Origin of the sequence: Chryseobacterium elymi, assembly GCF_003385495.1 — a bacterium.
In the GTDB taxonomy this organism is placed as follows: domain Bacteria; phylum Bacteroidota; class Bacteroidia; order Flavobacteriales; family Weeksellaceae; genus Chryseobacterium; species Chryseobacterium elymi.
The window spans coordinates 1-43005 of record NZ_QNUH01000026.1 but is presented as its reverse complement, the minus strand read 5'-3'; the positions used below and the strand labels follow the sequence as shown (position 1 = coordinate 43005).

Here is a 43005-nt window from a genome sequence, read left to right as displayed (position 1 = left end):
ACAAAGAGAGAACTGTATCGGGAGGGAGAAAAAGAAGAAATGGAAACTTCATATTATCATTACAGCAATAGCAAGCTTGACAGCATAACAAACAATACCGATACAGCGAAACAGGTTTTTACCTATGATGATCAGAATAAGCTTGTTAAAAGGGTCAGTTATGGAAGATATGAAGAAAATAAGGATGAAATAGATGAAGAGGAAACCTTTTATTATAATTCTGAGAATTTCATCATCAAATCCGTTAAATCTACAAGCCTGGTGATAGAATGTAAATACAATAAAAATAATCAGATTGTACAGACCAAAAGCTTTTCTACAGACAACCCGAAAGAGATTGATGTCACGGAATATCAGTTCCGGGCTTTAAGTGATAAGCCTGATACCGTCATTACCAAAAGGAATGGAAAAATTCAAAATACACTCCTCAACAAATTTGATGCAAAAGAAAATACGATCGAAACAGCCATCGTCTTTCCGGATAAAACAGGCAGAACAACAAAAAACAGTCTCATCTATGATCATCAGAATAATATTGTATCCAACATTACTTCAAATAACGAAGGAAAAATAAGCGAAAGGATTCAGGAAATTGAATATCAATAATCTTTCGTCAGGAAAGGAAAAGCATAACAAAAGCACCTTTTTAAAATAATACAAAACCCTTCCCGAAAGATATAAAAACTACACCCTCATATCAGAAAAGAAATATTTTCTAAAACAGCATTACATAGCCCGAAAATACACTTTAAATCCCAACGTGTACCGTATTACGTTTTTGTTCAGCCATCTCATTAATAATCCTTAAATTTGCCCAAAACCAAAACATATGTCAACAGCAGCAACAGCAAAAAACTCACAGTATTTTATTGACCTTGAAGAAAAGCACGGAGCGCACAATTATCATCCTCTTCCTGTGGTTCTTGACCGCGGAGAAGGCGTATTTGTATGGGATGTGGAAGGCAAAAAATATTATGACTTTCTTTCAGCATATTCTGCTGTGAACCAGGGACATTCCCACCCTAAAATCGTTGCAGCTTTAGTAGGTCAGGCACAGAAATTAGCCCTGACATCCAGAGCATTCTACAATTCAAAATTAGGCGAGTACGAACAAAAAATCACTTCTCTTTTCGGATTTGATAAAGTGCTTCCTATGAATTCCGGAGCTGAAGCTGTAGAAACAGCAGTAAAATTAGCCAGAAAATGGAGCTATGAAATAAAAGGAATTTTAGAGAATGCAGCTAAGATCATCGTATGCGAAAATAACTTCCACGGAAGAACAACTACAATCGTTTCTTTCTCCAATGATCCCGATGCTAACCAGAACTATGGACCTTTCACACCGGGATTCATAAAAATCCCTTACAATGATATTACTGCATTAGAAGAAGTATTGAACAGAGAAGCAGGAAATATTGCTGCATTTTTAGTGGAGCCTATCCAGGGTGAAGCCGGTGTTTACGTACCGGATGAAGGTTTCCTGAAAAATGCTTCCGAATTATGTAAAAAACATAACGTACTCTTCATTGCAGATGAGGTACAAACAGGTATTGCAAGAACAGGACAGCTGATTGCCTGCCATCATGAAAATGTACAGCCTGATATCCTTATTTTAGGAAAAGCCCTTTCCGGAGGAATGTATCCTGTTTCTGCAGTATTGGCTAATGACAGTATTATGAATGTTATCAAACCTGGACAGCATGGTTCTACATTCGGAGGAAATCCTATTGCATGCGCTGTGGCAGTAGCTGCTTTAGATGTGGTTGCCGATGAAAAACTGTCTGAAAGAGCAGAACAGTTAGGCCAGCTTTTCAGAGCTGAGATCCAGAAGATTATCGAAAAAAACAGTCTTATTACCAAAGTAAGAGGAAAAGGCCTTTTGAATGCTATTTTGATTAATGACACTCCGGACAGCTCTACAGCATGGGATTTATGTCTGCAGTTAAAAGAAAATGGACTTTTAGCTAAGCCTACCCACGGAAATATCATCAGATTGGCACCACCTTTGGTTATTACAGAAGAGCAGCTTTTAGACTGTGTCAGAATCATTGAAAAAACTATTACAGAATTTCGTTAATGAAGTTATCAGTCTGTTATATTGTTTTAAATGGAGAAAGAGTCATTGAAAAAAGTATCAGCAGCATCTATGAGATCGCTGATGAGATTATAGTCGTTGATTCTTTTTCCACAGATAAAACAGAGGAAATCTGTACGGGGTTTCCGAAGGTAAAATTTATCAGAAAAAAATTTCAAGGCTTCGGCTGTCAGAAAAACTATACCCTGTCCGAAGCTTCCGGAGAATGGATACTGTTTTTGGACTCCGATGAAGTTCCGGATAAAACTGCTGTAAATGCTATTAAAGAAATTTTAACCAGCTCCAATCCTTCTTATAACGTTTATGAGATTCATTTCAACAATATCCTGCTGAAGAAAACCATAAAATATGGCGGCTGGGGCAATGTTTGGAGAGAAAGATTCTTCAGAAAAGGCCACGGAAAATACTCTGACGATCTGGTGCATGAATGCTTTATTACACAAGATAAAAAAGGTAGACTTCCGGGAAATATCGATCACTACACCTATAAAAGTATTGCCCATCATATTGAAAAGATCAATAATTATACACAGCTGATGGCAGAAAAAAAGGTTTTGAACGGAAAATCAGTATCTCTTTTTAAGATCATCTTTTCTCCATTCTATGACTTTATGAAAACCTATTTTTTTAAGCTGGGCTTCCTGGATGGTGTTGCCGGATTTTATATCTCAATCACCGGAGCATTTTACACCTTTCTGAAATATATAAAAATTAACGAAATCTATAAATTCAAATAATAATCTTCGGATTAAAATAATAACAGCCGGCTCAATTGTATTGCAGCCAGATGCTATCTTTCTTTTATTCTATACATTTGATTATCCGATGCAATTTTGGTCATAAATAGCCAGATGATCCCTGTTGATACCTTTGCTGTCCTTATATAATACTTCTTATTCAATTTTGCAAATCAATTGTTCGACAGTTTACATCTTATTTTAATGTATTTTTAAGCTCGTGCATTCAATATTTTAATTAATTTTGAATTTTGTAACAGATCTCTCTTTTTGTAGACTTATACTATTCAATCAGTGAGTTAGTCAATAATAAAACATAAAATTGTATAACCCGTAAATAATTTTATAGAGATCACCATAAAACATACGGTTTATACATTCAGATAACCATGCTCAGATTTATCAAAAGGACACTCGGATTTTCAGGTACAGAAAGTGTCCGGATCCTCATGTATCATAAAGTTCTGCCGGAGAAAAAAATTTTCGGCAAAGATTTGCTGACTGTTTCAACAGAAAACCTGGAGCAGCAGTTTAAATACATTAAAAATAATTATAACACTTTATTTTTTAACGACCTCAAGGCCAACTGTCAGCTGAAGCACAAACTCATTCTTACTTTTGATGATGGCTACCTCAACAATCTTCAGTACCTGGTTCCTTTGTTGGAAAAATATCGCTTGAAAGCCACAATCTTCATTCCAACCGAGCTTATTCCGGAAAAAGAAACGGATGAAAACCGCGAGATGATGACATTTGATGAGATCAGATCCCTCAATCCTGAAGTTATTGAAATTGCGCTTCATAGCCACTCCCATAAGAACTATTCACAGATCTCACTGCAGGAAGCAGCAGATGATATTTATAAAAATATGCGCACCCTGGAGGAAAAGTCAATCCCTTTTACCAAAGTACTCGCCTATCCTTACGGTAAGTTCCCTAAAAAAGGGGAACAAAAAAAAGAATTTTTCTCCATACTCGAAAAAGCAGGAATTATTTCTGCAGTACGTATCGGTAACAATATCGACTATTATCCCTGGAAAAATAAATTTGAGATTAAAAGAATTGATATCAGAGGAGGTGACAGTTTCAATGTATTTAAGTGGAAATTAAGGCTCGGAAAGATTAAACTTTAATTCAGCAGCTCACTGTAAAGTTTTTCATAAGCTCCGGCCATTTCAAGATAACCGAACTTTAAAGCCCTCTGCTTTAACTGTAAAGCATATTCATCCTTATTAGAACCATAAGTCTGCATTCCGGATGCATAAACCTGCTGCATATGCTCCGCTGAAAAATCATCAAAATAAAAAGCCAGATCTCCTCCAATTTCAGGAAGACTAGTTAATTTGCTTAAAAAAACAGGTTTCCCAAAATACATAGCTTCCACAGGAGGAATTCCAAAGCCCTCTGCTAATGAAGGATGACAATAGGATTCGCAATGCTGAAGAAGAAAATATTTTTCGTTATTATTTATGTTTTCCAGAATGTGCACTTTATTTTCCAGTCCCAGGGTTTTTATTTTCTCTAGAAATTTCTCTTTATAGGCAGATTTCGCAGATGAAGTTACCAATACAAGATGCCTGTCATTTTTTGAAATAAGATCCAAAAGTACTTCCTGATTCTTTTTAGGGAAAAGCACTCCGATATTTAAAATATATTTCTTCCCTACGAAATCATAACTGTTCTTAGAAATGAACTCTGTGGTTTCCGGAAAAATCAGCCCATTATAGATTACTTTTATTTTAACGTCATTTTTTAAAGTAAAAAGTTTTCTGTTCTTAAGAAAATCTTCTTTTACAAATTCTGAGATACAAACAATGGCATCTGCATTACCTATATTTTTCTGAACCAGTTTTGTGTATTTTTTCACTTTTCGTTCCATACTTCCATCGTGAAGAAAATTAAGATCGTGAAGCGTTGCTACCTTTTTCTGCCCTCCTTTTACCGTATGAAAATATTGGGAAAGCTGATGAGCTGTATGAACCAGGGAATAAGATTGAGTATTTATAGGAAAATTCTTCTGCCAAAACTTCCAGTCGATAATATTAAAACTTTTTTTCGTCTGCGGAATATTTTTTTTTGGTCCGTAGAAAACATACTCAAAATCAGAGACTTTATCGTCCAGACCCTTTATTAATGAAACACATACGTTGGCAATTCCCGACTTCGGGTACTTCAATCTTTCTGCATCAATAAGGATTTTCTTTTTCATTCCGGTCAGGCTTTTCATCAAAAATATAAATTTAAATATGAAATTTTTATTTTTGCAGTATGAAAATTTGTTTAATCAGCTTCGATTTCTGGCATTATGATGAACACATAGTGGAAAAACTGAGTGATAAAGGCATTGAAGCATGCCACATCAACATCGGAGCTTTTACCCACAAAAACACCGGAGAACGTATAAAAAATACGTTCAGCAAGATTTTTCTGGGCAAGAATCCAAAATATCACAAAAGACAAAGTTTCATACTGGAGTCTCTGGAAAAAATAGGACGGCAGGATCAGATCCTGGTCATCAATCCTGAGGCTATTGACGAAAGTATCCACCAGAAAATCAGAGAATATACAGACCGGAACATTGCCTATCTGTATGACAGTATGGCCCGGAACCCGGCAACACATCTTCTGCATTATTTTGACACAGTATTTTCTTTTGATGATGAAGATGTGAAAAACTTCGGATTCGAAAAGATCACCAATTACAATTACCTCGACTATATTCCGGCTGCCAAGCAGCGTCCGAAGCTGGATATGTTCTACATCACATCTTATGATCAAAAAAGACTTTCTGCCCTAAATATGTTAATCAACCGTATACATCCCATGAAAATAAAATTCGAGGTCTATATGGTAGGTAAAAAGGGCTGGAAAAATAAACTGAACCAGATCATTGATAAGAAGAATATTGATATTTTAAAGTTCGGAAGAAAAAAGATACCTCATCACGTACTGCCCGCCTATTATAAGAATACTAAAGTTATCCTCGACCTGATGCGGGCCGACCAGACCGGGCTCAGTTTCAGGATATTTGAAGCCATGGCTCTGGAAAAGAAAATTATCACGGATAATCCTACGATCAAAAACTATGATTTTTATAATCCGAATAATATTTTAGTACTGGATAAGAATTTCCGTAATCTGAAAAAAGATTTTTTCACTACGCCATACGAAAAACTGCCTGAAGAAGTTTATAATAAGTATACTCTAGACCATTGGGTGAACACTGTATTTAAACTGAATTCATGAAAGAAATAAAAAATGTACTTATTGTAACCCGGGAATACAAATCTTTCCGGACTCCTGAGGTAGGCGGGACAGGTGTTTTTTATAAAAACTTATGTACAGAACTTGTAAAGAGAGGAATATCAGTGTATGTTTTTCTGATCTCAAAGTATGTATTTGATATAGAGGAAGACGGTGTAAATATTCATTCAATAAAAGATGTTTTCAAGGCCAATCCTCTTCTTGAACTGTTAAGATCTTTTACAGGAAAAGTTAAAGCTCTGGAACAGTTCCATTTTAAGACCTATTTATCCGAGAAAAAAAACATTTCTAATCAGATCAATTCCTGGATCAGGAAGAATAGTCTTCATTTTGACATTGCAGAAACCCATGACTTTGACGGCCTTGCCCTTGCTATCCCTAAAGAAATCCCTTATGTGATCAGATGCCACGGTTCGTGGTCTGTTCTGGAAAAATATTTCGGCTACAAAAAAGTACATAAAGGAAGAGTTTTCTGTGAAAAAGAAGCTTTTAAAAGCTCAGAAAACATTATTACCATATCCCAGTATAATGAGACGATTAATAAAGCCCTGTTCGGCATCAAGGACCCGAAACTGATTTACAACGGCATCGATGAAAAATTCTACAAACCTGTAAAAAATGCGGAAATCATTCCTCAATCTGTGTTCTTTTTAGGAAATATCTCTTTTGAAAAAGGTGCAGAAACCCTGATCAGTTCTTTTGTTAAGCTGAAAAAAAAGTATCCCGGAGCGTCGCTTCATTTCATAGGAAAACCCAATCATTATCCGGCCTACATAACTGAGAACATTCCCGATACGGAAACCCGGAATTCGGTTCATTTTTATGGAAATAAGCCGGCGACGGAAATTGTAGAGATGATCAGCAAAGCAGAGGTGGTCTGCTTTCCCTCCAAAGGTGAAAATTTTAGCTTATCTTTGCTTGAGGTAATGGCTATACAGAAACCTGTTATATGTTCTGCAATAGATTCCTTTAAAGAAATCATAGAGGAACCTGTAAACGGTCTGATTGCCGGGGAAGAAGACTTCCATGAAAAGATAAGTCTTATTTTTGAAGACGATGATCTGAGAAACAGAGTATCAGTCAATGCAAGGAAATTAATAGAATCAAAATTCGGCATTGATAAAATGGTTGATGAAACCATAAGCTATTACAAGGAGATCATATAGAAAATACAATCTATGGATCCCGGAAATAACTACCGGACTTCTCAGTTGATCCTAAGTTTTAGAATATGAATGCGCAGGAACAAATTGAAAATTTAGAAAAACAGCTTAAAGCACTTAGAAAAAAATATTATATCAAGTCTTTTTTCAGAAGGGCAAAAAGGCTCGTAACAGATTTTTTACCACTGGATTCTATACCGTCTGAATACTGTACGGAAAGAATTAAAATCAGTGAAAAACACGAGGTAGAAGTTTTTCTTCCCAAAACTTTTTATGCTCCTCAGGTTTCTGTAAAAACACCTAAAAATGCCGTAGAGATTTTTGCGCTTCAAAATGTACTCTGTATTCCTAATTCCACATATTTTTTAAATATGAAAAAGGATAAAATTTTTTACGAAAGATGGCATGATGATGACAGGATTACTTACGTATATAATACGACCAATTTAATACAGCATTCCATTACCCTTGCAAAAGTAAAGAATTATAAGAATGTGTATTATGATGACGAAGCTATTTTCCTGGCCGGAACTTTCACTTTCAATTATTATCATTTTCTGGTTGATATTCTTTCTAAAGTTGAATTTTTCAAATATATCCCCGACGCTAAGAATAAGCTGATTATTATAGATGAAGAGGTAGAGAAGGTTGAAAATCTGAAAGACCTTCTTATGTTTTTTCTAAAGGATTATAAAATTGTATTTCTCAGCAACCATAAAAATTATTACCAATTCAAAAAACTGTGGCATATCACAAGCATCAATTATGCCATCCCGAATATCATGCCGGGCGAAAAATATGAAGCCGGATTTGCCAAATTATCAAAATCGTCTCTGCAGTATCTTAGAAAAACAGCCTTTGATAATCTGGATTTGAGCAAGGTCCGCATCGAACCTATTAAAAAAGTATTTATTTCAAGAAGGTCCCAGTACAGGAAATATAATGATCAGGAAATTTTTGAAACAGCAAAAAAATATGGGTTTGAAGAAGTTTTCTTTGAAGACCTTAATATCCACGAGCAGATCTACCTAGTTAATAAAGCTGATTATATCATAGGGCCAACAGGAGCAGCATGGACGAATATCCTTTTTACAAATCCGGAAGCCAAAGCACTAATTTGGCTGAGTTCGGTTTGGGGAGATTTCGCTATTTTCTCTACTTTAGCAAAAGAAATAGGACTCGATTTACACTTTTATATTTATCCACAGACAAGTAAAGATTTTCATGAAGATTATAAGTTGGATCCTGAAATTTTCTCAAATGAACTAAAACAACTTTTAAACTTATGATAAAGATACATCCTACTGCAGAAGTCCTGAGCCAATCTATTGGTGAGAATACAATGATCTGGCAATACTGTGTTGTGCTTTCCGATGCCGTAATAGGTGAAAATTGTAATATCAACTATAATGTTTTCATAGAAAATAATGTTTATATTGGAAATAATGTCACTATAAAACCGGGTGTACAGATATGGGATGGGATTTCTATTGAGGATGATGTTTTTATTGGCCCCAATGTAACTTTTACCAATGATAAAAACCCTGTATCAAAAAATAAAAACTTCACTTTACTAAAAACCACTGTCAAAAAAGGAGCCTCTATTGGAGCAAATGCAACCATACTTCCAGGAATTACCATCCATGAGAACGCAGTGGTAGGAGCAGGAAGTGTTGTGACAAAAGATGTACCTGCCGGAGAAACCTGGTTTGGAAATCCGGCAAAAAAACAAAACATTAAGGTTTAAAGTTCGGAATAAAAACACCTCACCATGCGCTGAATGCCTAGTACAAGACTACTGAAGTTGTCTTTTACCTCATACGTTCTGATCGGACATACCTAATTTCAGGATATTTGAAGCCATGGCAAAAAAATCATCCCGGATAATCCAACCATTAAAGCCTACGATTTTTATAATCCTCAATATTCTGGTACTGAATAAAAATCCCATAACATAAAACGATTTTTTTCATACTCCACACGAAAAACCATCTGAAGAAGTTTATAATAAGTATACTCTCGACCATTGGGTAACACTGTATTTAAAATGAATTCATGAAAGAAATAAAAATACTTATTGCAACTAAAAATATATGACAAATATGGATTCGGCACCTAATTATAGTAAAAATCAGTATCTTTAAACAATGAATAACCCGCCGCTTGTAAGCCTTATCATCATCACTATGAACCATGAAAAGTTCATTGAGCAGGCATGCTTGTCCGCTATCTCGCAGACCTACCCCAATTATGAAATTATTCTTTTGGATAATGCTTCGAAAGACAGAACATTTGACAATGCAGAACGGGCACTTTCAACGTTTGACAAACATTACAAAATTATCAGGAATACCGAGAGCTTCGGCGTAGCCAAAAACATTAACACTGCAATTTCCAATGCTTCAGGAGAGTATATTTCCATACTTTCGGGAGATGACTGGTTTACGGAAGACCATCTTTCAGAAAAAGTATCGTATATTGAGAGAAATCCTGTAGACTTCATTCTTTCAGACGGTTATAAATATTACCAGTCTGATGATAAAATGACAGATGCCTATACTCCGAAAGAAAAAAAGCAGGTCATAGACAGCCTTAATAATTTTTTCCATGAAAATGTTTCGGAAAACAAAACGGCCAATGTAGGAACATTTGTAAAAAGAGAGCTTCTCGTGAAATATCCGTTTGATGAAAACATCAATACTGAGGACTGGGATATGAATCTGAGATTAACGTCCAAAGGATACAAAATAGGTTTTATTGATAAAAAACTCTTCTACTACCGGATTCTTTCCACCAGCCTTTCCAGAAACTGGAAGCTGATGAAAGATTCTTACGAAAAAGTAACTCATAAATACCTCAATTACATCAAAGCCGACAAAGAACTTTATAAAAAATACCAACTGAAGCTCATTCATTTCAAGTATGAAATCCTTTTATCCGAAACAGATTCAGAATCTGAGAAAAAAAGACTGCAAACGGAATGGAAAAAAGAAAAGTACAGAATTAAGTATAAAAACCCTGTTCTATTCTTTAAACTGCTGATGCTTAAAAAATAAATAAAAAAGATGGAAGCCTGAAGTCTGGAAGATTGAAGCTACTGTGGTCCCTAAAGAACAATGGTACACTATTTTATTAATTTTCTTAAACTATTTTAATTGAATTTTACGATAACTGTAAGAAATTATTCGCTCAAAAATGACTTCCTCCCTCTCCTCTTCCAAACTTCCGGCCTTTTAATCTTAATTTTCTTAACCTGAACTCAGGTAATTTTAAGTAAATTTGCACCAAAATTTTTATTGAAATGGAGAAAGTAAGAGTTCGTTTTGCTCCAAGTCCTACCGGACCTTTGCATTTGGGAGGCGTAAGAACCGCATTATATGATTATCTTTTTGCCAAAAACCAGGGTGGTGAATTTGTACTTCGAATAGAAGATACAGATACGGCGAGATATGTAGAAGGAGCTGAAAACTATATCGAAGAAGCTTTAGAATGGTGCGGAATCATTCCAGATGAAAGTCCTAAGAAAGGAGGAAAATTTGCACCTTACAGACAGTCTGAAAGAAGGGACATCTACGACAGATATACGGAGCAGATCCTGAAAACAGATTATGCCTACATCGCTTTTGATACCCCTGAGGAGCTGGATGCCATCCGTGCTGAGTTTGAAGCGGAAGGAAATGTTTTCTCTTATGACAACAAAACAAGAAACCGACTGAGAAACAGCATTGCCCTTTCTGAAGAGGAAGTTCAGCAATTACTGGATGAAAAAACACCTTACGTGGTGAGATTCAAAATGCCGGTTGACAGGACATTAAACCTTCAGGATATCATCCGCGGAAATTCTTCCGTGAATACCAATACACTGGACGATAAAGTTCTTGTAAAGAACGACGGAATGCCAACTTATCATTTCGCCAACATCATCGATGACCACGAAATGGAAATTTCCCATGTGATCCGTGGAGAAGAATGGCTGCCGTCCTTAGGCCTTCATACTTTATTATACGAAGCTATGGGCTGGGAAGCGCCTCAGTTTGCTCACCTTTCATTGATCTTAAAACCTGATATATCAACCTTAATTAATAAAGATAATATTGACAGCATCACAAAATCTTTTGCAGAAGAATTTATCCTGAAAAACAGCCAGTTTTCTCTTGATGAATCGGCAGCGCTGATTAAGTCATTCTTTACAGAAGTAAAAAGCCCGAGATTTAAATCAATGCTGGGCGAAAATGATAAAGATAATCCTTTAATGGCTTCTGTAAAGCAGTTTTTAAAAAAAGGACTTTCCGGAAAGCTAAGCAAAAGAGACGGTGACAAGTTTGGATTCCCCGTATTTCCGCTGGACTTCAAAGATCCTTCAACAGGAGCTGTTTCTAAAGGATACAGAGAAAACGGATATCTTCCTGATGCATTCATCAATATGGTTGCCCTGTTAGGCTGGACTCCTGCAAATGATAAAGAAATCCTCTCACTGGAAGAAATGGGTAAAGAATTCGATCTTCATAAAGTACATAAAGCAGGTGCCAGATTCAGCAAGGAAAAATCAGAATGGTTCAACCATCAGTATATCCAGATGACGTCTGAAGATGAACTTCTTCAGTTGTTAAAGAATACAGATCTTGACCTTTCCGGTGTTTCCGATGAAAAACTGATAAAGATCATCGGTTTGATGAAAGAAAGAGCTATCTTCCCGAAAGATATTTACGAAAACGGAAAGTTTTTCTTTGAAGCTCCTGTTTCTTATGATGAAAAAGCATCAAAAAAAGCCTGGAACGAAGAAACATCTGCTGTTTTAGGGGAATTAGCCAAAAATCTTGCAACTACTGAATTCACCTCAGAAATACTGAAGCAGGCAGTCCATGATTTTGCGGAAAACAAAGGCCTGGGGATGGGAAAAGTGATGATGCCGCTGCGTTTGGCTTTAGTAGGAGAACTGAAAGGCCCGGATGTTCCGGATATCATGGAACTAATTGGAAAAGAGGAAAGTACCTCCCGAATAAACAACGCTATCAATAATTTTAAATAGTTTTTCATAATTTTTCATAAATTTGAAAGATTTAATTTACTTCAAGAAATGGAATATTTAAGTTTCGAACTTCCTATAAAAGATCTGATGGATCAACTTCAGACTTGTTCTTTAGTAGGAGAAGAAAGTGGTGTTGATGTAAAATTAGCATGCAGCCAGATTGAGGATAAGATTTTGGAAAAGAAAAAAGAAATCTACGAAAATCTTACCCCTTGGCAGAGAGTACAACTATCCCGTCATCCTGATCGTCCTTATACAATTGACTATATCAACGGTATGGTAGATAAAGGAAGTTTTCTGGAACTTCACGGAGACAGAAATTTCGCAGATGACCCTGCAATGATTGGCGGTCTGGCTACATTGGACGGCCAGAAAGTAATGATCATAGGAACCCAGAAAGGGAGAACAACCAAAGAAAGACAGTACAGAAGATTCGGAATGCCAAATCCTGAAGGATACAGAAAAGCTTTACGACTAATGAAGCTTGCTGAAAAATTCAAAATCCCTGTAGTGACTTTAGTAGATACACCGGGAGCTTATCCGGGATTAGAAGCTGAAGAAAGAGGTCAGGGAGAAGCAATTGCCAGAAATATCTTCGAAATGGTTCAGCTTAAAACACCCATTTTCACTTATATCATCGGGGAAGGAGCAAGTGGCGGAGCTTTGGGAATAGGAGTCGGAAATAAAGTATACATGCTTGAAAACACATGGTACACTGTAATTGCACCGGAAAGCTGTTCTTCTATTCTATGGAGAAACTGGGATCACAAGGAAGATGCAGCCAATGCATTAAATCTTACCCCAAAAGATGCTTTAAGAGAAAAATTCATCGACGGTATTATTGAGGAGCCGCTAGGAGGTGCCCAGTACGACCCAGAAACGGCTTACCTGAATCTGAAAAATTCAATTTTACAGAATATCAAAGCTTTTTCAAAATTCTCAGGACAGGAACTTGAAACCCAGAGACAGGAGAAATTCATTGCAATGGGACAGTTTAAAGGATAAAATAAAAACGGTTAAGAAAAAATTTCTTAACCGTTTTTTATTATAGTTCAGTTTTAATTAATCTTAATCAGCTACGTTGAGTGCAATTTCAATATCCTGAGTAACTTTCTTGATTGAAGAATACTTTGCATCACACACCATGGTGGTCAGTACATATTCCCCTTTATCTATAAGTATAAAATTCTGTCCTTTGGCAGGAACACTCAGGTTATAATATTTTTTTCCGCTTATTTTTACGATCAGATTACAGCTTGACCTGTTCTTGATATTGATATAAGCCTCATTCTTATTCATATCATTATTAAAAATATGGGTAAGCATTGCTGCAGTTTTTTTATGGGCTTCATTAGGTTCTGATTTGGCAACCCCGGCAGTTTTGGCGGAACCCACGCTTGCCAGTCTCTCTTCTTTCAAAGCCTTTATGGCATCATTTACCTTATCCGTGTTCTTATTTTCAGCAGATGTTTTATTGGCTGCTATCACTTTACCGCTGTTAAGCTCATTATTCTGAACAATTTTTTCTATTTTCTCTTTACTGATCGGCTTAATCGTAGGTTTGGCTTCAGGAGAATTATCGGCCATAATCATTTCAATCAATTTTCTTTTAAAATAATCAGTTTTGGCATGTCCAGGGTTTTGTTTCAGAAAACCGGCGATCACTCTGGCCTCTTTAGAAGCTTCGGCATCCTGCTCTGTATAGATGATTACCGTTTCTTTTTCTACAACAGCTTTGGATTTTGATTTCTTCTTTTTTTGAGAGAAACCTAAGGTAAAAATGCATAGAAATATAAGTAGAAAGATTTTTTTCATTAACCAAGTCTTTAAAATAGTATTAAATATATCAATAACGTGAAAAGTCATTTTTTAGTTTATCATTAAAATCATTATCTTTGCACTGCTTTAAAATTAAGCTAAAAATTAATACTAATCTTAAATAAAAAAATAATACATATTATGTCTTATACACCAGCTGCTGCAGACGTAGCAAAATTAAGAAACCAAACAGGTGCAGGTATGATGGACTGCAAGAAAGCTTTAGTTGAAGCAGAAGGAGACTTCGAAAAAGCAGTAGATATCCTTAGAAAAAAAGGACAGAAAGTTGCTGCAAACAGAGCTGACAGAGAATCTTCTGAAGGTGCAGTAATCGCCAGAGTAAACGAGGATAACACTTTAGGTGTGATCATCTCTCTAAACTGCGAAACTGACTTCGTTGCTAAAAATGAAGCTTTCATCGAGCTTGCTTACGAATTAGCTGAAATGGCTATTTTCGCAGCTACTAAAGAAGAACTTTTGGCTACAGACTTCCACGGACTTACTGTTGCTGATAAATTAATCGAGCAGACAGGAGTTATCGGTGAGAAAATTGAGATCGGAGCATTCGAAAGAATTGAAGGGCCTTACCTGGGAGCTTACATCCACGCTGGAAACAAAATCGCTGCTATAACTGCACTTTCTGCTAAGGTAGACGGAGCTGACGAAGTGGCTAAAGCTGTTTCTATGCAGGCTGCTGCAATGAACCCAATCGCTCTTGACGAAACCAGAGTTTCTCAGGAAACTATCGACAAAGAATTGGAAATCGAAAGACATAAACTTACTGAAGAAGGTAAGCCTGCAAACATTATCGATAATATCCTGAAAGGTAAAATGCAGAGATTCTACAAAGACAACACTTTGGTACACCAGGATTTTATCAAAGACAGCTCTATTTCTGTAGCTGACTATGTAAAATCTGTAAATGCAGACCTTAAAGTAACAGGTTTTGTAAGAGTAAGCTTGGCTTAATCATCTTTCAAAGAATAATACAGATCCCGGTAAAATTTACCGGGATTTTTTATGTGGTGGTACCACATCAGCCGATAAGAATTATACATAAGACGAAAATTAAACGTAAGAAAATCTTTCCAAGCATGCTCATTCGCCCGGGCAGAGCCTGATACGAGATTACCAGTTTCATATCCCGGATGGCTTTTAATTAAAAATCATGAATAATTTTTAACTTTTGTTATATTTATTTAACACTATTTCAAATATTATTTTAAATTTGTAGAAATCCTAATTCCACACATATGAAAAGATTTCTACTCAGCTTAGTATTAGTTCTTTTATCAATTAACACGCTATTTGCACAAAGAGATACGGAGCATTGGTTTGCCCCTATGGCAGCTAAACCTACCGCACTCAACAGTCCTAAACAGGCCTTGTATTTTTCTACGGATTCCACCACTCCTTTCCCTGTAGAAATATACAGTAACAATATACTGATAGGAACAGTAACTATCATGAAAGGTGATCCAAAAACATTTGACATAACAACGGCTACGATGATTACCAATCAGCCCACAGAAATGTTCACACCAGTTGGTAAAGGAATTTACACTAAAGGAACAAAGCCATATTATGTAAATTTCAGATTTAGTGTTACCAGCCACGGGGAAATATTAACTTCCAAGGGAAAGGCAGGTATTGGAAAAAAATTCTATGCAGCTACTACCCCGATGACTGGTCAGTCTATTACTTTCATAAATTTTACAACCGGAGTTTTAGCTACTGAAGACAATACCACGGTTACGGTTTCAGGATATACCCCGGGAGTGCAGTTTACAAACGGAACTACAGGAACCACCACTCCCACTATGTCATTTACCCTTAATAAAGGACAAGCCTATATCATTGAGGGACGGGACAATACCGGAGACAATGCCACAGGCTTTATTGGAGCAAAAATAGAAGCCGATAAACCTATATCGGTAACAAACGGTAACTTTAACGGACAGTTTGCCCTTCCCCCAAGTGCAGGGTCCGGTGGCTCCGATATTATTATGGACCAATCCGTTCCTGTAGACAGACTAGGAAATGAGTTCGTTCTTGTAAAAGGAAACGGAGACAACAATGACGGAGATGAAGACGCACTGATTATCGCAACTGAAAATGATACTCAAGTTTTTCTTAACGGATCTACTACTCCCATCCAGACCCTGAATGAAGGAGAATGGGTAAGAGTAGGCCAAGGACCAAATAATACCTATGTATTCCCATATATTGATCAGGGAAACTCACACTTCAATATGCACATCAAAACTTCTAAGAATGCATATGTATATCAGCTTTTGGCTGGTCTTCCGAACAGTACTGCAACAGAAGGATTCAATTATATTCCGCCTTTGAACTGTTTTCTGCCAAAAAAAATCGATGAGATAGGATTGATTAATCAACTTCCTGAAACTTCTTCCAGTGGTACGAAAAACGTGAAACTAAACATACTTACCGAGACAGGAGCAACGGTTACCGTAAATGGAACTCCACTTCCAGCTGCACAAGGTCCCTTTACTGTAACAGGAACTACAGCATGGGTATCTTATTCTGTTCCTAATATTACAGGAAATGTTACTGTTATTTCTACAAAAGCGGTTACAGCAGGTATTTCTGCAGGAAGTGGGGCAGTAGGATACGGTGGTTATTTTGCAGGATTCTCATCAATTCCGGTAATTGCAAAACGTTCCGGAGAATGTGCTCCCGGCATTGTTCTTGAGGTGGATGACAGTTATGAAGGCTACCAGTGGTTCCTGAACGGAACAGCTATCGCGGGGGCAACATCCAATACGTTCTCACCAACAACTTCCGGAAACTATACGGTAAAAGTAACAATGGGTACATGTCCACCTGTTACGACCCCAATCTATAAGGTATTTACCTGTTTAAAACTTACTACACAAACACTAAATGCATGTTCTACAAAGGTAATTACACCGGCGTTCACATCCTCAACACAGACTCCTGTACCCGGTACACTGGTGATTATTACTCCACCAGCACATGGTACAGCTGTAATAAATTCAAACGGAACCATCACCTACACTCCTACTACCAACTATTATGGCCCGGATCAGATCGTCTATAAATTCTGTGGTAATGCTACTGAATTTATAGACTGTGAACAGGTTACTTTAAACCTTACTGTAGTACCATTCGTAGTAAGAGATGCAATAATCTCAGCATGCCAGTATGACGTAGATCCTTATGCTTATTTTGATCTTACTAAAGCCAGCGTTACTGACTATAATGCAGTGGTTAAAAAATATTATCCTACATTGGCCGATCTTACTGCAGGAACTAACGAAATCACAGCTCCTCAGAACTATCCGTCTACCGGAGGATTTGTGTATGTAAAAGTTACAACTAACGAAGGATGTACAGCGAATGCAAAAATTCAGCTGATTGCTCTTCCTATAAAAAAATCACCAATACTTGTTGACCAGTTTATCTGTGCGGACGCCACAACAGATCTGGATGCAGGTCCTGGTTATGATTCGTATCTATGGAATACCGGAGCTACAACATCTTCTATTCAAAATGTGGGTATTGGAGAATATTCTGTAATTCTGGGCAAAAACGGATGTTCACTGCCACAGATTGTAAGAGTAAGAAAAGCTGAAGATCCGGTAATCACCAAGATCGAAATTTCTAATACTACAGCCACAGTAGTTGTAAATGGAGGAAAAACCCCATACAAATATGCGGTGGATTCACCATCTAACTGGCAGGATTCTAACGTATTCACAGGACTTACAAGAGGTCAGCATACTTTTTATGTAAAAGACACTTACAATTGTAATCCTACATCAGTGGAAGTAACTATTCCAAATTTATTAAATGCCATTACTCCTAACGGTGATAATAAAAATGACTTTATTGACTATAGCGAATTAGCTTATAAAGAAAACCTTTCTTTTGTAATTTATGACAGATATGGAAATATGATATTTACCGGAAATAAATTCAATAATTACAAGTGGGACGGGAAACATTATGACAAAAAACTGGTAACAGGAACTTACTGGTATCACATCAACTGGAATGAAACCAACAAAGAGAAAACTCCTATTCACTACACCGGATGGATTTTAGTTAAAAACATCGAATAGGCTATTTTAAACAATAATAATTAACCGCGATTTGAAATCGCGGTTTTTTTCTGATACAAAATCATTTTTTTTTAAATATTTTACAATTTCACATTAAATATTCTCTTATTTTTGCGACAATCCTAAATTCCTAATAAATGAAATATTTTTTACTCACTTTTCTCTTCCTGTTCACAACAGCTAACTCACTTTTTGGGCAGAGGGATACGGAGCATTGGTTTGCTCCTATGGCAGCCCGAAGTACAAATCTTACGAGTCCACAACAGGCATTGTATTTCTCTACAGACTCTACTACCCCTTTTCCTGTAGAAATTTATAGTAATAATACCTTGTTAGGAACGGTAACCGTTTCCAAAGGAGCCCCCCAGACATTTACTATTCCTTTGGGAAGCATTATCACCGGTAATACTTCTGAACTTTTCGTTCCGGTAAGCAAAGGAATATATACAAAAGGAACAAAACCTTATTTTGTAACTTTGAGATTTTCTGTAAGCAGCCATGGAGAAATTCTGACATCTAAAGGAAAAGCAGGGATCGGCAAAAAGTTTTATGCGGTAGTTTCTCCCATAGAAAACCCTATCGTTGCGCTGAACTTTACTACCGGCGTGATGGCTACAGAAGATAATACTACTGTTACTGTTTCGGACTACTCTCCAGATGTTATATTTACCAATGGATGGACTGGTGTCACCAATCCATCTCTGACATTCACCCTTAATAAAGGCCAGTCTTATATTATTGAAGGAGTTGGTGATAAACCAGGAAACAAGGAAGGCTTTATCGGTGCTAAAATAGAAGCCGATAAACCTATTTCCGTGACCAACGGCAATTTCAACGGCCAGTTTGCCATTATTCCGCCGGGTAGTTTTTTTGATGGAGCAGATATTGTCATGGACCAATCCGTACCTACAGACAGACTGGGAAATGAATTCGTCCTTGTAAAAGGAAACGGGGATATCAGTGAAAGAATGGAGGATGCCTTGATTGTTGCTACTGAAGGCGGTACACAGGTATTCATTAACAATGGTGCAACACCGGTAGTAACACTGAGTGAAGGGGAAAGCTACAGGGTGAATAAGCTATCCAATACCAATTACATTAATCAGGGTAATAACCACTACAATATGTACATTAAAACAACAAAAAATGTTTATGTGTACCAGCTATTGGCAGGTGTTGCAACGAGTAATGCTACAATCGGATTCAATTATATTCCACCATTGAACTGCTACCTTCCAAGAAGAATAGATGAAATAGGGAATATTAACATCCTTCCTCCTACAACCAACAATGTTAAATTAAATATCCTGACAGAAACAGGAGCTGCAGTCACCGTCAACGGAGTTGCCCCTCCCGCTGCTCAGGGACCATATCCTGTGTCAGGAACTTCATCATGGGTATCTTATTCTGTACCGAACGTTACAGGAAACGTAACAATTACCTCTTCAAAAGCTGTAACGGCAGGAATTTCTGGAGGAAGCGGTGTGGTAGGCTATGGTGGATATTTTGCAGGATTCTCCTCTATCCCGGTTATTGCCAAACAGACCGGCGACTGTATTCCGGGAATTGTGCTGGAAGTGGATGATAGCTTTGATTCTTATCAGTGGTATAGAGATGATGTCCCCATTACCGGAGCGGTAACCAATTCTTATATTCCTACACAATCGGGTAATTATACTGTAAAAATTACAGTAGGCTCATGTCCTCCGATAACTACTCCAGTGTATAAAGTATTCACTTGCCTTACGGAAACTACATTGAACGAAACGGTTTGCGACGGTGTTAAGCTGATTGTTCCTACATTTACAAACTCTACACAGGCTGTAGTCCCTAGCAGCGTAATCATCGTTACACCACCTGTTAACGGTAATGCGGTTGTTGACCCTGCAACAGGAGTAATAAGTTACGCCCCTGCCTATACCTATGTAGGGCCAGATTCATTTGTTTATAAATTTTGTGGTAATAATCCTGACTTTACAGATTGCGAGGAAGTAACATTAAACTTAACAGTTTCCGAAAGCCCAATTGTTAACAATGCTTCATTAAGAGCATGTTATTTAGAAGACAATCCTGCTACAGGATTATTTAATCTTACTAACGCTTCAGTAACTGTACAGCCGGGAGTTATCAAAAAGTATTATCCTTCTCCAACGGATGCTGACAACAGTACGAACGAAATACTAAACCCGGCAAATTATATCGCTCCTACAGGAGTTGCCTACGTAAAAGTAATTAATGCAAATGGCTGTTACAGAATTGCAGAAGTTTCACTTACCGTTCTTCCACCTGTAAACTCTACTGTTCTTGTTGATAAGATCATTTGTATAGAGGATAAAACAACACTGGATGCCGGTCCTGGCTTCAACGGTTACGAATGGAGTACGGGTGCTACAACGCAGGCCATCCAGAATGTTGGTGTAGGAAGCTATTGGGTGAAATTGAAGACTGGGGACTGTGTAACGCTTCAGACTGTGAAGGTATATGCTTCAGAACAGCCGGTTGTATCAAATATCGAAATTTCGAGCACCACAGTTACCGTGTATGCAATAGGCGGAACCCCACCATATCAATACTCACTGGATAACCTTCAATGGCAGGATGCCAATATATTCACAGATGTGGCCAGAGGAATATCTACAGTATATGTAAAAGATAGTTATAACTGCGATCCAATAAAAGTAGAAATTACTATTCCTAATCTCATCAATGCTATTACCCCTAATGAGGACGGGGTAAATGATGTTCTCGACTATTCATTATTATCAGGCAAAAAGGATTTGAGATTCACAATTTTTGACCGATATGGAAGCAAAATATTTCAGGGAGATAAATCAAACGGCTATAAATGGAACGGAACTTTAGGCGGAAGCAAAAGGGTTCCTACCGGAAATTACTGGTTTGAGATCCACTGGAATGAACCTGCTGGTAAACAGACTGCTGTAAAATATACAGGATGGATTCTTGTCAAAAGCAGAGAATAAACACTGAAAAATATAGCTCTACAAACCGCGATTTTATCATCGCGGTTTTTTTATTACTTTTTCATAGCATCAATCCATTTTATTATTAAATTTGTGTTAAACTCCACCTGCTGAATGAAAAAAAATTTATCTTTTTTGTTTATATTTTATTTTTTCACCTTTACCTTCGCACAGTTGGATAGGGAACATTGGTTTGCACCAATGATGGATAGAAGCATAAATCCTAATCCATATCAGAAATTATATCTATCTACAAACAGAACAACTCCTTTTCCGGTAAACATTTATAATAACAATGTACTTATCGGCACTGTAAACATCAGTAAAAATAATCCCCAAAAATTTGATGTATTAAGAACGTATATTATCACTACCCTTCAGGCAGATCTGTTCACTCCTACAACGAAAGGACTATATCTGAAAGCAGAATTCCCTTTTTATGCGAACCTCAGGTTTTCCGTATTCAACCATGCGGAGATCATTACTTCGAAAGGAATACCTTCTACAGGAAAAAACTTTTATGCTGCAAATGCTCCAATTACTGTCAGTAATATCATCTTAAACTTTATGACCAGCGTTCTTGCAACTGAGGATAATACAACAGTTACAGTCTCCGGGTATAAGCCAACGGTACAGTTTTCAAACGGAACCACAGGTGCTACAAACCCCACCATGACTTTTACCCTCAATAAAGGGCAGTCATACATTATAGAGGGTATAGGTACAGCAAACACTGATGGTTTCATTGGTGCGAAAATAACTTCCAGTAAGCCGGTGAATATCACCAATGGAAATTTCAATGGTCAGTATGCGGGGAACTATCCTTCAAGCTCAGATATTTTAATGGACCAGGCTGTTCCTGTTGAAAGACTCGGAAGTGAGTTTGCTTTAGTGAAAGGGAACGGCAGAATCGGGTCCAATATGGAGGGAGCCATTGTCATTGCTACCGAGGACAATACAAAGATCTTTGTTAACGACGAAATCCTTCCTCTTACCACGCTAAATACAGGACAGTATTTTATTATTCCTGATTCAAAGTATAAACTTCAGGCGGGGGTCCATTATAATCTTTACCTTAAAACATCTAAAAATGCCTATGTCTATCAGATTCTTGCGGGGGATTCCGTTTCAGGGAGTGAGGTAGCAACCGGCGGGTTCAATTTTATTCCGGCACTGAACTGTTATCTTCCCAAACAGATTAATGAATTAGGTTTTATTGATGAAAACTTTGTTCATTCAAATGCTAACCCTTCGGGAACCCTTAATATTCCGACAAAACTGAATCTTATTACAGAAAAAGGAGCTAATGTTACGGTAAACGGTGCTGTTCCACCGGCAACAACCGGTCCATTTGACATGACGGGCACAGCCAACTGGGTTACCTATGGTATTCCCAATGTTACCGGGACAATTACTATAGTTTCTGACAAAGCAATTACTGCAGGAATCAATGCAGGAAGTAATGCTGTAGGATATGGAGGTTTTTTTGCAGGTTTTCCTACGCAGCCTGTTATTTTAAGCTCAGGAGGAGGCTGTGCTCCCGGCATCGTACTTACGGTGGACCCTATAATTTATGATACCTATCAGTGGTATGTAAACGGAACCCTTATTCCTGGAGCCACAGGATCGTCCATTAGCCCCACACAGTCTGGATTTTATACATGTTCTGTAACGATGGGAAAATGTGCGCCCTTAGTGACAGAACAGTTTAAAGTACTGAATTGTACTAAACTGACTACATCATCCTTCAATGTCTGCAACACAAAAACTATAACCCCTGCATTCACCAGCTCTGCACAAACACCTGTCCCCTCTACAGTCGCTATTGTCAATGCTCCTACACTGGGAACGGCTGTAATCGATCCTGTAACCGGAATCATTACTTATACTGTTAATACTCCAGGAAGTACAGGGACAGATACTTTTACCTATACTTTCTGCGGAGATGATCCTATTTTTACTGACTGTGAAACAGTAACCGTTACCGTCAATGTTCTGTCCCTTATCGTAACAAATGTTACATTATACGCCTGTAATATTAATGGGCAGGGAACTTTTAACCTTACATCCGCCAATGTAACCAATAACTCACCGGTAGCTATTACCTACTACCCTACCTTGGCAGATGCCCAGACGGAAAACCCGGGAGCTCTTATCACATCGACCAATGCCTATACCGCCCCGGACGGCACTATTGTATATGCTGTAGTAAAAAATAATCTGGGCTGTAAAAGTATTGCCCAGATCACCCTTTCTTTATATAATCTGGCTATTGTGCAAAACAATTATAACGGTATTTTCTGTGACGACAATATGGATGGAACAGTCACCATTACCCTGTCCAGTATAACAGGCATCGTACTGAATAATCCCGGTTACTTTACCAACGTAAAATATTATGCATCCCTTGCAGATGCTAATGCAGGAAACAACAATACTCTTCCTAATAACTGGAGCTATACAGCTACAACAACCATTTACATTAGAGTTGAATCCCCGGACGGCTGTGCTGTCGTTGTAAAACCTTTACAGTTCAGCATAGGAGCCCGTATTCCTTTATTAACACCTGCAGCAGTAACAAGCATTTGTGATGATGATCTTGACGGAATAAAGGCGGTTGATCTTGTACAGTTTATTCCCCAGTTTACGGCAGACCCGAATGTAACCTATACCTTCCATGGAAGTTTAGCTGATGCTCAGAATGACACTAATCCTATATCAGCAACCGTTAATATTACAGGTACTCAGACCTTCTATATCAGGTTTGAGAAAAATGGTATCTGTCCTGAAGTTGGATCTATTAAAATCACCGTTAAAGCCCCTAAGAAATCTGATATCTTAAAAGACAAGATTATCTGTCTGAAAACTACCACTACATTAGATGCTGGCCCCGGGTTTGAAAAGTACCTCTGGAGTACAGGAGCGACTTCTCCTTCTATTTCCAATGTTACTGTAGGAAGCTATTGGGTAGAGCTTACATTCAATGGTTGTGTTTATAAACAATATGTTAACGTTATAGAATCAACTCTTCCAGTTATTACCTCTCTTGAAATCAACGGATCTACAGTAACGGTGGGTGTAAGCGGCGGTGTACCTCCATATGAATATTCTCTGGACGGAGTAAGCTGGCAGAGCTCAAATGTTTTCAACAATGTGCCAAGGGGAGCTCACAAGGTCTTTGTAAGAGACTCTAAGCTGTGTGGTGAAGTAGAAAAAGCATTTGCCATCATCAATCTCATCAATACCATTACTCCTAACAGTGACGGACACAATGATGTGATAGACTATTCCGCTTTAATGAGTAATACGAACCTGGAATTCAGAATATTTGACCGTTATGGGGCAGAAATCTTCAGAGGAAGCCCAAGCAACCGATATACCTGGGACGGAACCATGGGCGGAAGGCCTGTACCAACCGCTACCTACTGGTATTTCATATCCTGGACAGAATTTGGCACCTCTATTCCTATAAAATATACAAGCTGGCTGCTGGTAAAGCGTAAATAACGAAATGATTTTAGTTCAAATTTCATGATATCGTTTTTATTTATGATTATTTATAACATTCATTAACAGTTAAGTATTAAAGTTTAATATAACTTTAACCTGTAATCACTATCTTAATAGGTATAAATTGCCGTATTTCTACGTAATTTTGCCCTAATTATATGAAGAAGCTAATTACCCTTTTGATGCTGATTTTTCTGGCAAAAATCAATGCACAGACATATTCCGGAGAGGTATTTTTAAGAGACAACTCGATCTTGTATCTTAACCAGGTTTACGTAACCAATCTGAATACCCAGAAAACGGTACTTACTGATTATAACGGTACTTATAATATACCTGCCGTTCCCGGAGATGTGATCCGTTTTACTTCTATCGTCACAGAACGAAAAGATGTAAAGCTTACTCCCCAGATGATGCAGCAGAAAAATTTAATTGAATTGAAAATTGCTTATTACGAGATCCAGGAAATTGTATTGAGCAGGTTCAAGCCTACAGGGAATCTTAGGTACGATGTAAATTCTATCAGAAAAGAAGACAAAGGACTGGCTATCAAAAAAGTGATTGGACTGCCTGAGCCAAAAGGTGACGGGACCCCTCCCGAACTTCCGGTTGCCGGATTAAGAGACGGCGGACTTACTTTCAGCCTGGAAAGCATCTATGATATCCTTTCGGGCGACAGAAAGAAAAAACAGCGTTATATGGCCTATGAAAGGATGAATAATTCTGTGGCCCAGATTAAGAATTATCTCGGTAAAGATTATTTTGCCAAGTTTAAAATTCCTGACAATCTTATTGATAATTTTCTTCAGTTTGTTTATACTTCAGAAAATATTGAAGCCTATGTCCTGGCCGGTAATTTTGAGGCGATAAAAATTCCAATTGAAAAGTATCTGCCTATCTACCAGAAAAGACTTAAAACTTCTAATCTTCAGGAAGTAATTAAATAAGCTTTTATATTTTTAAGAAATGTTTACTGTTTAATAATTTATGATATACATTTCTTTTTTTAATTAAAAATATGTTTAATTTTATCTCACAATTACGTATCTAAAATAAAAACAAGAGTATTCCGTTATTGTAATAAACTAATTGACCAAAACACAAATTAAGAAAGAACATCAGCTTTTAACTTAATATTTGTTAATGAAAAAATTACTTTTACTATTTATTTCTGTTCTATTCTTTAATCTGTCTGCTCAAAAAAGAGGGAAAGACTATACCGATATTTTAAAAAGTAAAAACATCTATGAGATCAATGCTTTTCTCAGAGATGCGCATCCTGATGATCCTCGGAGATCTGTACTGAAACCGAGGGTGATGGAAATGATGGCCCAATATATTAAAGATGCCCATCCTGCAGACCAGAAAGTAAAAGACATGCAGGAGATGCTTGCCCTGCTGAAAAGAAGACCGTCTACAAAGATCAGTTTTGATGAAATGAATGCCATTATCAAACAGAAACAGATCGCCAAATACAAGGCAGAACTTGCTGCCAAGCAATCTACGATAGTGTATACACCAAGTACTGCTCAAAATACTTTTGTGGTTAATACATCCGCCAATGCCGCTGTTCCGAACGCTGAAGCTGAAGAGTTCAATATGCTGATGGCTGTAAACCCTGTGGAACACAAAAATAAAACGGTAAAAATATTAAATTCACTGTTCGACAACGATCCAAACAGCAAAACAAGCATAGTTCTGATCAAAAACAATTCTGACTGTAACATTATTGTAAGAATGGAAGGAGTTGGAACCACTAAATACAGGCTTGCTGTTCCTGCCCATGATGACAGTACAATTGTTATAGATAAGGGCCAGTATCTTTTCACAAGTCTCGTTTGTGGCGCTCAGTATGCTTCTCAAAAAACAATCGAAAAAGCTATAATGGTTACATTGGGAAGTTCTCCAACTCAGTAAGCATTCCTTAAATCTGTCGAGACCTGTCTTTTATGTCTAAAAGACAAGGTAATCTATGTAAAAATTGCTATTTTTGCAGGATTTTATAATAATTCGATGGGCAAAAATAAATTAGCAAGATTCGCTGAAAACAAGATTTTACCAAATGTTATCCAACCTACAAGAGAGGATGCACTCAACGGTTTTCCACTTAAAGGAAACTGGAGAAAGGATTTCTTTAAGAATGATCATCCAATTGTACTTGAGTTGGGTTGCGGAAAAGGAGAATATTCTGTAGGGCTTGCTAAAACGTTTCCTGAAAAAAATTTCATCGGAATAGATATTAAAGGAGCCAGATTCTGGTTCGGAGCCAAGGAAGCTGTGGATAGCGGAATGAATAATGTAGCATTTCTCAGAACACAAATTGAGCTTGTAGATCATTTTTTTGCAGAAAATGAGGTTGACGAAATATGGATCACGTTCCCCGATCCTCAGATCAAATACAAACGTACAAAGCACAGGCTTACTCATCCTGACTTTTTAGAACGATACAAAAAATTCCTGAAGCCAGGTGGAATCATCCATCTGAAAACGGATTCAGAATTTCTGCATGGCTATACATTAGGCTATTTGCAGGGTGCCGGCTATGAAATCATTACAGCCCACCACGACATTTATGGCGCTCCTGAGTACGATCCGAATACGGAACATCTCAGAGACATAAAAACCTACTATGAAGAGCTTTTCTCTGCTAAAGGAAAAACAATAACTTATATAAAATTCCGGATAAGCTAATGGAATAACACAACAAATTGATGAAAAAAACTTTAACGACCCTCCTCTTCTTTTTCCTGGTTTCGGGTTCCGCTTCGGCGCAGAAAAAACACAAGGATATCCTAAAAAGCACAAATACAAAGGAAATTGAAGACTACCTTAAGAATGCACACCCTGATGACCCTAAAAGATATGTGCTAAAACCTAAACTTATTGCCTTAAAGAATTCTGACTGGACAAAAGGCGCTAAAACCGCAAAGCCAATGGAAGCCAGACCGGTAATGACTGATATCCCGAACAGGTTTATGAGGAATTCAAACTCTAACGATGCGGAAGAGTTTAAAAAGCTCATCGCCGAAACTTCTGATCAGCACAAAGACAAAACGGTAAAGCTTCTGAATGCTATGTTTGATGAAGATATCACCAAAAAAGAAGCTGTACTTCTGTTTAGAAATAATTCGGACTGCAATATTATCCTGAGAATTGAAGGAAAGGATTTCTACAACCTGGCAGTGCCTGCACACGGAGAAAATTTTATCATTCTCAATAAAGGCTCCTATACCCTGAACAGTAATGTCTGTGATGTAAAGTACTCTTCTCAGAAAGACATAAAAAAAGGTATATTTGTAGTGATTGAAAATCCCGGTACGCCCAGGCCTGATGCCAATAAAGAAGCGGCAAAAGATCAAAAGGAAACCGTACCTGTGAAACCTTCAAAAAAGAAAAGATCAAAAAAATAATCTGTATGAAAAAGCTAGCCACTTTCTCCGGAATTTCACTTATCCTTATAAGCTGCAGTGCCAGCTACAGCAGTTATCCTAGCTACCCCATAAGAACTCCTTCAAGTACGGGAAGTACTGTGATGAGTACGGAAAGAGAATATGCGGAGCTTATTAAGACCTATAAACCTGAAACAGCAGATGTTTTAACGGATCTTCTTAACGAGGATTCTCCCGGCAACCCCAGAACTTCTATTTCGGTGGAAAATAAATCTCCCTGCAATATGGTTCTTACTGTGAGCAGCACAGGCTTCTTTAAAAAGATCCCGATAGGCTCCGGAAAGGTTGGTTATACAATGGTGCCTAAAAACCGGAATTACAGACTCTCCGGAATGCTCTGTAACTCCTCTTACGATTCTACAAAGTACATCACAACATCTTATGCTATAAAGATCAGCAATTAAATAAAATAAAACCCCTCTCGATTGAGCGGGGTTCTTACAAAATTACAACACAAAAAACGCTGGACAGAATCCAGCGTTTTTCCTATATTAAAGAAAATCTTTAATTATTCAGCATCGAAATCAGTATCTGTTTCAGCAGACACTTTTTCTCCTTCTTCTTTAGATTTTTCTTTATCAGCTTTTCTTTGAGACTGTCCTTCTTTGATAGAATCAGAAACGATGTTCAGGATCATATCGATAGATTTAGAAGCATCATCGTTTCCTGGGATAACGAAGTCTACTTTTCTTGGATCAGAGTTTGTATCAACAATACCGAAAACTGGAATACCTAATTTCTTAGCTTCAGTTACAGCGATATGTTCTCTCATGATATCTACAACGAAGATTGCAGAAGGAAGACGAACCATGTCAGAGATAGAACCTAAGTTTTTCTCTAGGTTAGCTCTTTGTCTGTCTACCTGTAATCTTTCTTTTTTAGATAAAGTTTCGAACGTACCGTCTTTTTTCATTTTGTCGATATGGTTCATTTTCTTTACAGCCTTTCTGATTGTAACGAAGTTCGTCAACATACCTCCAGGCCATCTTTCTGTAATATAAGGCATATTAAGTTCAGAAGCGTGTTTTGCAACCACTTCTTTCGCTTGCTTCTTAGTAGCTACGAAAAGAACTTTTTTACCTGCAGAAGTTAATTTTTCTAAAGCACTACAAGCTTCGTCCAATTTAACTGCTGTTTTATGTAAGTCTACAATGTGAATACCGTTTTTCTCCATAAAAATGTATGGAGCCATATTTGGATTCCACTTTCTGGTCATGTGACCGAAGTGTACGCCAGCCTCTAAAAGGTCTTTTACATTTGCTTTTGCCATGTTTTCTGTTTTTGTTAGTTTACTTTCCGTCTTTTAAACAATCAACAACTTCTTTAGATGGGAGAAGTGTTTGGATGCTAAACGTAACGGGCAATTGGCGGTTTGCTTTTTGCTTTTGGCAATTGGCTTTTCGCCGAGATTAAGTTTAAATAAAATTTAATACATTTCTGTAGCCAATAGCTAATAGCCATTCGCCAACAGCAAATCTTAACGTTTTGAGAATTGGAATCTCTTTCTTGCTTTTTTCTGACCTGGCTTCTTTCTTTCCACCATTCTTGCGTCTCTTGTAAGTAAACCAGCTGGCTTCAAAGCTAATCTGAATTCAGCATTGATTTCACATAAAGCTCTTGAAATACCTAATCTGATAGCCTCTGCCTGACCTGTATTACCACCACCGAAAACATTTACGGTAACGTCATACTGACCAACAGTTTCAGAAAGGATAAACGGTTGGTTCAGCTTGTAAACCATCACGTCTGTAGAGAAATAAGTTGCAGCATCTTTACCGTTTACTGTAATAACACCAGAACCTGGTCTTACATAAACTCTTGCTACAGAAGTTTTTCTTCTTCCGATTTTGTGAACTATAGACATAATTAATTATTTAAATTCGTTAACATTAATTGTTTTAGGCTGTTGAGCTTCATGTTTGTGCTCAGTTCCTTCATATAGATAAAGGTTCTTTAATAAAGCAGATCCTAATCTGTTCTTTGGCAACATACCTTTTACAGATTTCTCCAATACTTTTAAAGAATCTTTCTTCTGAAGTTCAGCCGCAGTCATAGACTTCTGTCCACCAGGGTAACCTGTATGCCAGATGTAAGTCTTATCAGCCCACTTATTTCCGGAAAGCGTAATTTTCCCAGCATTCAAAACGATCACGTTATCACCACAATCTACGTGAGGTGTAAAGTTCGTTTTGTGCTTACCTCTCAAAATCTTTGCAACCGTAGAAGCTAGTCTTCCTAACGGCTGTCCTTCAGCGTCTACCACAACCCATTCTTTATTAGCAGTAGCTTTGTTCGCTGAAACAGTTTTGTAACTTAATGTATTCACACGTTTTAGTTAAAGATTAAACATAATTTTCCCCTAAAAGGGTGTGCAAAGGTACAAATTATTTTTGTAACCCAAAAACATATTTTATTTAATCTGTACTATCTCCGGATTTCAATTCCTTTTAATTGATTATCAACAATTGACTTGATATATGACTTGTAAAATGATGACTAATTAAAAAACATTTCAAAATTCTAAAACATACATGATAACACAAAGAGTTTGAGTATTAAACTCGGACTTTATTAATTTTACTTTAAAGATTTCCTTTAAAGCTTATTAATGTGATTATTTTATGTGACGAAATATTTATATTTGTGTCCAAATCATAGTCCCAAACTATCCATGAGCCACGGAAAAATAAGAGAAGATAAAACCTGCCTGAACTGCGGGCACCAGGTTGAAGAAAGATTCTGCCCGCACTGCGGACAGCAAAATATAGAAAGCCGCCATCCTTTTTACTATTTATTCACTCACTTTTTTGAAGATTTCACTCATTATGACGGTCAGTTTTGGGGAACTATGAAAAATCTGCTTTTTAAGCCGGGAAGACTTACGCAGGTTTATCTGGAGGGGAAAAGACAGCAGTTTGTTCCTCCTGTAAAGCTTTACATTTTTATAAGTTTTGTCACTTTTCTGTTTATTTCATTCCAAATAACAGATTTAAATTTTGGAAAGGAAAGGACCCGCCAGGCAAAAGAAATCAATAAAGAGATTCAAAAAGAAGCTGTTAAAAATAAAGCTGTAAATGAAGCTTTACAATCTCCGGAAGTACTAAAGGCAGATTCCCTTAGCGGCGGAATGCTAACTCGTGCATTAGATTCCAGCCAAGTTAAAAGTACAGCTCAAGATGATGTAGATGTTGAAAATATATTTAAAGAGAATAAGAGCATTACAAAATCTTTAGGACTACAGTCTATGGAAGATTTTGATAAGAGAAATCAAAAGAACGCGCACAAGTATCAGACCTTCCGCCCTTTCGTTGCTAAAATCTTTGAATTGGAAGAAAAAGGCCATTCCCCTAGTGAGATTACCAATATGTTTATTAAGAGTTCGGTTCACAATTTACCAAAAGCTCTTTTCATATATCTTCCTCTGTTTGCTTTTCTGCTATGGATATTTCACAGTAAAAAAAAGTGGTGGTATTTTGATCACGGTGTTTTTACCCTCCACTACTTTTCTTTTTTATTATTGCTCACCCTTCTTCTTTTTGTACTGAATAAGGTGTTTAGCTATTTTGGTGAAACAAGCAGCTTTGCTATTATTATGAAAGGGTTGCTGACTACAGGGGCTACTGTTTATGCAGGATGTTATTTTTTTGTAGCTCATTATAAGACCTACCGCACGCACCCTGCCCTGACTATTTTAGTTGGTGCTGTTTTATTCTTTATCAACACCGTTTTATTTACGTTCTTATTAATGGGCTTGGGAATTGTTAGCTTCTTATTAATGCATTAATTGCGCAGGGATTTGCTTGCCCTGAAACTAGCAATTAAGTAATAGGCTACAAAAACTGTAGAAAATTTCAGGATAGACGGAATCGCAAGCTCAAGGCTGAATATGAATGTTCCAATTAGCACCAAAATACCCATTGCGACAAAGGAAATACCTAATTTTTGCGGCAATGTAAAATTGGGCGTATCCAGATAATAAGCAATTCCCCATGCTATCCCAAAAGACAGTGCATAATATATATCAAGACCTACATTATCAGAACTGTAAAAAAAATAATTGATAAGGAAACTAAGAACTGTTCCTAAAGCAAAATACATCCAAGCCTTTTTCATAGTATATATATTATATTGCAAAAATAGATAATTTACTTATCATTTTTAAATGATCAATCATTAAGCAGGGAAAAAACAAACCCACACAACCTAAACTAAACACTGTAAATCAATACTTTAAATAAAAACAGACGGTTCTTATTTTATTATTATATTTGAAAATTCAGAAATTTTCTAGATTTTTTTATGGAAACCCAAAAATATACTCCAACCAACAAAGTGAGAATCGTAACAGCGGCGTCATTATTTGACGGACACGATGCTGCGATTAATATCATGCGCCGCGTGATCCAGGGAACAGGATGTGAAGTGATCCACCTGGGACACGACAAATCAGCAGAAGAAGTTGTTAACACAGCTATCCAAGAAGATGCCAATGCCATTGCCCTAACCTCATATCAAGGCGGCCACAATGAATATTTTAAATATATCTACGACCTTTTAAGAGAAAAAAACTCTCCGCAGATTAAGATTTTCGGCGGCGGCGGCGGTGTAATCCTGCCGGAAGAAATTGAGGATATCATGTCTTACGGAATCGACAGAATTTATTCTCCGGATGATGGTCGTGAACTTGGCTTACAGGGCATGATCGATGATTTGGTTAAAAGATCAGATTTTGCAACAGGAAAGGATATAACCTCTGCTGATCTGGATTCAATTAGTTTTGAAAATTCCACAAGCATTGCTAAAGTCATTTCTGCCGTTGAAAACTTCTCAGAAGAAAAACCTGAATTGGTAAAAGCAATTGACGAAAAATCAAAAGATCTAAATATTCCTATCATTGGTATTACAGGTACTGGTGGAGCGGGAAAGTCTTCATTAACAGATGAACTGGTAAGACGTTTTATCCGTTCAAATCCTGATAAAAAGATTGCTATTATTTCCATTGACCCTTCTAAAAAGAAAACAGGAGGCGCCCTTTTGGGAGACAGAATCCGTATGAATGCGATCAATGATCCTAGAGTTTATATGCGTTCGATGGCTACCAGAGAAAATAATGTTTCCGTTTCTCCGTTCATTCATTCTGCTTTGAATGTTCTGAAACTGGCTCATCCTGATGTTATCATTCTGGAAACCTCAGGTATTGGGCAGTCCGGCTCGGAAGTCTCTGATTTTGCAGATGTTTCCATGTATGTGATGACTCCTGAATATGGAGCATCCACTCAGCTGGAGAAGATTGACATGCTGGATTATGCTGATTTAGTGGCATTAAATAAATCTGATAAACGTGGGGCTCTTGATGCCCTTCAAGCCGTTAGAAAGCAGTTTCAGAGAAACCATCTGTTATGGGAACAGCAGCTGGATGAAATGCCGGTATATGCTACAAAAGCATCTCAGTTCAACGACCACGGAACTACAGAACTATACAACCGATTAATTTCAAAAGTAAACGATAAGTTTTCAGGTTTAGATTTAAAAACTTTTGTTGAACAGGAAATTACAGACGAAGTAACCATCATTCCTCCAAAAAGAGTTCGTTATCTTTCTGAAATTGTTGAAAACAACAGACAATATGACGCCAACGTTGAAAAGCAAGCTGAGCTTGCCAGAAAAATGTATCATATTGAAGGGGTAAAAAACTTCCTTTCGAATGAAACCCTGGACGCTGAATATCAAAAAGCAGAAAAAGATCTTCAGCAGGAAAATATCGACTTCTTAAAAACCTGGGATGATACGAAAAAAGCTTTTCACGAAGAGTTTTATTCTTATTTTGTAAGAGGAAAGGAAATTAAAGTGGAAACTTCAACAGAATCTTTATCCCACTTAAGAATTCCAAAGATTGCTTTACCAAAATATACGGACTGGGGTGACCTGATCAAGTGGAAAGGACAGGAAAATCTACCGGGAGGATTCCCTTACACAGCCGGAATTTATCCTTTCAAAAGAACAGGAGAAGATCCGACAAGAATGTTTGCCGGAGAAGGAGGTCCTGAAAGAACGAACAGAAGATTCCACTACGTTTCTGCGGAAATGGATGCAAAACGTCTATCTACAGCGTTTGACTCTGTAACTTTATACGGACAAGATCCAGCTCTACCACCAGATATTTATGGTAAAATCGGAAATGCGGGAGTTTCTATCGCGACTTTAGATGATGCTAAAAAATTGTATTCCGGATTTGATCTGGTAAATGCGATGACTTCGGTTTCTATGACCATCAACGGTCCTGCTCCAATGCTGCTGGCTTTCTTTATGAATGCAGCCATTGATCAGAATGTTGAAAAATATATTGCCGAGCATAATCTCGAGGCAAATGTTGAAAAAGCTCTAAAAGCAAAATTTGATGATAGAGGCTTAGAAAGACCGAAATACAATGGCGAACTTCCTCCTTCCAACAATGGTTTAGGATTAAAATTATTAGGAATTACAGGAGATGAAGTGATTCCTGCTGAAGCTTATGCCGAAATTAAGGCTAAAACCATCGCGACAGTTCGTGGAACGGTTCAGGCTGACATTTTAAAAGAAGACCAGGCTCAGAATACCTGTATTTTCTCTACTGAATTTGCCCTTCGTTTAATGGGTGACGTTCAGGAATATTTTATCACGGAAAAAGTTAGGAACTTCTACTCCGTTTCTATTTCAGGATATCACATTGCAGAAGCGGGCGCGAATCCGGTTTCTCAGCTGGCGTTTACTTTGGCAAATGGTTTCACGTACGTGGAATATTATTTGTCAAGAGGAATGGATATCAATGATTTTGCCCCGAATTTATCATTCTTTTTCTCTAACGGTATCGACCCCGAATACTCGGTAATCGGTCGTGTAGCAAGAAGAATATGGGCAAAAGCTATGAAGCTGAAATACGGAGCAGACGAAAGAAGTCAGATGCTGAAATACCACATCCAGACTTCAGGACGTTCACTGCACGCGCAGGAAATTGATTTCAATGATATCAGAACGACGCTTCAAGCGCTTTATGCAATCTATGATAACTGTAATTCTCTTCACACCAATGCTTATGATGAGGCGATTACAACACCGACTGAGCAGTCTGTAAGAAGAGCAATGGCAATACAGCTGATCATTAATAAAGAATTAGGATTAGCTAAAAATGAAAACCCGCTTCAAGGTTCATTTATTATTGAGGAATTAACGGATCTTGTGGAAGAAGCGGTTTATGCGGAATTCGACAGAATTACGGAAAGAGGTGGTGTTTTGGGCGCTATGGAAACCATGTACCAGCGTTCTAAGATTCAGGAAGAATCGATGCATTATGAATGGCTGAAGCACACAGGAGAATATCCGATTATCGGAGTGAATACTTTTCTTGGAAAAGACGGTTCGCCAACAGTACGTCCGGGAGAGGTGATCCGTTCTACTGAGGAAGAAAAGCAGGTTCAGATCGAAACTTTACATAATTTCCAGAAATCTAATGAAGACAGATCTGCAGAAGCTTTAAAACAATTGCAGTATGCAGCAATCAACCAGCAAAACTTATTTGCCGTGATGATGGATGCTGTTAAATACTGTTCTCTTGGACAGATTACCAATGCTTTATTTGAAGTGGGTGGTAAATACAGAAGAAATATGTAAGCCCAGACAATTTTAAACATTGTTGAGCAATATTCAACTTATAAATTAAACCTCAAGGAGATTTCTTTGAGGTTTTTTGTATTTTTACACAACAGCAACATTTTAACTAATGAAATATATTTTATTCCTGATTGGAATTATTTCCTGCGGACTCTTCAATGCTCAAGAAGCTGATAACAACCTCCAGGGTTATTTTATGACCAATTCTAAAGAAACATTATACCCATATTTTGCTTTTGATGGTAATGGAAAGGTCGATATTGCAGGATATGGAAAAGGAGATTATTTTGTGAAAAATGATTCCGTGGTTGTTTTTCCGGATAAGGATATTTTTATCTTTAAAATGTCTAAAAACCGTTTGGCCGGTAATTCAACCTGGGTTAAGGACACTAAGTGGGATCTAAAGAAAGATAGCCTTGCCGAAAACAACAGAAAAGATGATACCCTGGCTAAGAAAAATGCACAGCTTCTTTATGAATATTATCGTAAAACAAGAGCCAAATCCAATGATTTTGACAAATTATTTGATGAAAACGCAATGACAAATTACACAAAAACCATTGATGATTTGTGCACAAGAGGTCTTGCAAAGGCATGCATGGAGAAATTTGGATTAATGGTGATGAACGATGTGGGTGGAATGGAAGCTGTCTTAAAAAATAAACTGAAAAAGCCTAAACAGAATCCTGAAATCATCAGGTTAGGGCAAAAAATCATCAGCATGGGCGAGATTGAAGGCCATACAGTTTTAGGAAGTTATTATTATAGTCTGGGTGACAAAACCAAAGCCACGAAAGAATGGCAAACAGCAACTGATAAAGGAAGTACCAAAGCCGGATTAGCACAATTTGAAGCAGAAATGAATGATGCAGCAAAATAAAATGCAGAATCAATTAATGAAACCTAAAGCCGTATTCAACTGGAGCAGCGGAAAAGATTCCGCACTTGCCTTTTATAAAATCCAGCAGGAAAATCAGACTGAAGTTACAACTCTGCTTACCAGTATCAATAAAGAGTTTCAGAGGATTTCGATGCATGGTGTTCATGTTTCACTTTTGGAAAAGCAAGCCGAAAATATAGGACTGCCTTTGATTAAAATGGAACTCCCCAAGGAACCGTCCATGGAAGAATACCGTGAGATTATGGGTAAAACGATGTCGGACATTCAAGATATGGGCATTACGCAGTCTGTTTTTGGGGACATTTTCCTGGAAGACCTCCGGAAATACCGTGAAGACCAGCTGAATTCGATAGGAATGGAAGCTCTATTTCCACTTTGGAAGCAAAATACAACCGATCTCATCCACAAATTTCTTGACCTTGGCTTCAAAACAATTGTGACGTGTGTGAATGAAACTTATCTGGACAAAAGTTTTGCAGGAAGAATTATTGACCAGGACTTCATCAATGATCTTCCTAAAAATGTTGATCCATGTGGAGAGAATGGGGAATTCCACACATTTACTTTTGATGGGCCTATTTTTAAAAATCCTGTTCAGTTTGAAACAGGAGAGACGGTAAAGAAAACCTATCCTAAGCCAAAAGCCAGTCCTGAAGATGAAGACAGTGACTATGTTTTCTGGTTCTGCGATCTGATTCTGAAATAGTAATATTATTTATCCCTGCAGTTTGTTAAGCCATGCCTAATTCCTGACACTTCCCACATCCAAAATATTACTTCAACACCTTTTTCATTGTCTACCCGTAACAAAAGTAGCTCTGATTCTTTGTACTATTATAAAAAAATTGGGTTCAGTCAATGAACGGACTTAGCTTAGCACAAATTTTGCTTGTCTTTGAGACCCCAAAGGATTTTCTTATATTTAAATAATGTAATAATCCCAAGATCAGTAACTTTTAATATAAAACACCTGTGATAAAAAATTTTACACTCCTTCTGCTTTTCTGCTTTTTATTTTCATGCAAAACTGAAACTCCCAAAAAACCGGTTGACAAAAATGTAATTATTGATTCCACAATTACGGCTTTTCAAAAAACACTTCTGGAACAGCAGATTGATTCTGTATTTAAAAAGTATAATTTCAACGGAAGTATTGCCGTATTTAAAGATTCCCTGCAACTGTACAGGAAAGAAAACGGCTATTCTGATTTTAAAAATAAGATAAAAATCGACAGCAATACGGTTTTTGCTATTGGGTCTGTAAGCAAACAGTTTACTGCTGCTCTTGTTCTTCTTCAGATGGAACAGGGAAAACTGAACGTTAGTGACAAAGCATCCAAATACCTGAAATCATTTCAAACCAAAGAGTATGAAAATATTACTATTCACCAACTTTTAAATCACACTTCGGGATTAAATACTTTCGGAGGAAAGCTTATGTTCAAAAGTGGTTCGGATTTTTTCTATTCCAATGACGGCTTTAATGCTCTGGGACAAATTATAGAAGTTGTTTCAGGGAAATCATACGATGAAAATGTCATGGAACTGTTCAAAAAAGCAGAAATGAAAAATTCTTCTACAGGAAATATCTTTGAAGGTAAGGATTTTGCAAGTGCCTATTTGGGAAATGCTACAAAATTTGTCGCCGTTCCGAATATGCCCAAAAGGCTGGGAGGAAAAGATATAGGAACCCCGGCAGGCGGCATTCTTTCTACCATAGAGGATCTCCACATCTGGAACAATGCTATTTATGGAGGAAAGATCCTGAAACCTGAAACTTTGAAGCAGTTTGTTTCTAAAAGCTCGGAAAGGCATCATGCAGTTTTAGGAAAAATGGGCTATGGCTATGGGATCATGATCAATATCGGAAGCCCTGAAGGTTATTTTCACAGCGGCTATGTAAAGGGCTCCCCTTCTCTGGATATCTATTATCCACAAACCAAAACATCAGTTATTATTTTATCCAATATTGCGGATGAAGAAAAGGGAAAAAGTTCAACATTCAGACCTCATGTGGAAGTTAAAAAGATTACGGACAATCTTGAGAATATTCTATTGCAGCTTAGAACAAAACAATAATTTTCTTTACATATAAAACATGGATATGAATTGCTATCTGTGAACATTAATTGTCAGCGGACTGAAGAAAATTCTGCATTCTTTTCAAAGTCTTTTTATGTTCAAAAAAATTGAGCAAGGTAAAAATCATTGAACTCTGAAGGATAAAAGGAACCAGTAATGTAATGAGTGTTCCGGCAATTTCAGATGTATTTTGCGTTCTGAAAAACTGGTAAGCGTAATGCCCGTTTTTTCCGAGGAGCTGTAGCATGGAAATCGTAACGATTACCATCAGCCCTACATTCTGCTGGTATAAGGTGTAAAAACATTTTCCTTTGTATTTAAAGTCTGTTCTCATGTATTTCCAGATTTTAATATTAAAAAACCATACCATCCCCATTGTCAGCAAAAACAATCCATTCAGCAGTCTGAAAAATATTCTGTATTCTTCCTGGCTTTTTGATAAATAAATCAACAAAAGGTTAATTCCAAAGAAAACAAGACCTATTATAAAAGATTTTTTCAGGAGTACATTGAATTTTTCCTTAATTATTTTTTTTACAATCAATGGAATCTCTGCAGGAGAAAATAAAAAGTAACTTACCATTTTAAATTCTCCGTCCCAGGATTTTTTAACGTTCAGAAATGCATTTTCAAAATCCAGTTTTTTTTGAAGCTGGATGTCTGCAATCTGGGAGAGCATATGGTCTTTTACTTCAAGTAAAATATCAAGTGGGAGCTCCTGAAAAATAAGATAGTCTGTAACCTCGTTTTCCTGCGTTTGGGTCATCATATGTTAAAAATGGTATTTAGGTTTAACAAATAACTTTTCATTTCGTTTTCCTGAACAGCCTGATGTTTCTTTCCCTTTTCTGTCAGAAGATAATATTTTCTGTCCCTTCCATTGATCTTCTGAACTTCTGATGTTATCATTCCGTCATTCTCCAATTTATGCAGCAGCGGATACAAAGCACCTTCCGTCATCTCAAGCTCCCCGTCTGTAAGTTCTTTTGCACGTTGGGTAATCTGATAGCCATACATTTTCACTTCTTTAGAAAGCAGTTTCAAAATAATGTTCTGGAGCGTTCCTTTGTAAAGACTGTTCTTTTTCAAAAATCTTGTTTTTATACCTTGTAAATCTATGCATAATTTTCTTATGTATTTGAATATTATAAAAAATATTTACTTTGCTGTATGAAAAAAATGTATTTCATTGCCATTTATCCTCCACAGGACATCATTGATGAAGTAAAGGTGTTCAAACAAGATCTTGCTGCGAATTATGATAATTCAAAAGCATTAACAAATGATGCACATATTACTTTATTATCGCCTTTTGAAAGAGAACTTGAGCTGGAAAGTGATATTCATACTGCTTTCCAGAAGATAGATACGGATATCCCTCCCTTTGAAATACTACTGAATGGTTTCGGAAGCTTTCCTAATCCAAAAAATTCGGTCATTTTTGTCCATCCTGAAGCCAACGAAAATTTAAATCTACTTCATCAAAGGATAATACAGCACTTTAGTTTTGGCAAGAAATCTTTCACGCCTCACATGACTGTCGGCTACAGAAACCTTAGTTTTGATAACTATCTGAAAGCATGGGAGATTTATAAGAACAAAGAATATAAAACTAAATTTTTAGTCGATAAAATTCTACTTCTTCGCCATGATGGAAGATGGATTCCTATTGCTGAAAAACAATTAAAATAAGACCTAATCAAACCTTATTACAATTCAACAAAAAAGATTTATAAACGCTATCTTTGAACCATGATTTCAGAGAAGATAATTTTAGGGATTGATCCCGGAACAGCGATTATGGGTTTCGGCATTATTTCCGTGACCAAAAGTAAAATGGAAATGATTTCTATCCACGAGCTGATCCTGAAAAAATATCCGAATCACGAAACCAAACTTAAATATATCTTTGACAAAACATTAGCTCTGATCGATGAATATCATCCGGATGAAGTTGCTCTGGAAGCTCCATTTTACGGGAAAAATGTGCAGAGTATGCTTAAACTGGGGCGTGCGCAAGGCGTTGCAATGGCCGCAAGCCTGTACAGAAATATTCCCATCACGGAATACTCTCCTAAGAAGATTAAAATGGCCATCACCGGAAACGGAAATGCCAGCAAGGAACAGGTAGCCGGAATGCTTCAGAACCTTTTAAAACTGAAAGAATTCCCTACCAAATATTTGGATGCTTCGGATGGTTTGGCTGTTGCAGTCTGCCATCATTTCAATTCCGGAACTATTGCAGATACAAAATCTTATAGCGGCTGGGATAGTTTTTTGAAGCAGAATCCGGGGAGGGTGAAGTAGAGATCGTGGGGTTGTAAATCAATTTTAATAATAAAACCAATGTTTTCACAGTAGCTCATTTTTTATAGGTAATGTCTCTAAATGATTTTGCAGGGAAATGGGAAAGTAGGTATCATTCACTGTTTTCCCTTGATTTTGTTCAGATAGAATCTTGATAATCTGAACTTCTGAAAATTTACTGTTTTTCATAGTATTCCAAATGTAAAAACTATATTTTTAAATGTTCCGGATTTTGGGGAAGATTACAGAAGAACTGCAGAAAATGGCGCAGCTTTTTGATATGAATACCGATCAAATTATTAATCATGACGGTTCTATTCCTAAAGAAGTTATCCTAGAGGATAAAACAGAACTTGAACAAATAAGATTAATCCCACAACTGGAAGAGGAAGACAAGCAAACCATTTTCCGCCTCGTGGAAAAAATGCTCACCAATAAAAAGTGTAAAGATTTTTTTGCCAAAAAACGCAGCAGATTTATAAAACACAAAACCCACCGCAATTGCGGTGGGTTATTTTTATCTACTCAAAGTCACAGACTTTGCGTAGCGGGGAGTTATATTTTATTACTCAGATATATAAAGTCCGCAAAGATTATTACTCATATAAATAGTTCCTTGTGTAAGATTTTTAACATTAGTGTCATCTACCTTAAACTCAGCCTTTTCAAAATCATCATCGTTAAAGTATGAGTCTAAAGGATCAATTCTTAACGAGTATTTCTTTCCTACAACTATTTTATTTTTACTTTTTACTTTACAATTTCTTTCTGATAATACTAATTCATTAATCTTACCATTTCGGATTTGTATTAAATACATACTTTTAGTGCTGTCAATTTTTAAGATCTCATACGAACTATTAGTATCATCATTTCTTGTAGATAATTTATTAGAACAACAACTCATCACCAAGATTATTATTAAAAATGATATGGTTTTCATTTATTTTGTTTTGGGTTTAATTTCGACAGTTCCTAATGATTTTGACTCTCTAACACCATTTACTTGTCTGTAAAGTGTTCTTTCAATTCTTATATTACCTCCTGTAGTTCTTGGTAAAATTTTATTCTCAGATTGCAAATTATAGTTTATTCGAGGATCTAAAGTACTTGCATTATTATGTGCTGACAGATAACTGTCCCAACTTACCTCTCGGTTTTTACTTCCTACAGTATTTATTGCACCTGGACTATTTATTGCACCATCATAAGCTTCAAGTATTTCGTGCATAACTCCAACGCCCTTTAATGCACTATAATAAGTATCTATTGCACCTAAATCCGTAGGATTTATAATTTGATTTGCATGAGTTATTGTATTTGGTGATCCTTCTAAGGATGCATCTATTGAGGAGTTAATAGTACTGCCTCTGAATGCTCCTCCAAATATTGCTGTATTATCTGATTCTATGACATTACTACTTTGAGCTAATACATCTACTACTACACTTTTATTGCTCATAGCTGAAAGCAAAGTTGATTCAGCATCTGTTGCGGTTGCTCCTTTCTTAAGCGTTCCGGTAACTTTTCCTTTCGAGTCCATTTTCAGATTTAAATTACTTGACGCATTTTTTAACTGCTCAAAAGCTTCTTTAGCCTGATCTCCTCTTAAGACAACATCAGTTACACCTCGTCCGTCTGGATCAATCCAACGAATAGGATTATTTATACTATAAGTATATGGAGACCAATTGATATATTTTTCCGCCAATGGATCTACCACTCCCCAACGTCCAATATCCGGCATATAGAATCTCGCTCCATAATCATACTGTCCCGTTTCCTGCTGTAATTCTTTACTATTATATTGATATTTATAAGCAGAATTTCCTGTCAAAGCATTATATCCTTCATGCTTTAACCCAAATGGATAATAATTGTTTTCTTCAAGAACTTCTGCGCTGCTGCCATTG

General features: G+C 37.0%; 37 protein-coding genes. 28 read left to right on the top strand and 9 right to left on the bottom strand.

The genetic code is table 11. The features are described 5' to 3' along the window. The 4 genes from DRF60_RS19230 to DRF60_RS19215 all read left to right on the top strand — a co-directional run. The coding region (locus DRF60_RS19230; protein WP_238640247.1) for a hypothetical protein at positions 1–606 on the top strand (606 nt) is incomplete at its 5' end. 223 nt (positions 607–829) lie between these two features. Next, entirely contained in the window at positions 830–2077 is a 1248-nt protein-coding gene (gene rocD, locus DRF60_RS19225; RefSeq protein WP_116014591.1) for an ornithine--oxo-acid transaminase, read from the top strand. Then, entirely contained in the window at positions 2077–2832 is a 756-nt protein-coding gene (locus tag DRF60_RS19220; protein ID WP_116014589.1) for a glycosyltransferase family 2 protein, read from the top strand. The genes rocD and DRF60_RS19220 overlap by 1 nt, the downstream gene beginning before the upstream one ends. 389 nt (positions 2833–3221) lie before the next feature. Then, positions 3222–3965, top strand: a complete 744-nt coding sequence (locus DRF60_RS19215) for a polysaccharide deacetylase family protein (RefSeq protein WP_116014586.1) — start codon at positions 3222–3224, stop codon at positions 3963–3965. Here the strand turns inward: DRF60_RS19215 and DRF60_RS19210 are convergent. Further along, on the bottom strand, positions 3962–5041 hold the full coding sequence (locus tag DRF60_RS19210) for a glycosyltransferase family 4 protein (protein WP_116014596.1): 1080 nt from the start codon (positions 5039–5041) through the stop codon (positions 3962–3964). The genes DRF60_RS19215 and DRF60_RS19210 overlap by 4 nt on opposite strands. Positions 5042–5100: 59 nt before the next feature. On the opposite strand from DRF60_RS19210, the gene DRF60_RS19205 reads away from it, so the two are divergent. The 7 genes from DRF60_RS19205 (at position 5101) to DRF60_RS19175 (ending at position 13293) form a co-directional block, all read left to right on the top strand. Next, a complete protein-coding gene (locus DRF60_RS19205) occupies positions 5101–6078 on the top strand; it encodes a glycosyltransferase family protein (protein WP_116014584.1) in 978 nt (325 codons plus the stop codon). After that, a complete protein-coding gene (locus DRF60_RS19200; protein WP_116014581.1) occupies positions 6075–7262 on the top strand; it encodes a glycosyltransferase family 4 protein in 1188 nt (395 codons plus the stop codon). The genes DRF60_RS19205 and DRF60_RS19200 overlap by 4 nt, the downstream gene beginning before the upstream one ends. Positions 7263–7327: 65 nt before the next feature. Further along, positions 7328–8548 carry a glycosyltransferase family 61 protein gene (locus DRF60_RS19195; RefSeq protein WP_116014578.1) on the top strand — a complete coding sequence of 407 codons (1221 nt, stop codon included), beginning with the start codon at positions 7328–7330 and terminating at the stop codon, positions 8546–8548. Continuing rightward, positions 8545–9006 carry an N-acetyltransferase gene (locus DRF60_RS19190; RefSeq protein ID WP_116014576.1) on the top strand — a complete coding sequence of 154 codons (462 nt, stop codon included), beginning with the start codon at positions 8545–8547 and terminating at the stop codon, positions 9004–9006. Before DRF60_RS19195 ends, DRF60_RS19190 begins: the two co-directional genes overlap by 4 nt. A gap of 400 nt (positions 9007–9406) precedes the next feature. Further along, positions 9407–10315, top strand: a complete 909-nt coding sequence (locus DRF60_RS19185; RefSeq protein WP_116014573.1) for a glycosyltransferase family 2 protein — start codon at positions 9407–9409, stop codon at positions 10313–10315. 245 nt (positions 10316–10560) lie between these two features. After that, positions 10561–12288 carry a glutamate--tRNA ligase gene (gene gltX, locus DRF60_RS19180; RefSeq protein WP_116014571.1) on the top strand — a complete coding sequence of 576 codons (1728 nt, stop codon included), beginning with the start codon at positions 10561–10563 and terminating at the stop codon, positions 12286–12288. 48 nt (positions 12289–12336) lie between these two features. Next, positions 12337–13293 (top strand): acetyl-CoA carboxylase carboxyltransferase subunit alpha, encoded by a 957-nt coding sequence (locus tag DRF60_RS19175; RefSeq protein WP_116014568.1) that lies wholly within the window; start codon positions 12337–12339, stop codon positions 13291–13293. Between the two features lie 63 nt (positions 13294–13356). Here the strand turns inward: DRF60_RS19175 and DRF60_RS19170 are convergent, their stop codons facing one another. Then, complete coding sequence (locus DRF60_RS19170) at positions 13357–14103, bottom strand: DUF6759 domain-containing protein (protein WP_116014566.1); 747 nt, start codon at positions 14101–14103, stop codon at positions 13357–13359. A gap of 144 nt (positions 14104–14247) precedes the next feature. On the opposite strand from DRF60_RS19170, the gene tsf reads away from it, so the two are divergent. From tsf to DRF60_RS19125, 9 genes are all read left to right on the top strand, one after another. Then, entirely contained in the window at positions 14248–15075 is an 828-nt protein-coding gene (gene tsf / locus DRF60_RS19165; RefSeq protein WP_111955588.1) for a translation elongation factor Ts, read from the top strand. Positions 15076–15359: 284 nt separating this feature from the next. After that, the gene (locus tag DRF60_RS19160; protein ID WP_116014564.1) at positions 15360–18215 is read left to right on the top strand and encodes a T9SS type B sorting domain-containing protein; all 2856 of its coding nucleotides are present in this window, start codon (positions 15360–15362) and stop codon (positions 18213–18215) included. Positions 18216–18352: 137 nt separating this feature from the next. After that, positions 18353–21196 carry a T9SS type B sorting domain-containing protein gene (locus DRF60_RS19155; RefSeq protein ID WP_116014561.1) on the top strand — a complete coding sequence of 948 codons (2844 nt, stop codon included), beginning with the start codon at positions 18353–18355 and terminating at the stop codon, positions 21194–21196. Positions 21197–21310: 114 nt separating this feature from the next. Continuing rightward, the gene (locus tag DRF60_RS19150; RefSeq protein ID WP_167443748.1) at positions 21311–24703 is read left to right on the top strand and encodes a T9SS type B sorting domain-containing protein; all 3393 of its coding nucleotides are present in this window, start codon (positions 21311–21313) and stop codon (positions 24701–24703) included. A gap of 161 nt (positions 24704–24864) precedes the next feature. After that, on the top strand, positions 24865–25653 hold the full coding sequence (locus DRF60_RS19145) for a hypothetical protein (RefSeq protein WP_116014557.1): 789 nt from the start codon (positions 24865–24867) through the stop codon (positions 25651–25653). Positions 25654–25849: 196 nt separating this feature from the next. Then, a complete protein-coding gene (locus DRF60_RS19140; RefSeq protein WP_116014554.1) occupies positions 25850–26623 on the top strand; it encodes a DUF6759 domain-containing protein in 774 nt (257 codons plus the stop codon). A 96-nt stretch (positions 26624–26719) separates the two neighbouring features. Then, on the top strand, positions 26720–27397 hold the full coding sequence (trmB, locus tag DRF60_RS19135; protein ID WP_116014551.1) for a tRNA (guanosine(46)-N7)-methyltransferase TrmB: 678 nt from the start codon (positions 26720–26722) through the stop codon (positions 27395–27397). A 20-nt stretch (positions 27398–27417) separates the two neighbouring features. After that, positions 27418–28116, top strand: coding sequence for a DUF6759 domain-containing protein (locus DRF60_RS19130; protein WP_238640246.1), 699 nt, complete (start codon positions 27418–27420; stop codon positions 28114–28116). A 5-nt stretch (positions 28117–28121) separates the two neighbouring features. After that, the gene (locus DRF60_RS19125; RefSeq protein ID WP_116014549.1) at positions 28122–28559 is read left to right on the top strand and encodes a DUF6759 domain-containing protein; all 438 of its coding nucleotides are present in this window, start codon (positions 28122–28124) and stop codon (positions 28557–28559) included. 104 nt (positions 28560–28663) lie between these two features. Here the strand turns inward: DRF60_RS19125 and rpsB are convergent, their stop codons facing one another. The 3 genes from rpsB to rplM all read right to left on the bottom strand — a co-directional run bounded on the left by rpsB (position 28664) and on the right by rplM (position 30481). Then, a complete protein-coding gene (rpsB, locus tag DRF60_RS19120; RefSeq protein ID WP_111955604.1) occupies positions 28664–29425 on the bottom strand; it encodes a 30S ribosomal protein S2 in 762 nt (253 codons plus the stop codon). Between the two features lie 207 nt (positions 29426–29632). Continuing rightward, positions 29633–30019, bottom strand: a complete 387-nt coding sequence (rpsI, locus tag DRF60_RS19115; RefSeq protein WP_045501218.1) for a 30S ribosomal protein S9 — start codon at positions 30017–30019, stop codon at positions 29633–29635. A 6-nt stretch (positions 30020–30025) separates the two neighbouring features. Continuing rightward, entirely contained in the window at positions 30026–30481 is a 456-nt protein-coding gene (rplM, locus tag DRF60_RS19110; RefSeq protein ID WP_034706094.1) for a 50S ribosomal protein L13, read from the bottom strand. Between the two features lie 345 nt (positions 30482–30826). On the opposite strand from rplM, the gene DRF60_RS19105 reads away from it, so the two are divergent. Then, positions 30827–31939, top strand: a complete 1113-nt coding sequence (locus DRF60_RS19105) for a DUF3667 domain-containing protein (protein ID WP_116014546.1) — start codon at positions 30827–30829, stop codon at positions 31937–31939. Here the strand turns inward: DRF60_RS19105 and DRF60_RS19100 are convergent. Then, complete coding sequence (locus DRF60_RS19100) at positions 31936–32268, bottom strand: hypothetical protein (RefSeq protein WP_116014543.1); 333 nt, start codon at positions 32266–32268, stop codon at positions 31936–31938. The two genes, DRF60_RS19105 and DRF60_RS19100, sit on opposite strands and share 4 nt — an antisense overlap. Positions 32269–32454: 186 nt before the next feature. On the opposite strand from DRF60_RS19100, the gene DRF60_RS19095 reads away from it, so the two are divergent. The 4 genes from DRF60_RS19095 (at position 32455) to DRF60_RS19080 (ending at position 38782) form a co-directional block, all read left to right on the top strand. Further along, positions 32455–35802, top strand: coding sequence for a methylmalonyl-CoA mutase family protein (locus DRF60_RS19095; RefSeq protein ID WP_116014541.1), 3348 nt, complete (start codon positions 32455–32457; stop codon positions 35800–35802). Between the two features lie 109 nt (positions 35803–35911). Next, positions 35912–36682 (top strand): hypothetical protein, encoded by a 771-nt coding sequence (locus tag DRF60_RS19090; protein WP_116014538.1) that lies wholly within the window; start codon positions 35912–35914, stop codon positions 36680–36682. Between the two features lie 16 nt (positions 36683–36698). Further along, complete coding sequence (locus DRF60_RS19085; protein WP_116014594.1) at positions 36699–37409, top strand: Dph6-related ATP pyrophosphatase; 711 nt, start codon at positions 36699–36701, stop codon at positions 37407–37409. A 266-nt stretch (positions 37410–37675) separates the two neighbouring features. Continuing rightward, positions 37676–38782, top strand: coding sequence for a serine hydrolase domain-containing protein (locus tag DRF60_RS19080; protein WP_116014535.1), 1107 nt, complete (start codon positions 37676–37678; stop codon positions 38780–38782). Between the two features lie 46 nt (positions 38783–38828). On the opposite strand, the gene DRF60_RS19075 is transcribed toward DRF60_RS19080, so the two are convergent. Together DRF60_RS19075 and DRF60_RS19070 are read right to left on the bottom strand one after the other, a co-directional pair. Next, positions 38829–39554 carry a hypothetical protein gene (locus DRF60_RS19075; protein ID WP_116014532.1) on the bottom strand — a complete coding sequence of 242 codons (726 nt, stop codon included), beginning with the start codon at positions 39552–39554 and terminating at the stop codon, positions 38829–38831. Further along, complete coding sequence (locus tag DRF60_RS19070; RefSeq protein WP_116014529.1) at positions 39551–39874, bottom strand: PadR family transcriptional regulator; 324 nt, start codon at positions 39872–39874, stop codon at positions 39551–39553. Before DRF60_RS19070 ends, DRF60_RS19075 begins: the two co-directional genes overlap by 4 nt. An 81-nt stretch (positions 39875–39955) precedes the next feature. Here DRF60_RS19070 and DRF60_RS19065 point away from each other — a divergent pair, with 81 nt between their 5' ends. From DRF60_RS19065 to DRF60_RS21435, 3 genes are all read left to right on the top strand, one after another. Further along, positions 39956–40477 (top strand): 2'-5' RNA ligase family protein, encoded by a 522-nt coding sequence (locus DRF60_RS19065; RefSeq protein ID WP_116014527.1) that lies wholly within the window; start codon positions 39956–39958, stop codon positions 40475–40477. 60 nt (positions 40478–40537) lie between these two features. After that, positions 40538–41092 (top strand): crossover junction endodeoxyribonuclease RuvC, encoded by a 555-nt coding sequence (ruvC, locus tag DRF60_RS19060; protein ID WP_040997663.1) that lies wholly within the window; start codon positions 40538–40540, stop codon positions 41090–41092. A 232-nt stretch (positions 41093–41324) separates the two neighbouring features. Next, positions 41325–41783, top strand: a complete 459-nt coding sequence (locus DRF60_RS21435) for a hypothetical protein (RefSeq protein ID WP_185144605.1) — start codon at positions 41325–41327, stop codon at positions 41781–41783. Between the two features lie 252 nt (positions 41784–42035). Here the strand turns inward: DRF60_RS21435 and DRF60_RS19050 are convergent. Continuing rightward, positions 42036–43005, bottom strand: a 970-nt coding sequence (locus DRF60_RS19050) for an RHS repeat-associated core domain-containing protein (protein WP_133297253.1), incomplete at its 5' end; no start/stop codon positions are given.

What these genes read in the sequence shown, in the direction of transcription:
- rocD (WP_116014591.1), top strand. Translation starts at nt 830, where the DNA reads ATGTCAACAGCAGCAACAGCAAAAAACTCACAGTATTTTATTGACCTT.
- DRF60_RS19220 (WP_116014589.1), top strand. Translation starts at nt 2,077, where the DNA reads ATGAAGTTATCAGTCTGTTATATTGTTTTAAATGGAGAAAGAGTCATT.
- DRF60_RS19215 (WP_116014586.1), top strand. Translation starts at nt 3,222, where the DNA reads ATGCTCAGATTTATCAAAAGGACACTCGGATTTTCAGGTACAGAAAGT.
- DRF60_RS19210 (WP_116014596.1), bottom strand. Translation starts at nt 5,041, where the DNA reads ATGAAAAAGAAAATCCTTATTGATGCAGAAAGATTGAAGTACCCGAAG.
- DRF60_RS19205 (WP_116014584.1), top strand. Translation starts at nt 5,101, where the DNA reads ATGAAAATTTGTTTAATCAGCTTCGATTTCTGGCATTATGATGAACAC.
- DRF60_RS19200 (WP_116014581.1), top strand. Translation starts at nt 6,075, where the DNA reads ATGAAAGAAATAAAAAATGTACTTATTGTAACCCGGGAATACAAATCT.
- DRF60_RS19195 (WP_116014578.1), top strand. Translation starts at nt 7,328, where the DNA reads ATGAATGCGCAGGAACAAATTGAAAATTTAGAAAAACAGCTTAAAGCA.
- DRF60_RS19190 (WP_116014576.1), top strand. Translation starts at nt 8,545, where the DNA reads ATGATAAAGATACATCCTACTGCAGAAGTCCTGAGCCAATCTATTGGT.
- DRF60_RS19185 (WP_116014573.1), top strand. Translation starts at nt 9,407, where the DNA reads ATGAATAACCCGCCGCTTGTAAGCCTTATCATCATCACTATGAACCAT.
- gltX (WP_116014571.1), top strand. Translation starts at nt 10,561, where the DNA reads ATGGAGAAAGTAAGAGTTCGTTTTGCTCCAAGTCCTACCGGACCTTTG.
- DRF60_RS19175 (WP_116014568.1), top strand. Translation starts at nt 12,337, where the DNA reads ATGGAATATTTAAGTTTCGAACTTCCTATAAAAGATCTGATGGATCAA.
- DRF60_RS19170 (WP_116014566.1), bottom strand. Translation starts at nt 14,103, where the DNA reads ATGAAAAAAATCTTTCTACTTATATTTCTATGCATTTTTACCTTAGGT.
- tsf (WP_111955588.1), top strand. Translation starts at nt 14,248, where the DNA reads ATGTCTTATACACCAGCTGCTGCAGACGTAGCAAAATTAAGAAACCAA.
- DRF60_RS19160 (WP_116014564.1), top strand. Translation starts at nt 15,360, where the DNA reads ATGAAAAGATTTCTACTCAGCTTAGTATTAGTTCTTTTATCAATTAAC.
- DRF60_RS19155 (WP_116014561.1), top strand. Translation starts at nt 18,353, where the DNA reads ATGAAATATTTTTTACTCACTTTTCTCTTCCTGTTCACAACAGCTAAC.
- DRF60_RS19150 (WP_167443748.1), top strand. Translation starts at nt 21,311, where the DNA reads ATGAAAAAAAATTTATCTTTTTTGTTTATATTTTATTTTTTCACCTTT.
- DRF60_RS19145 (WP_116014557.1), top strand. Translation starts at nt 24,865, where the DNA reads ATGAAGAAGCTAATTACCCTTTTGATGCTGATTTTTCTGGCAAAAATC.
- DRF60_RS19140 (WP_116014554.1), top strand. Translation starts at nt 25,850, where the DNA reads ATGAAAAAATTACTTTTACTATTTATTTCTGTTCTATTCTTTAATCTG.
- trmB (WP_116014551.1), top strand. Translation starts at nt 26,720, where the DNA reads ATGGGCAAAAATAAATTAGCAAGATTCGCTGAAAACAAGATTTTACCA.
- DRF60_RS19130 (WP_238640246.1), top strand. Translation starts at nt 27,418, where the DNA reads ATGAAAAAAACTTTAACGACCCTCCTCTTCTTTTTCCTGGTTTCGGGT.
- DRF60_RS19125 (WP_116014549.1), top strand. Translation starts at nt 28,122, where the DNA reads ATGAAAAAGCTAGCCACTTTCTCCGGAATTTCACTTATCCTTATAAGC.
- rpsB (WP_111955604.1), bottom strand. Translation starts at nt 29,425, where the DNA reads ATGGCAAAAGCAAATGTAAAAGACCTTTTAGAGGCTGGCGTACACTTC.
- rpsI (WP_045501218.1), bottom strand. Translation starts at nt 30,019, where the DNA reads ATGTCTATAGTTCACAAAATCGGAAGAAGAAAAACTTCTGTAGCAAGA.
- DRF60_RS19105 (WP_116014546.1), top strand. Translation starts at nt 30,827, where the DNA reads ATGAGCCACGGAAAAATAAGAGAAGATAAAACCTGCCTGAACTGCGGG.
- DRF60_RS19100 (WP_116014543.1), bottom strand. Translation starts at nt 32,268, where the DNA reads ATGAAAAAGGCTTGGATGTATTTTGCTTTAGGAACAGTTCTTAGTTTC.
- DRF60_RS19095 (WP_116014541.1), top strand. Translation starts at nt 32,455, where the DNA reads ATGGAAACCCAAAAATATACTCCAACCAACAAAGTGAGAATCGTAACA.
- DRF60_RS19090 (WP_116014538.1), top strand. Translation starts at nt 35,912, where the DNA reads ATGAAATATATTTTATTCCTGATTGGAATTATTTCCTGCGGACTCTTC.
- DRF60_RS19085 (WP_116014594.1), top strand. Translation starts at nt 36,699, where the DNA reads ATGAAACCTAAAGCCGTATTCAACTGGAGCAGCGGAAAAGATTCCGCA.
- DRF60_RS19075 (WP_116014532.1), bottom strand. Translation starts at nt 39,554, where the DNA reads ATGATGACCCAAACGCAGGAAAACGAGGTTACAGACTATCTTATTTTT.
- DRF60_RS19065 (WP_116014527.1), top strand. Translation starts at nt 39,956, where the DNA reads ATGAAAAAAATGTATTTCATTGCCATTTATCCTCCACAGGACATCATT.
- ruvC (WP_040997663.1), top strand. Translation starts at nt 40,538, where the DNA reads ATGATTTCAGAGAAGATAATTTTAGGGATTGATCCCGGAACAGCGATT.